The organism is Blautia hydrogenotrophica DSM 10507, assembly GCF_034356035.1.
Taxonomy (GTDB): domain Bacteria; phylum Bacillota; class Clostridia; order Lachnospirales; family Lachnospiraceae; genus Blautia_A; species Blautia_A hydrogenotrophica.
The window spans coordinates 2581763-2639433 of the sequence record NZ_CP136423.1 but is presented as its reverse complement, the minus strand read 5'-3'; the positions used below and the strand labels follow the sequence as shown (position 1 = coordinate 2639433).

The window sequence follows — 57671 nt, the reverse complement described above, 5'->3', positions numbered from 1 at the left end:
AAAATATATACAGAAGCAAATGGGGCTGAAGAAGAAAAAGGAACGATGGCGGACGCGATTATGATGGCGCGGGATGCGATTGGACTTCATTGCATTACTGCTGAGGATAACAAAGCATCTCTGGAAGAACCATCAGCAGTTTCTGACATTGAAGTGGAAAAAGGAGTATTTGCTGAAGAGGGAAAAGGCTTTGTATCTTTGGTGGACGTAGATTTGGTAAGCTATCGCAGAGCCATTGAAAATAAGTCTGTAAGAAGGAATGTGACGTTGCCATATTGGCTGAATGCCGAAGCAGAAGCGGCACATATTAATGTTTCTAAGGTGTTACAAGAAGCATTGATGTCTGTACTGGAAGTTAGCAGGTAAAAAGAGAGGAGGTACTCAGAGTGATCTGGGTGCCTTTTCTTATGCTGTAAAGGAGGTGAGCCTGAATGACAGAAAAACAGAAGAGGTTTGTAGAAGAGTATCTGATTGACCTGAATGCCACTCAGGCTGCCATCAGAGCCGGTTATTCCCCTCAGACGGCCTATTCGATCGGTGAGGAGAACCTGAGAAAACCTGAAATCAAAAGCAGAATAGATAAAGCCATGGCGGAGAGATCTCGCCGAACCGGCATTAATCAAGACCGAGTCTTGCAGGAGCTGGCACGAATTGGTTTTGCAAAGATCACGGATGTTCTTGACCCAGAGACAGCGAAGATCAAACAGGACGCGTCTGACGATGATCTTGCCTGCATCCAGTCGATTAAGATCAAGCCGAATGAGTTCGGAACGGAAAGAGAGGTAAAGTTGTATGACAAAAAGTCAGCCCTGGTTGATCTCGGGAAACATCTCGGACTGTTCAAGGACAAGGTGGAGCTGACGGGCGATATGGATCTGAATATCACGATTGACTACGGCGAGGATGATACTGGATGAACATCGCGGTAAAAGCCAATCCGTGCTTCCGTGAAGTGGACAGGAGTCAGAAGCGGTATATCGTGATGAAAGGATCGGCCGGTTCCGGGAAGAGTGTTGATACGGCCCAGAATTATCTCTTGCGCCTGATGCAGGATAAGGGCCGGAACCTGATCTGTATCCGGAAATCGGATATCACGAACCGGGACAGTACCTATGCGGAACTGACGGGCGCAGCTTATCGGATATTTGGTGACCAGGTGGATAGATACTGGAATATCAAACAGAGTCCACTGTCTCTTACTTTTCGACCTAACGGGAATCAGATCATCTTCCGGGGCGTGAACGATGAAAAGCAGCGAGAGAAACTGAAATCCATTACTTTCCAGAGGGGCAAACTGACGGATGTGTGGATCGAAGAGGCAACGGAGATCACGCAGGCAGATTTTGAGATCATAGACGACCGTCTCAGAGGCGAGTTGCCGCCTGACCAATTTTATCAAATTCGAATGACCTTCAATCCAGTGAACAAAAATCATTGGATCAAGAAGGTCTTTTTTGATACTCCGGATTCAAATGTGCTGACACACCATAGTACTTATCTGGATAATCGATTCATCGATGCTGCATATCACGCCAGAATGGCTCGCCGTAAAGAGGTGGATCCGGAAGGATATCAGATTTATGGATTAGGAAATTGGGGTGAAGTTGGCGGTCTAATCCTGCATAACTGGGCAGTGGAAAATATTAGCCAGAATCTGGATGATTACGATGACATTGCGATTGGGCAGGATTTTGGATTCAATCATGCCAATGCCATTCTTCTGTTGGGGATGAAGGATGATAACATCTACATCCTACAGGAAATATACGTCTTTGAGAAAGAAACGGCGGAGATCATACCGTTGGCAATCAAAGATGGAATTCCCATAAAGAGAACAATGTGGTGTGATTCGGCAGAACCAGACCGGATAAAAGCATGGAAGACAGCGGGATTCCGAGCAAGGGCAGTAAGTAAAGAGCATACAACGGAGAAGAAGTATCAGTCAGCCCAGATTGACTGGCTGAAAGGAATCGTCAGCAAAGACAAGGTAATACACCGTATGATCTATGTACACCCATCCTGTACAAATACAATAAAGGAATTGCAGCAGTGGAAGTGGAAAAAAGATGAGCGCACCGGAGAGTATTTGGATGAACCGGTACCATATATGGATGATGCAATGGCGGCGCTGCGTTACGGTGTGGAAGGTTGGAGGAAGCCAAAGACAAGCTATAACAGTGGACTGACAGGAGGAATATAGAATGTTTCGAGTAGCGGCAGACACGGGGATGACGCCGGAACTTCTGGCGAAATATATGACAAAACATAAGACTGAGATTACTCAACGGTACCAGAAGCTGCATGATGCTTATGAAAATAAGTATGCAATCAGTCAGAATGTGAAGAAACCAGATTGGAAACCGGATAACCGTATTCCTGTAAATTTTGCAAAGTATATCACAGATACAATGAATGGATTCTTTATCGGTATTCCGATCAAAGTGATCTGTGACGATGAAGGTGTATCGAAGTATCTTGAATTCTTAGATCAGTACAACGATCAGGATGATAACAATGCTGAACTGTCAAAAGTCTGCAGCATCTATGGGAAGGGGTATGAAATGTACTTTGTAGATGAGGAAGGTAACATTGGTATTACATACCTGACACCGCTTGATGCCTTTATGATCTATGATGACAGTATCCTTGAGCGCCCGCTCTTTTTTGTCAGGCATTATAAGGATGCAGATAATGTGGAGTGGGGGAGTTGGTCTGATGGTCAAGTTGTACAGCACTTTGTGAACCGGGGGTCATACAAATGGGTGGGAGAACCGAAAAGACATGGATTTGGTGGTGTTCCTGCTGTTGAGTTTGTAGAAAATGAGGAGCGGATGGGAATTTTTGAAAGTGCCCTTCCTATGATTGATGCTTATAACAAGGCGATATCTGAGAAAGCAAATGATGTGGATTACTTTGCAGATGCTTATTTAAAGATTCTTGGCGCAGCATTGAGCGACGGAGAACTGACTAACCTGAGACGGAATCGTATCATTAATTTTGATGGTGAAGACGCAGGAAAGCTGGTTGTAGAGTTTTTGCAAAAGCCAAACGGGGATGCAACGCAAGAGAATTTAATCAATCGGCTAGAGAAACTGATCTTCCAAATTAGTATGGTGGCGAATATTTCAGATGAAAATTTTGGCTCTTCTTCTGGAATAGCGCTCAAATATAAGCTTCAGGCTATGAGTAATCTTGCCAAAACAAAGGCCATGAAGTTTAAATCGGGAATGAATCGGCGGTATAAGCTGATTTTCAGCAATCCAGTTTCGGGGATGAAAAAGGATGCGTGGGTAGGGATTGAACCTGTGTTTACCCAGAACTATCCGGCAAATCTTTTGGAAGAATCTCAGATAGCTGGAAATCTTTCTGGAATTACATCACGCGAGACACAGCTTAAAGTGCTATCAGTTGTTGATAATATACAACAGGAGATCGAAAGAATAGAGGAAGAAGAAACCTCTCAGCAGGATACAGTCATGCAGCAGATGTTTGGAGGTGTAACTAAAGATGAACAGCCTGGAATATTGGAAGAACCGGGAAGCGGAACAGAGGAAACATAATATCCAGGATGAAGCTGAGTACCAGAAACGTATCTGGGAGATCTACCAGAACATGATTGATGAGATTGAGAAAGAGATCAACGGATTTTATGGAAAGTATGCCAGCAAAGAAGGCATCACGATGGCGGAAGCAAAAAAGCGTGCCGCAAAAGCTGATATAGAAGCCCTTGGCCGAAAGGCTGCCCGATACGTCAAGAATAAGGATTTTTCAGCACAGGCAAATGAGGAGATGCGGCTTTATAACTTGACCATGAAGGTGAATCGGTTGGAGCTTTTAAAAGCGCAGATCGGCCTTGAGATGGTCTCCGGGTTCGATGAGCTACAGAAATATTACAATGAGATCCTGACGGAGAGGACCATGTCGGAATTCGAGCGGCAGGCGGGAATTCTGGGAAAGGCAATTCAGAATAATGCGAAGGCGGCTCATGCGATCGTGAACGCATCCTTCCACAATGCTACATATTCAGACCGGATCTGGATGTATCAGGGAATGCTTAAAAATGAACTGAGCAGCCTGCTACAGACCGGACTGATCCAGGGACAGAATCCACGGAAGCTGGCATCGCATCTCAGGAAGCGGTTCGGGGTGAGCCAGAGCAACGCAGAGCGGCTGATGATCACGGAGCTGGCGAGGGTGCAGACGGAAGCGCAGAAGCAATCATTTGAGCGGAATGGGTTTGAGGAATACACCTTCCTCGCGCTTGGAACAGCCTGTCCAATCTGTCAGGCGTTGAATGAGAAGCATTTTAAGGTCGCGAAGATGATGCCAGGAACGAACGCCCCGCCGATGCATCCAAGGTGTCGTTGCTCTGTGGCCAGCTACGAGGACAGCGCAGAATACGAGGCTTGGCTGGATTACCTGAGTAAAGGCGGCACCACGGAAGAGTGGAATAAACTGAAAGCCAAGCAGAAATCGAGCCGAAAATCCGTTGCAAAAGGTTCTGATTCTGGTATAATGAAATCAAATAAGAGGAGCATATATGAAGGTATTCCGCGATCATGGAAACAGGTTGAAGGTCTGGACGATTCGTTGTGTTCTGTAAATCCCAATTATTTTTCCGGGGATGAAGCATATAAAACAAATTGCACGAATTGTATATCTGCTTATGAAATGCGAAAACGTGGGTATAACGTAATAGCAAGACCGGCAACTAAAAACCATTACCTAAGTCGCCATCCAGAAGCGGCGTGGGTAGGTGCAGAGGTCAGGACAACGTCAGGAAGCGGATTGGAAGATATTGTCAGCGTAACTGAAAAATGGCCAGACGGAGCGAGGGTAGAAGTGGCAGTTACGTGGAAAGGCAGACAGAATGGACACGTGATTGTGGCTGAGAAAGTGAATGGAAAGATCCGATTCTATGACGTGCAATCAGGAGAGAAGATATCATCAAAAATATTTTCATACGTTGAAGATGATAAAACCTTATTTTGGAGAATCGACGATCTCGAACCGTCAGATCGAGGGATTACAGCTTGTGAGGTAGGTGATTAGGATGAAGTTTAAATCAGCTTGTGAAAAGGCTATGAATTATTTTCAAAAAGAATATGGTGATATAGGATTTTACTCAATTAAGGATCTCGGAGACAGATGGCTTTTTGATGGCGCAAGCGCACAATCGGAAACGATATACGATAAGCAAGGAATAACTATAGATAAGAATACAGGAAAATTAGACTTGTTTTATCTTCCGAATGATAAAAACTTTGAACTTCTCGAAGATGCTGTTGATATTGTTATTCCGGAAGAATATAAAGTAACAGCTTAGCTACCACCAGTCAGAAATGGCCGGTGGTATTTTACATGGAGGTGCGAACAATGGCGAAGGACGATATGTTTAAAATCATTTATTGTATCCTGAAAGAATTGTATGAATGTATGAAGCAGGGCGTCAACGTCAATAAAGAAGATATTAGCTATGAAAGGTTTGGCATCCCATATTCTTATTGGCTGGATATCATTATTCAGATGCAGGAAAAGGGATTTATCAATGGTGTTAGGTGCCGTATGACAAAAGGTACGGGCCGGATTGTGAATTATGACGAGATAGGCATCACTTTTGACGGAGTTGAGTACCTGGAAGAAAATTCGGTGATGAAGAAGGTAAGAGAAACATTGAAAGATATTAAAGATATTGTACCGAGATTATAGAGCCAGTCGGAAACGGCTGTTTTTTAATGCTCATTTTTAGGAGGTTTTAGTAATGAATATACCTGAGAAAGTAAAAATTTTGTATAAAGAATATACCGTAGAAGAACAGGAGAATTTACATGATGGCGGCAAAGAGCTTTATGGCCAGATTCATTATCTGTCAGAAAAGATTATGTTGAATACCAACAGTTCCGATAAACAAAAGGAGGCCACCTTCCTTCATGAAATCATTCATGGTTTGGATGAAATGTATTGTATAGGTCTAAAAGAAAAGCAGGTTGAGAAACTTGGAACTGCTCTGTACATACTGTTACAGGATAATCCGAAGATGTTTGGAGAAAATTTATGAAAAAGCAATATACCGTATCAAAAGATGCGAACATGCTGGCTCCTGATTGGCTGGCTGCCCGGATAAATTATAGGACTATCAAATTTTTATATGATATTTTGGATGGAGCCGAAACATTGAAAGGGGTGAGAATCGGTGAGGAGATTGCGAAAATCGGAGACACAATATCATTTGATGGTAAGCGGTTATCAGTAGGAAGGCGGTGATCCAATAATCTCCCATCGGCGGGGAATGACCGGAGCAGTAAAGGAGTGGTGTGATTGATTGCAGTAAATGTCCGGAAGGGCGGAATTACAGTTTCCGGCCATGCAAATTACGCAGAGGTTGGAAAAGATATTGTCTGTGCCGGTGTGACGGCGCTGACGCAGACTCTGATCAGGTCGCTGGAAGATCTGGCAAAGGATAAAATTAAATATGAAATATCACCCGGGAGGGTTGATATACATTACGGGAATCTATCGGAAGCAGGAAAGCTTCTAGTGGATTCCTTTTTCATTGGCGTCTGTTTGATTGCCGATGAATTTCCGGATTATATCCGGATAGTGTGACCAGGCATGAAGGTCAATAAACTTTATGGAAAAGCCAGGCGTGGAAGCTATAAGCTACGGAGAAGTGAAGCATTGACACTTAAAACTATGGAGGTACAGTGAGTTATGAAAAATAAAAACTTTATGGCGTTACAGTTGTTTGCAGACGATCCTGCACCTGTAAATCCGAATCTAGATGATTCTAGAGATCCGAAGCCGGGAGACCCTAAAACAATTGAGGTTGATCCGAAAGGCAATCCGGATCCCAAACCCGTACCGAAGTATACAGACGAGGACCTTGATCGCATCTTTGATAAAAAGTTTGCCCGGATGATGGAGAAGCATCAGAAAGAACTTGACGAGGCTAGGCGTTTGACGGAAATGAACGCTCAGGAAAGAGCGGAACATGAGAACAAGAAACTTCAGGAGCAGGTACAGGAACTTCTCCGCAAAGAGGCGGTTTCTGAGATGACAAAGTCAGCCAGAGCGATGCTGAGTGAGAAGAACATCAACATAGGAGATGATCTTTTGAGTGTCCTAGTTTCCGAGGATGCGGACAAGACCAAAAAGTCGGTTGAAAATTTCATTTTCTTGTTTGAGAGTGCGGTAAATAAATCTGTTAAGGATGCACTGAAGGGTGAATCACCGAAGACCGGAGGGGCATCTGGATTGACAAAGGAGCAGATCATGAAAGTAAAAGACCGGACTGAACGCCAGAGATTGATTCAGGAGAATATGCACCTATTCAAATAATGGAGGTATGACATGAAGAATAAAGTATTTAGAGAGTTGCAGTTATTTGCAGCAGAAACAGGAACGACAGTTGCGGCGGACCTTACTCCTGCGATTTCCGTGGACTTTACCAGCCGGATTGCCCAGAATATTGTGGAGTTACAGCAGCTTTTGGGAATCACTGATCTGATCCCGATGGCTGCTGGAACGGATATTAAAATCTATAAATGGACCGTTGGCGAACTGGCTGCTCAGGTAGGAGAAGGTGAAGATATTGATCTTACCCACGTAAAAAGAGAACTGGCGGACACTATTACGCTGGATCTGGATAAGTACCGCAGGAATACAACAGCAGAAGCAATCCAGAAGGTGGGCCGTGATATCGCAATTAATCAGAGCGATGAAAAACTAATTCAGAAAGTACAAAAAGGAATCAAAGGTTCTCTCTATACGGTTCTGAAAGCTGGTACAGGAACTGCGGCAGGAACAAACCTGCAGATCTGTTTGGCAAATCTGTGGGCCAAGCTTCAGAAATATTATGAAGACGAGGACGTCAGCCCGGTATACTTCGTCAATCCGCAGGATGTGGCGGATTATCTTGGCACTGCGCAGATTACCATGCAGACTGCCTTTGGTTTTACTTATATCGAAAACTTCCTTGGACTGGGTACGGCGATTGTATCCCCGCAGGTAGAGGCAAAAAAACCGATTGCCACTGCAAAAGAAAATTTGCGAGGCGCATATGTACCGATGTCCGGTGATGTGGCACAGACTTTCAATCTGACCGCAGATACTACCGGCCTTGTTGGTATGACGCATTCCACAAAGACGGGCAATGCAACCGTCGATACCCTGCTGATGTCCTGCGTGAAATTCTTTCCAGAATTCCAGGATGGCGTATTTGTAGGTACAATCTCGGGGGAATAATCGGGTCTGACATTTTGACTATTCCGTCCCAAGGTCAGACCCTGTACGGTAAGAGGATTTCTTCTCTTATTGGGGGCGATGTAAAAGTGTATGAAGATGGCACCGTAACTGGTACTATGAAACATGTAACAGGATATACAGGGTTTAATGAAGCGGATCCGGAAGAACAGGAAGGGTATTTCTTCCCATTCCATTTGACAAAGTCCGGAACGAACATGACATTCAAAAAGAACGGGGCAGCCTCTAAAGAGAATATTCCATGGGAGGCTGATAATGTGTTCCGGGTGACGTCATCGGATACTTTTGAAGTGCTGGTGGATGATGAGTCGGTAGTAATCTTCAATTTTGCTAAGGTAGTATTTACGAAATAAGAGGTGATTCCTCATGCTGGAAAAGATTAAGATTTTATTGGGACTTCCTGTGGAAGAACATTTACTTGACGAGAAACTCAACATTATTCTGGACGCGGCCAAAAACCGGCTGAAACTATTGCTGGGTGGAATTGAAGTGCCCCCTCAGATGGAGTATATTCTTGTGGATGTGTCTGTTATTCGGTTTAATAAAATCGGTTCGGAAGGGCTTTCTTCTCATACAGTTGAAGGAGAAAGCTTATCTTTCGCGGAGGATGATTTTGCAAATTACAGAACAGATATCCAGGCTTATTTAGATACGCAGAAGGATGTGGTAAGAGGAAAGGTGAGATTTCTTTGAGATATGACGTGCCTATTCATTTTCAGAAGGTTTTTCAGGGAGAATATAATCCGCAGACTGGCAATTACGCAGAAGATGAAATTGAAGAAAATACATGTTTTGCATTGGTTTCTGAAACACAGACGGAAATGCTCAAATTGGTTTATGGAAATCTCAGGCAAGGAAGTTTAACGGTCCAAGTTCAAAATCATATCTGCGAACCTTTTGACCGGATTCGTATCGGAGAAAAACTATACACGGTGGATTTTATTAGGAAGTTGCGGACGAAACAGGTACTTGTGCTTTCGGAGGTACAGTGATGGGCGAGATTAAGATTATCGGTATGGAAAAGCTTCAGAAGAAACTGAAAAATAATGTCAGTATGGATGATGTGGAACGGGTGGTCCGTCATAATGGAGCAGAAATGGAAGAAAAAGCTCAGAGAAATGCCCCAGTAGATACCGGAACATTGAAGCGTAGTATTAGTCTGGAGATAACAAACGGCGGCATGAATGCCCAGGTAGAGCCAACAGCAGAATACGCGCCGTATGTTGAATTTGGCACCCGACTCATGGAAGCACAGCCCTACTTAAAACCTGCTTTTGAAGAGCAGAGAGAAAAGTTTAAAAAGGACATGAAAAAGCTGACGAGGTGATGAGATGGATCCACAGCAGGAGCTCTTCACAGAGCTGTTATTAAATTTGAGAAATAAAGGATATGACGTGTATGATACATTCCTCCCGCCGGAGGACACGCCGTATCCTTTTATTTATCTGGCGGACAGCCAACAGACGGATGACCCGAACAAGTCAGCTGTGTTTGGGAGTGTGTACCAAACCATCCACGTTTGGCATAACAATCCGAAGCAACGGGGAGCTTTATCTGGGATATTGCTGGATATCAAGAGGGTCTGCTATGGCTTGGAACACACGGAAAATTTTGCATGGGATGTACGGAATATGAACCAGAGAATTCTGCCGGATAACACGACAAAGATTCCACTTTTGCATGGTTTGTTGGAATTGGAGTTTAAATTTTCGTAATTTCTAAACAGGGTATGGAAACCCTATGCTTATATATTAGGAGGTTTAGGTGATTTTGATGAGTGAAATGAAAAAAAGAATGACTAAACATTACCAGGTTCCGCGGTTTTCTGCTTTGCCTTTACAAGTTTTTGCAGGCAGTGGAAATAAAGAAGCTGTACAGGGAACTAAAATTGTCTATTTATATAGAATTGCAAAAGATGCGAGTACAAAGGATGGAACTCTGCTTGCGTTTACAACAGAAAATGGCCGGACAAAGAGCAAGGATGCCGATTCTACAGCGACCAAAGATGGGAGTATTCGGACGCCGGGAGCAGCTGAAGTGGAGATCACAGCGACATCAATTTTGGCCAAAGGTGATACAATGCTGGATTCTTTGGAAAATGCCATGGATGCAGATGAATTAATTGAAATCTGGGAAGCGAATCTTGCGGAACCGGTGGAGGAAGAAGACAACAAATTTAAGGGCATGTATTTTCAGGGATATCTGACGGAGTTTGAGAAGACTTCTTCCGCAGAAGATTTTGTAGAGTGTTCATTGACATTTGGTATCAACGGAACCGGAGCCCGGGGAGAGGTGACAGTATCAACGGAACAACAGGAATTAGCAAGCTACGTATTTAAGGACACTACCAGAGTAGGCGCATGATATGGGATAGGAGGAAAAAATGTTGGAATTAACAATAAATAACCAGGTGTATGCGTTTCGATTCGGTATAGGATTTCTGCGGGAGATCAATAAACAGATAAATGTGCCGGTTGAAGGATTGCCAGGAGTGAAAAAGGATGTGGGGTTCAACTATAAATTTGCTGGAATCCTGAACGGAGATGTGGAAGCTTTGATTGATGTCCTGGATTTGGCAAATAAGGGAATGGAACCGCGTGTTACGAGAAAAATACTGGACAGTTATATCGAAGATGAGGATACAGATATTGATGCGGTATTTGAGGAGGTATTGGATTTTTTAAAGAAAGCGAACTGTACCAAAAATACAGTTCGGAAGATATTAGAAGAGATAGAGAAAGAGGAAAAGAAGAATTAACTTTTGAAGAGCAGTATAGAGAGATCGCTTTAAATTGTTTTCGTTATCTTGGAATGAAATCGTTTTCAGAAGTGAATCAGTTGACGATTCCAGAATTCAATCTCCTCATGGAAGCGGTTAAGCTGCAGCAAATCGACAAGGATTATCGAAATCATTTGCAGGCATTTTTGAATTATTCGGTTAAAGCCCAGAAAAAAATTGGCAGAAATAAAACGAGGCCGATTTTTACAAAATTTCAGAAGTTCTATGACTATGAAAAGGAATTAGAGAAGGCGAGAGGGACTGTAAAAAGTCGTTTTGCGGAGGCTAGCAAATTTTTGAGAGGAGGGAAGACACGTGGCTGAGAGTTTTAGTATAAGGGCGGTTTTATCGGCGGCAGATCGTGGGTTTTCGTCAGCAATGAAGAATGCGCAAAGCAGTATTTCGAATTTAAAAAGTGTCGTTACAGGCGGCCTTGGTTTTGGAGTGCTGGCAGGGATTGGACAAAGCGCGTTTTCGGCCATTGCAGGAAATGTAAAAAGCCTTGGGAGTGAAGTGATCGGTACGTCGGATTCCATGCAAAAGCTGCAGCAGGCAATGCGTTTTTCAGGAACGTCGGAGAGCGAGATTCAAAGAATTGCGGGAGCCACAGGGACATTAAAAACTTATGCGGATCAGACAGTATTTTCGTTAAATGACGTTATGAGTACTTTTGGAGCTTTGTCGGCGAATGGAATTCAAGATGCAGACAGAATGGTAGAATCTGTTGGAAACGCAGTTGCTGTTTTTGGAGGAGGCGCAGAGGAATTCAGCCGAGTAGGCCTTGCGTTTTCGCAGGCAATGGCGGCGGGGGCTTTACATGCAGAAGACTGGAATCAAATTTTGGACGCCAGTCCGCAGCTTGCGGGAGGGTTGAAAAAAGAGCTTGTAAAGCTGAATCCTGTTTTGGGAAATGATTTCAAAGGAGCGATGGAAGAAGGGGCTATTACTGCTGAGCTTTTAGGCCAGGCTATGAATAACATTGGTATGACGGATATGGCCAAGGATGCGGCAAGTTCGGTAACGACGTTTGAAGGGGCTATGGGAAATTTGGAAGCTACGGTTACCACTGGCATGGGGCAGATATATGATTCCTTTGCAAAGGCAGGCGTGGTAAGCTCCATTAATAAATTGTCGGATGCCGTATCTAAGGCTTTTCCCAAGATTTCAGGCTTTATCGTATCTTTGCAGCCATACTGGGAGAAGCTGGAATCGGCCGGAAGCCGTGTAGGACAGGCATTCAGCAGTGCTTTTTCCGCAGTTTTAGCATCTTTTTCAAAGACAACGGGTAAGATTGGGGGAGATCAGTCTGTCGCAAAATTTGGAAGTATTGTCGAGCAGGTTTCTGAAAAATTAATACAGTTCGCGGGATTCCTGGAAAAGAACGCGGATGCGATTGCGAAGGTGATACCTCATATCCCCAAACTGGCAGCTGGTTTTGCCGGGCTGAAAATATTATCTGTGGTTTCGCCTATGCTGGGGGGATTTGTGAAATCTATCGGGAGGCTGGCGGCGGCAGGAATTGGAACGATCGCCTCCCGACTGTTTGGTATATCAAGAAGTCAGGAACAGGTAGGCAGATCCAGTTCGGGCAGTTCTAAGAAGATATTAGCTTCAGCGAAAGCTTTTTTGTTGATGGGGGCCGGTGTAGCCATGATTAGCGGAGGGTTTTATTTACTGGCTCAGTCGGCAACGGGATTAGCTGATGCGGGTGGTGTGGCAATTGCAGTGATGTTTGGGCTTGTGGGAGCTGTGGGGGCTCTTGGTTTTGGCATGACGGTAATGTTAAAAAGTATTACGGCAGGCCCTGGAAAACTGAGGGCTCTGGGGACAACACTGATATCTCTTGGCGCCGCAGTATTGATGATTAGTGGAGGATTTGCGGTTCTTTCACAAGCGTCTATTGCGCTTGCAAACGCCGGAATGCCAGCAATAGCCACCATGTTTGGTTTAGTGGCAGCAATAGGAGCCTTGATGGTGGTGGCTTCAAAAGTTGGGGTGCAGCTAACAGCGGGAGCAGTTGGGATGGTCGCTTTTGGAGCGGCTGTATTAATTGCAGGAGCAGGAATGGCGTTGATGTCTCAGGCATGTGTTAATTTGGTGAGTGCCGGTACCCCTGCGATCGCTGTTATGGCGGGTATGGTAGTGGCGCTTGCTGGATTAATGGCTTTGGCAGCAGTATTGGGTCCAATGCTAACAGCAGGAGCAGTTGGCATGTTGGCATTTGGCACAGCACTTGTATTAGTAGCAACATCAGCTTTGATTGGATCGGCAGCGTTGGCTGTGGTAGCCGGAGTGCTTCCAACTGTATCTCAGTATGGAGCATCAGGAGCTGTAGCGATCGCTCAGTTAGGAGCGGCTATGATCGTGTTTGCAACGGGCGCAGCTACGGCAGGAGCGGCGAGCATAGTACTCGGAGCTGGTCTTCTTATAGCTGGTACCGGTGCTACGGTGGCTGCGGCGGGAGTTACTCTTCTTGCCGCTGGAACAACTCTTTTAGCTGCTGGGCTCACCCTTACGGCAACTGCGGCAACGTTACTTGGAGCCGGACTTCCAATGGTTGCAACTGGGGCGACAGCGGCGGCAGCGGGACTGACAGCAATGTTGGGTGGAGCGACTGCACTTAGCGCTATACTTCTTCTGCTGACAGCTTCCATGGCGGCATTTTCTGCTGTATTGCTGTTATCATCAGCCGGGTTGATAACTTTTGGAGCCTCAGTTACATTGAGTGCGGCAGGAGCAGCACTGTTGGCTACATCCCTGGTATTGGTCAGTTCATCCGTGAAATCCATTGCAAGCAATGCGAAATCAGCGGAATCTTCGTTGTCTTCCATGGTGAGTTCAGTAAATATTGTAGAAAGTGGCCTGAATGCGTTGAAAAGTGTAGCAGGCAGTGCTATGGATGGTTTTATCAATGCTTTTAAATCAGGGAATAAACAAGTGACATCCGAAGCTAAGAGCATGGCAAACGGTATTAAAAATAATCTGGAAACTGGATTAAATTCTTTGTCCCAGGTGGCAAGAACGGCGATGTCCAGATTTACGTCTGGATTGAATCAAGGAGGAGCAGCTGCTGTGAGTGCAGCAAGAAGCATCTCTGCAAATGCTGTAGCGGCTCTAGGATCGTCCGCAGGAGTTGCATATAGTCATGGATATAATATTGGCGCGGGTTTTGCCAATGGCATGGCAGCCAGTCTTGGCAGAGTGCAGAATATTGCTTCTCAGATGGCAGCGGCAGCAGCTCAAGCAATCGCTGCCAAGGCGAAAATTGGAAGTCCTTCAAAGGTTACCTATAAACAAGGTCTCTGGGTAGGTGAAGGTTTTGTGAATGGCATCAAGTCTATGATAAATCAGGCTTGGTCGGTATCAGAAGATCTGGTGAGCATCCCAAACCTTGCGATTGCAGGCTTGGGAGGGTTTCAAGGGGAACTGTCAGAAGCCTATTCATACAGCCGGAATATTACCATCATTGTTCCGTTTGACATTGATGGACGGGAGTTTGCACGCGCGGAAGCGCAGTACATGGATGATGAACTCGGCAGGCTCCAGACGAGAAGTAAGCGGCTGGCAGGTCGGTCATAGGAGGGTTGTGAATGCTATATGAATTTCGAGATACAACAGAATACACGGAATTTCCATTTTCCCTTCCGGCCCAGGCCATGCAGTTTAATGGAAAATGGATAGAAGCAGAGATCCCTGGCTATAGAACGCTCTATGTGTCTGGCCGGGAAATTATATCTGCGGAAATCACAGACACAGTAGTTGGTGCTGCAGATGGGTCACTGTACGAAAGGCGCAGATATGAGCCGAGAACAATTCTAGTAGGATATCAGTTGATTGCGAAGAGCAACGAAGAGTTCTGCGAGGCTTTCAATCATTTGAATGGCATCCTGAACGCAGAACAGGCCCATATTTCCTTCAATGACGAGCTGGATAAGTATTATATTGGAACGAAGACGAAGCTAGAAGACATCCCTTCCGGTGTTAATTCCGTAACCGGAGAGATTGAAATATACTGTTCGGACCCCTTTAAATATTCTGTGACCGAGTTTACCGCAAAACCGAATGACAGCGGGATTATTAAGATTCATTACGAGGGGACATACCCTTCTTATCCGGCTGTGGATGCAGTCATGACTAGTGACAATGGATATGTTTCCTATATTAATGAGAAAAATGGTGCGACATTGCTGGCTGGAAATCAGTCTGAAGTTGATGGAGAGGATGTTGATAACGTCTCAGAGCTCCTCATTAATAAAGGTTTTTACAATGGTCCTGGAATATGGATCCTGAATCAGGCCACTCTGTACGGAAATATGGTTCAGAATGGAACACTGCGGATTCAGGAAACTGCAAAAGGTACCGGTGTGACTGGCGATAACTGGGGAAGTGGAAGTTCCTGGCATGGGATCGGGCTTCACAGAGCCGTTCCCGCCGACTCTACAGGCCATATCGGAGCGCAGAATTTCTGTTTAGAATGGAAGAATTATTTTGGTTCTCTCTCGGCAAAAGAGCTGGGAATGGCCCAGTTTGTAGTCAGCTATTTGGACACCGGAGAGAAGAGGCCTTTAGCTGGCATTGTGTTTGTAAAAAATACGAGGGCCTCATTGAATGCCATTGCTGAACTTCGAGTTGGGAATCAAATTATGAAATCGATTCGTTATAAGTGTAATAGTGCCAGCAAGATATCCGGTTCAAAGACAGCCAACTCGAAGGTGGAAAAAAACGGAGGGGATTTTCGATTCACCATTGGCGGGAAAATCTATGAATATTCCAATGATGATCTGGCAGATGCGGAAGGTATCGAAGTAGACTTATTTGTAGCTAAATATGCTTCCAGAACTGCAATGGTGCGAAATACGCTAATTGGATTGAAATTCTATAAATACGGAGTCAATGGTTGGACTGACCTGAAAAATCAATTTGCCGAAGGTCAGAAAGTAACCTTTGATTGCAGCTCAGGAGAAATCCTGATTGATGATGAATCTACTCCGGAAATTGGAGCTTTGGGAAACGACTGGGAGAATTTTAAGTTGAATCCTGGAATCAATAACATTGCCTGTTACTACTCAGATTTTGCCCAAGAACCGGATATAACCCTGCGGTATCGGGAGGTATATTTATGATTGTATATTTTGCTGACCGATTTTTAAATATTCTTGGGAAGGCTTCTACTGGACTTCCTAAGGGATACCGTATTATCAATGATGTCAAGACTGAAGACGTGGATTCAGGTGTAAGCACTTTTGAATTCGATTTGAAATACAAGGAGGATACGTTGTCTGAGGCAAGAAACATGGTGTATCCGGGTAATTATGTCATGCGGAGTTATGATGATTTGGATGAATTCTATACGATCATTGACACCGAAGCGGACACTTCTAATAATACAATTTATGTTTATGCGGAGGATGCAGGTTTGGATCTTCTTAATGATGTGTACGGAGAATATACCGCTGATAAGGCATACCCGATATCCTACTATGTCGAAAAATACTCAAAAAACAGTGGATTCGAAATACACATTAACGAAATCACGAACCTTACTCGCACGCTTTCTTGGGACACGGACTCCACCGCATCTGAGCGGCTGCTGAGCATCGCAGCTTCGTTTGGGGCAGAAATCGGTTACAGTTTTGAGATTGATGGACTGGAACTGAAACACCGATATATTAACATCTATAAGCGGAGAGGAAAAGACTCTGGAATTGTGCTGAGATTGAACCGAGAGATAGACAAAATCGTCGTGAAACGTTCTATTGCCAATCTTGCTACTGGATATAAGGTGCTGGGAGGTACTCCGAAAGGAGCGGATAAGCCTATCAGCCTGAACGGGTATTCCTATGACGATGGAAATTTCTATGTGGCAGGAACATATCTTTTTTGCCGGGAAGCAAATAAGATTTGGAGTCGTAGGTACGCGGAAGAAGGGGTGAACGCTGGTTATATCTGTAAGATGTTCAATGGGACATCCACGAATCAGAAGACTCTGTGTTCGCAGGCGATCGCATCCCTCAAAAAAGTAAGTCGAATGGAAGAAAACTATGAAGTCACGCTCAAGAAGGTTCCAGATGGGTTGAAGATTGGAGACACAGTTTACGTCATTGACAATACTGGGGAAATGTATTTAGAGAGCAGGGTTCTTAAAATTGAGGTTAGAGCATCAGAAGGACAGTATACTGTGACACTTGGAGAGTATCTGATGAAGTCAAGTGGCATTGAGCCGGTATCTGCGATTGTTGATGAGGATACTCAGCCGACAGGAGCTATCATTGACGGAATGAATCTGGTAAATGGTACCGCGCCTGTGTGGATGACAGCTAATCTGTCAGGTTTCTTTGTGAAAAATGATGGACTGCGGTATCGAAAAGATGAAAGAAGAGTGAGTATTCAAGGGATAGTTTCTCCTGTACAGGAGATAGAAGGAGGGGATTCGCGGTTGATCTTTGTGTTACCGGAGGATATGTGGCCGTCTGTACCAATTCGGCAAGTGATGGTGGGAAGTGGGATAAACCAGTGGACGTTAGGAATAGATTTGAACGGGAATGTGACTTTTTCAAACTATGGGACCACGGGGAATGTTCCATGTTCGAGGACGGAAAAATTATATATTAATCTTTCCTATTATGTATAAGGAGGGAACGCATGTTAGACCAAACGATATATCTAGACGTTGTGCCTGGAGGTTTGCCGGCAGTTGTCAATGTGAGTCAATTTGACGAAGGGAGCCGGACACTTCATATTAATTTGTATGCCAGTGTTGGAGAATTTGAGATCCCTGCTGGCTCTACGGCTAAAGTACAGGGGACGAAAAGAGACAAAAAAGGTTTTTCTTACTCTGCCATTTTAAGTGGTACAGAAGTGACCTGTGACATCACTCAGAACATGACTGCCATATCCGGACGGGTTTATTGCGAAGTGGTGATAGAAAACGAAAATAATGTTTTGGTAAGTGCGACTTTCATTCTGGCGGTAAAAAAGGCTGCATTTGGGGACGGTACAGACATTTCAGATTCAGATCTTCCGGATTTTTATGAACTGGCTGCGCAGATTGCTCAGGATGCGCAAGACGCTCAGAATGCGGCCGAGATGGCGAGACAGGCTGCTCAGGAGGCTGCACAATTCACACCTGAAGGTTATCAACAGATGCAGTCTGACTTAGCAGATCTCAAAGTGACGGTATCTGACCAGGGGGAGCAGCTGACGGGAGAGATCAATAAGGCTGTTTTTGGATTGGAAAGGCCGATAAAAAGGGAGCTTTATCGGAAACGTCTTGCTCTCCAGACATTGTCCGGGAACGGCGAATATACAACGCTACAAGGTGGATGCTATCTTCCGACGACAGATCATTTCCTTCTTGCGATTGTCAATAAGGATAATGATTCTTGTATCTTAGTTGAATTGAATAAGGATTATGAGACAGTTATTAAGAGAGTGACTCTGGATCTGGGACACGCTAACGACCTTACTTATAATCCGGGGACTGGGAAAATATATGTCGCTACTGGAAATACAGGAATGAATGCGAATAAGATTGCTGTTTTGAATGGCGCCACATTTGGTTTAGAGAATACTATGGATCTTGGTAATGCAAGAGCAAAGTGGTTGGTCTCTTATGATAATGTAAATAACCGATATTATGTTTTGGACACCTCGTATCTGCAAATTTACGATTCAGAATGGGAGTTGTTGAAGCAATATGAAAATACTTACGGAGATTCTTACGTGGGAACAGGCGAAATGACCGCACAGTCTTCCTTCTGTTACGGTGGCAAGTTTATCGGGCTATATTTTGTAAGAGAGATTGTGAGCTCGTCGATGAGTGTTTCGGGCATCTATTTACAAATGATAGACTACGACACTGGGAAGGTGCAGACGGTAGCCCAATACACGCCGCGCGGAAATGCGGATGAGCCTGAATTTGTAGCAATGGTAGATAATGTAGGATATATGTTTGGAGGGCAAACATACTTTAGTGTGTCAAAGCTTTATTTCGATCAGGACAAGCTTTATGAATTTGAAGATAGTATCTTTGGAATTTCAACTTTGCTTCCAGAGAACGCGGATTTGGATGATTACCACATGCCTGGAATATACTTTTCTCCAAATACTTCATATACGGCTGGGATGGATAACGTTCCTGTTACAAGTGGATTTACTCTCTATGTTCTTCCAATTTGCGGAAATGTAATTGTTCAGAAATTGATTAATACGGCTGGAGAAATTTATAAAAGGATTTTGAGTTCAATACAAAATAAGTTTCTTGACTGGGAATTGATAGACAGCAGTGTTGGGGCGCGATATGAACAGCGGGATCGTGCGGCTTCACACACAGTGACTCTGAATGATGGAGGGGCATGCTTTGTCATGTTAGCATATGGAAATTATGCGAATATGTATTTTGCAACAGAATCAGGAGGGAATGTGTATGTGAGAAAATTTATAGAGCAGTTATCGGATGTAGAAGTTACTACAAAAAGTAAAAGTGCAGTTTTTCGCCGTACCAGCGGTAATGAACCTTCGTTAATGATATGGAAGATGGCATAAAAATTTGATGAGACTGGATTTTTTTTGAATAATAGCAAAAAGGAGAATACTTATGAGTGTAAAAACAGTAAAACTAGAGGTAAATGGCCAGACTTATAACCTGACCTATAATGATGAATCCGGCTATTGGGAGGCCCAGGCTACTTCGCCGGCAAAGTCTTCTTATAATCAGACAGGACATTATTATAGTATGAAATTGACGGCTACGGATGATGCCGGAAACTCTACGATGGTGGATGATAAAGACCCTACCTTCGGGGAAGATTTAAGGCTGGTGGTAAAAGAAAAAGTGGCGCCAGTTGTCACCATTACCAGCCCGACCAGCGGTGCGTCCTTAATCAACAATAAGCCGACCATTACTTGGGAGGTGACAGACAATGACTCCGGTGTCAACCCGGATACCATTAAGATCACGGTAGACTCCGGCGCACCGGTAATGGGAAGCGCGATCACCAAGCAGGCGATAGAAAATGGCTATACCTGTTCTTATGTACCAAGCCAGGCTCTTTCGGACGGAAGCCATACCATCAAGGTAGACGCTTCTGATTACGACGGAAACGCTGCCACCCAGAAATCCGTAACCTTCAAGGTTGATACGGTACCACCTACCTTAAATGTTACCAGTCCGGCGAATAACCTGGTAACAAACCAGGCATCCCTGACCATCAGCGGTACCACCAACGATGTGACCAGCAGTCCCGTGACGGTGAAGATCGCACTCAACGGCCAAGACCAGGGAGATGTAACCGTAGGAAGCGGCGGAAACTTCAGTAAGACGGTTACTTTAAAGAATGGGGCCAATACCATCGTAATCAAGGCTACAGATAGCGCAGGGAAAGAGACCTCCGTGACCAGGACGGTAACCCTGGATACGGGTGCTCCGGTATTCGAGGAAATCATCATTGAACCGAACCCCGTAGACGCAGGTGCAACCTATCTCATCAAAGTGAAGGTGACAGATGCCTGATGGTAATACGTTTAGTAGGGAACATCGATGGAAAAGAGATGGTTCTGGAACGGGTGGAAGGGGATTGGTGGGAAATCGCCATTCCCCCGCCGAAAAGCGGAACCTATATTGCGGATTTTACCGCTTATGACGACGCAGGGAATGTGGCCTACTGCACGAAAATCCTGGTGACTTTCCACCTGGAAGACCTCTGCCTGCGGCTGGAACCCTACCCCTACGATGCGAAAGCAGAAAGACCGGTATGGGAAACCAAAGTTTTAACGAGCTATTATTATGCAGAGTTGGTAAGGAGGGCGGTATGCAGAAGATACTGATGTTTGACCAGGGAGAAGAACGGCATGTACGTCTTCAGATAAAAAATATAAGGGGAGAACCGTTTACGATTTTAAAAGCGCAGTTTGAACTGGTTCGTGGAACGAAAGTAGAAGATTTTGGGGACGCACAGATTCTGGACCATGTGATTGATGTGCTGATCGCTCCAGAGCAAATCGGAATTTATAAATTAAAGATCACCTACTGGATTGGGGATGAGACCTTGATTGAGGTGATACGAATTGAGGTGAGTGGATGAAGGCGATGTTGGATATTCTCAGCGTCCAGGTGCTGCCGAACCCCGTGGAAACCGGCGCTTCTTATAGGATTGTGGCGGACGTGCGTCCGATTGTCCCGGTGTTGGCAACGAAGGACGGGAAACTGCTGACAACGAAAAACAAAAGCCCAATTCAGGTAAAGGAGGGAAACAGTGGCTGAAATTTATAAGAGAGTGGCGATTGGAGAGCTACAGGAGAAAACATCCCTGGAGGAAAGCGACCAGATCGCGCTAGAAGATGCCGAGGGAACTAAAAAGGCAACGCTTAATACGCTGAAAACATTTTTGGAGAAGGATACCGGCTGGGTGACATTAACACCGGATGGGAATTATGAGGTGGTTTACGGACATCAGCCGCAGGTGAGAAAACGCGGAAACGTGGTGGAATTGTCAGGTGGAGTGAGAAATACGAAAAATAACATTGGAGGCTCTACGACGGAAGTGCGGATAGGGATTACGCTGCCGGAAGAATACCGACCTTCTAAGATGGTGATTTGTCCAGGTTATACAAATGTGGACAAAGTTTTTCAGATTCATGTAAACGTGGACGGAACCGTGACAGTATCCCGTGCGTTTTCTTCGAATTCCGGTGGCTATGAGGCCATACAGGCAAATACAGCCATCTTTTTACATGCGATTTATTTTACAGATTAAGGAGCGGAGGGTATGAGGAAAATGAATTATGCGGAACCGATCATTGACGGGTATAACGTGATTGTGGGGACGGTGGTGGCCGTCCTCTCTTATATTTTGGGGGAACATTGGATTTTATTTGTGGCTTTTTTGCTTTTGAATGTGGCTGACTGGCTGACGGGGTGGATGAAAAGCCGCATAAACCAGAAGGAAAATTCTGTCAAAGGTTGGCAGGGAGTCCTAAAGAAACTGGGTTACTGGTTGATGGTGATGGTAGCTTTTGGGGCGTCCGCCGTATTTATTGAGATCGGCAAGGCCATCAGTATAGACTTGGGGATCACCACACTGCTGGGCTGGTTTGTGCTGGCGAGCCTTTTGGTAAATGAGATCCGGTCGATCTGCGAGAACTTTGTGGAGGCAGGTTTTCATGTGCCTGTAATTTTAATCAAAGGGCTGGAAGTGGCAGATAAGATTGTGAATAAAGATTCAGAGAAAGAATGAGATACGTAAAAATACGTAAAATAATTGACATACGTAAAAATACGTGGTACAATAAGAGCATGATAAGGAAAGGAGATACTTACGATGCCAATGACGCCGAGAGAGATGATAAAACATCTCAAAAAGAACGGGTTTGAGGAAATCAGACAAAATGGTTCTCATATCACCATGAGAAACCAAACTACTGGGAGATCTGTAGTTGTTCCTTATCACTCCAAGGCGATGAAAAAAGGTCTGGAGCAGGCAATACTAAAACAGGCAGGGCTAAGATAAGCCCTGCGCCTGAAATATGACGCGGAGGTATCACGTATGAACAAGTTATTTTATCCAGCAGTATTTCACAAAGCAGAAGAAGGTGGTTTTTGGATATCGTTTCCTGATTTTCCGGAATGTCTGACAGAGGGGGATGATATGCAGGAAGCCTATGAGATGGCAGTAGAGGCACTTGGACTTGTTTTAACGGGAAGAGCAGAAGAAAAAGAAGAGATTCCAAAACCGACAGAGGTAGATCAGATAACCGTAGATAACGGAGTATTGGTGATTGTGGAGTTTGACATGATGGAATATCAGAGGAAACATAATTCACGGGCGGTAAAGAAAACGCTTAGTATCCCTGAATGGTTAAACGATGCAGCCATCAAAGCGGGAGTGAATTTTTCCCAGGTATTACAAGAAGCCTTGATGGAAAAAGTAAAATAAAGAATCTTGAAATAGAAAACTGCATATGCTATAATGCCAGTAGGCAAAAGTTATAAGTGACTTCTGTAAGTCAGCAAAAACCCCGGAGGCGGCATCCTCTGGGGTTTTCTATTCCGTTTTTGCAGGGTGGCTTATGCCCTAGGCTGGTTGCCGGCTACTTCTCTTTGTCCAGCCATTTGCAGATGAGGTGGCAAACCACACCTGCCGTGACAGAAAGAAGAAAAGTTATAAGTGTCTCCCTCCCGTGCCGGTATAGGAGTGGCAACACAGGTATTATAGCATATTTTGGTATTTATGAGAATCCGAAAGGGTTCTCTTTTTGTGTTTGGAGGAAGTTATGGAAATCAAAGGAATTGATGTATCCAGTTATCAGGGGAAACCGGACTGGAAAAAGGTTAAAAATGCAGGAATCCAGTTTGCAATCCTGCGGATCACGGAACGGTACGGTGTAGATGCAAGTTTTTGGCACAATTACCAGGGATGTATAGACAACGGAATTCCTGTAGGTGTCTACAAGTACAGCTATGCCATGTCCGTAGCAGAGATTCAAGAAGAAGCGGAAGCCGTTATTGATACTTTGGGCGGAAGGGAGCTGGACTTCCCAATCTGGCTGGATCTGGAATATGACCGCCAAAGAGAACTTCCCAAAAGCACCTTATCTACAATGGTAAAAACCTTTTGGGCAGCAGTGACATCCGCGGGGTATCGGTTTGGTATTTACAGTAACAAGGACTGGTATGATAATGTGATTCCCAGCGACTGTAAGCAGTATGATTTTTGGATTGCGGCCTACCCATACAATGACAACGGAACTATCCAGGAGCGGCTGCGGCCAACCGTTGGGGCAGGATGGCAGTACAGCTCGAAAGGACGGGTGTCCGGGATTCATGGGAATGTGGATATGGATGTGTTTTATAAGAATTATAAGGAGGAAACAAGCATGTACAGCAAGAATGATGCGATAAACCGTGTGATTTCCATTGCGTCCGGGGAAATCGGCTATCTGGAGAAAAGCTCTAACAGCCAGCTTGACGATAAGACGGCGAATGCCGGCAGCAATAACTACACTAAATATTGGAGGGATGTCTATCCGGCTTATCAGGGGCAGGCATGGTGCGCGGCTTTTGTCTCCTGGATATTCATGAAGGCCTTTGACCAGGCGACGGCGGCAGCGCTGTTAAAACACTGGCCGTATGTGTATTGTCCGACGCTGGCAGGCCTGTTTACCCAGTATGCAAACCCGGAGGTGGGAGATATCGTGATCTTTTACCGAGGCGGCACGTTCGCCCATACAGGGATTGTTACTGCTGTAAATGGAGATAAATTTACCACTATTGAAGGTAATACTTCCGGGGCATCCGGGGTGATTGCCAACGGCGGAGGGGTCTGCGCAAAATCGTATTTTAACAGTAAGCTTCCGGGGACAAAGTTCTGCCGGATAGACTGGAATGTGGCAGCTGCCTGGATGGATGAGCATCTGGGAAACACACCACAGAAGGATTACCTTTGTGAGGGCGATCAAGGAGAAGCTGTGAAGGTGTATCAGAAGAATCTGATTGAGATCGGTTATAACTGCGGAAAGAACGGAGCGGACGGGGATTTCGGTCCAGCTACCAAGGCAGCAACCCAGGAATTCCAGGGAGATTATGGTTTGGAACAGGACGGAAATGCCGGGCCAGCTACCCAAAAAAAGCTGAGCGCAGAGGTGAAGAAGAAAGAACAGACTCAGAAAGGGTTTGCCAGATTCGTAGGTGAAGTACAGAAGACCTGTGCGGTCCATGAGGCTGCCAAGAAAGCCTCTCCTGCGATCACGGGATATCCGAAGCTGGCTCCGGGCAACTTGGTGGATGTCTTGGGCCGTTATGGCTATCAGGACGGCTGGTATAAAGTCTACATCGCAGATGAGCATATCGGCTATGTCTGGGCGGACAGCGTCAAGCCGGTAGATACAGAGGCTTATAAAGACAATCGTACAGAACAGGGCTTTGCCAGGTTTGTGGGCGAGGTGCAGAAGACCTGTGTGGTCCATCTGGAACCGAAGAAGGCTTCGGATGCGATCACCGGGTGGCCGAAGCTTGTCAAAGGAAACCGTGTGGATGTCTTAGGCCGGGACGGCTATGAGGACAACTGGTACAAGGTCTGTGTGGCCGATCAGTACATAGGGTATGCCTGGGCGGATAGCATTAAGAAAATTTAGAAGGAAATGGAAATTACCTCTTGACTTTTTGTTGCTACTAAATTAGAATAAATATTGTAGCAACAAAAAGAGGTGAGGAAATGGCTACAAAGAAAGTTGGAAGACCGACAGCAAGTCTTAAAGATTATATGCTCCGTGTTAGAATGGATAAAGAGACGGTTGATAAGCTAGATGAAATATGCGAAAAAGAAAATACAAACCGTTCAGAAGTAGTAAGAAATGGAATAGAGGAACGGTATCAAAGAATGGGAAGGAACGATAAAAATGCCTAAGAAATGGAGGTGTAGAATAGGAAATCGTGATTTCCCGTCAGGAGCATTTAATCCCGAAATGGGATTTTGCTATGCTGTAAAAATTCCTGTTCTACAAGGATTTTATTTGGTAAAAATAGGAGCAACGAGCATGCCTAAAGCCAGATTGTCCAATATAGGAAGAAAAGGAACAATATTTTGTTTGTCACCACCGCATTTGAATTTTTGGGAGAATGAAGAGATTTTGCATAATTATTTTCAGGAATTTAGAGTTCCGCCAAGACCAGGAAGAGGCGTACAAGGAGAATTTTTTAATATAAGCCTTAAATATTTCTTTGAAAAAATGCCAGATATATTTTATGTGACAGAATATGAAGATGCGATAGTGACACAAACGCTACATTACGGGGCAATTTATAAGAAAAAAGGGTAGTCGCACCCTGAGAAAGTGAAACCGACTACCCACCCCCAAAATAGAGGTATAAATATTATAGCACTGTACCTCTGTTTTGGCAAATTACAAAATGGAGGTATTTTATTATGCAATTACCAGTAACTGTAGAGGTTAAAGGAATCAGGGTTCTTACTAGCAAACAATTAGCAGAAGCATACCAAACAACAACAGACACTATTAAGACGAATTTTAATGCAAATAGAAGTAGGTTTGTTGAAGAGAAACATTATATTGCGCTTACGGGTGATGAACTGAAAGCCTTTAAGAAGCAGGTAAGGAATCCTTACCTCGTTGCGAATCGTGCAAGTCATCTCTACCTCTGGACAGAAAAAGGGGCATTGCTCCACGCAAAGTCTTTGAACACTGACAAAGCGTGGGAAGTATATGATTACCTGGTAGACTACTACTTCAGAGCAGAGGAAGAACAAAACGTACCAGTGACGGTGGAGACGAGGCCAGCACCAGTTGAGAATCCGAAGAAAGATGAACTGCCGCAGATGGACGATCCTATCAGGATGTTAAAAGTACTTTTGAAGGTAGCAGAGGACAAAGGCATTAAAGTAAAGTCGTGTCCATTTCCAGGAGTGTTCAGTATGCTGAAAGATAATCGAATAGGCATTTGTACTGGCGTGACAATAGAGAGAGCTTGTTATGAGCTTGCGTGGGAACTGTCACATGTTTTCATTCATCATCAGAATGGTGATTTGATTAATAGTCCCTTGGCTAAGGACTATAACGATCAGGCAACAAGGGCAGCAGAAATGGTTATAAAAATTCTTAATGTGAAGATTGCTGTAAGTAGATAGCATTAAAAAAGCATGAAAAATCCCCCGGTGAGCGGCCGGGGGGACTCTGTGACAAGGTGCATATTGTATCATCTTCGGGTGAAAAATTTGCCTACCATTTGCCTACCGTGAACAGATTTTGCTAGATTTTTTCAGGTTATTTCAGAGAATCACAGAGGCGCTGGTTTCTCAAAAAACCTTGATTTTACAGGCATTTCAGAGCATTTTAGAGTTTTGTAGAAGAAGGAAAAGTGCCCGTCTGGTATTTATGAAGTATATGGAGACCTTGGAGTACTAAGCCGCCATAAGTAATTGCGAAAAAAGTGTGTAGAATGTTGCAAAATGGAGAAATTGCAGGTATTATGTGAGAGTATCCTTTTGCAGCATTTTATTTGTATCAGGAACTTGTTTCAGTTTTTGATTGACGGCAAACAAAAGCTGTGAACAGATGATATGTGATAGCAATGTGAAATTCGGATAAAAAAGACTTGCATTTTGCAGGATATATGTTACAATTATGTTACAAAATAATTAAAAGATAATTTCGTTGCAGTGTGAAGATTATATAGGAGGATTCTATGATTGATTTAGAAAATGTCAGTAAGTCTTATGACAAAGGCCAGCCGGCAGTGAGCCATGCGACTTTACATGTTGACAAAGGAGAATTTGTCTTTGTAGTTGGCAGCAGCGGTTCAGGAAAGTCGACCTTGATTAAGCTGCTTTTGAAGGAATTGGATGCCACTGCAGGTACGATAGTTGTCAATGGACAGAAATTAAACACGATGAAGAGGCGTCAAATAGCGAAGTATCGCAGGAAATTAGGAGTTGTTTTCCAGGATTTCCGTCTGTTAAAAGACAGAAATGTCTATGAGAACGTTGCGTTTGCGCAGCGGGTGATCGGTAGGCCGACCAGAGTAATCCGTAAACGGGTACCGGAAGTTCTCACGGAAGTAGGATTGGCGGAGAAATATAAATCTCCGGTTACAGAGCTGTCCGGCGGCGAGCAGCAGCGTGTCGCTATCGCCAGAGCTTTGGTGAACCGCCCGGATATTCTTTTGGCGGATGAGCCGACTGGAAATTTGGATCCGCAGACTGCTTTGGAGATTATGAAGCTTCTAGAAGAAATCAATGACAGAGGAACTACGGTTTTGGTAGTTACGCATAACAAGGATGTGGTAAACAAACTGAAAAAGCGTGTGTTGACTATGCGCAAAGGTGCTATTATCAGTGATGAGCAGGAAGGAGGGTATCACTATGAGGCCTAGTACTTTCTGGTATACGCTAAAACAAGGATTTAAGAACATTCGTAGGAACTGGATGTTTTCCTTGGCGTCGATCATTACGATGGCAGCCTGTATTTTTCTCTTTGGTATTTTTTATTCGATTGTGGAGAATCTGAACTATATCACCAGAACCGTGGAACAGGATGTTGCAGTTACAGTTTTTTTCGACGAAGGAACTAAAGAAGAGCAGATTAAAGAGATAGGGAAGAAGATTGAGGAACGTCCGGAGACAGCCGAGGTTGTATATGTTTCAGCCGATGAGGCTTGGGAGGAGTTCAAAGAAGTATACTTAGGTGGTTCAGAGGAAGCCGCAGAGGGATTTAAGGATGACAATCCACTGGCAAATTCTTCAAGCTATGAGGTTTATGTCAATGAGATTGAGCAGCAAAGTCAATTAGTTGATTACATTAAAGGGTTGGATCATGTCAGAGAAGTCAAGCAGTCTGAGGAAGCAGAACAGACATTGACGTCAATTAACAAGCTGATTTTCTATGTCTCTATGGGAATTATTTTGGTGTTGTTGATTATTTCTGTATTTTTAATCAGCAATACGGTGTCTGTGGGTATCTCTATTCGAAAAGAGGAGATCGGTATCATGAAATTGATCGGGGCGTCGAATTTTTTCGTGAGATTTCCATTCCTGTTGGAGGGAATTATACTGGGATTGATAGGTTCAGCAATTCCGTTGACTGCACTTTATTTCTTATATAATCAAACCGTGGAGATGGTTTTGACTAAATTTAATGGATTGTCCAATTTTATGCAGTTCATTCCAGTGAATGATGTGTATCGTATTTTATTGCCAGTGGGCCTGGTTTTGGGTATTGGAATTGGTTTTCTGGGAAGTTATCTGACTACGCGGAAACATTTAAAAGTCTAAAGTGATATTGAAAATCATAAGATACAGAAGGGGTTGTTGTGAGATGACAGCCCCTTCTGTTAGTGCTTGTAAGGAGAGAAGATGGAAGACAAGAAAAAATATGTAGCGGGTTTTTTAGGAGGTATTCTGTGCACTGTGGTCATTGCGGGAGCTCTGTTTTTCGCCTATGTGAAGACACAGCCAGAAACAGTGCTCTCAGACCTTAGCCACAGGAGAAAACTGGCATATCTGGAAAACTTGATTGACCAGTATTATTTGGAAGACAAAGATGAGGATGAACTGGCCGAGGGAATTTATACAGGGTTGATATATGGTTTAGGAGATCCTTATTCTGCGTACTATACTGCAGAAGAGTATGAGCGGGAGAGCCAGTCTACAGATGGAGAGTATACGGGAATAGGGGTCACAATTACAAAAAATCAAGATAACGAGACGGTTATCATAGATTGCTATGAAGGAGGGCCCGCAAAGCAAGCTGGAATACAGACTGGTGATATACTGAAGAAAGTAAATGGAGAAGATGTTTCAGGCATGGAACTTGCGGAGGTAACCGAACGCATAAAGAATTCGCCTAGCGATGAAGTGATCTTGACGATTCAAAGGGAAGGTGAGAAGAATACAAAAGAGGTGAAGGTCTCTGTGACCGGCGTGGAAATTCCATCTGTCAGCAGTGAGATGCTAGAAGAAAACATTGGATACATTAAGATATCTAAGTTTACCGGTGTCACCTATGAACAATATCATGCAGCGTTTGAAAAGCTGAAAGAGCAGGGAGCAAAGCAGTTGATTGTGGATTTGAGAAATAATCCGGGTGGACTTATGACAGCTGTCTGTGATGTCTTAAGGGAGATACTGCCGGAAGGTCTGATTGTATATACGGAAGATAAGTATGGAAATCGTGTGGAAGAGACGTGTGACGGCAAATCACCGCTGAACATGCCGTTAGTCGTTTTGGTTAACGAAGGAAGTGCCAGCGCTTCAGAAATCTTTGCGGGAGCTGTGCAGGATCACAAAGTGGGAACCATTGTGGGGACGACCACGTATGGAAAAGGAATCGTACAGACTGTGCGTCAACTAAGTGACGGGAGTGCGGTGAAGCTGACAGTATCTAAGTATTATACACCGAATGGAAACAATATTCATGAGGTTGGTATTCAACCGGATGTAGAAGTGGAACTGAGTGATGACGTTACGGATCTTTCTCAGGTGGAACAGTCGCAGGATAATCAGCTTCAGAAAGCTCTCGAAGTAGTGCGAGGTAAAACCCAGTAAAATGAAGGTTGAATCAGGGCCGCTTTAGTGATATTATTATTCTGAATAAATTTTTATAGATCTTACGGCCAAGAACAGGAAAACTTGTGCAGCGTATATATCTGTGGCGAGTTACCGCAAGATTCTTTAGAATAAATAGAGAGGCGGAGTTATATTATGAGAGATTATGTGATTACTACGGATAACAATTCTGATTTGCCGGAGTCCTATTACACGGAGCATGGAGTTGGCTGCACATATTTAAGCTACACAATGGATGGCCAGCATTACAGCCATGAGAATTTTTTGCCCGTGAAGGAATTTTATGACCGGATGCGAAAGGGCTCTATGCCTACGACAGCGCAGGTGAATCCAGAGGATGCCAGAGCACTGATAGAACCTTATCTGAAAGCTGAGAAGGATGTCTTGCATATTGCTTTCTCTTCTGGATTAAGCGGAAGCTATAACAGTGCTAGGATAGCGGGTGAGGAGCTGCAGGAAGAGTATCCGGACAGAAAAATTGTGGTAATTGATTCACTGGCGGCATCCCTAGGACAGGGTCTTCTCGTTTATTTAGCCCAGAAGAAAAAAGAAGAAGGCAAAACTATGGACGAAGTTGCACAGTGGGTTATGGAACATCGGCTGAACATGGTTCATACGTTTACTGTGGATGATTTGAATCATCTTTACCGAGGCGGAAGAGTGTCGAAAACGACTGCAGTTGTCGGCGGTGTGCTAAACATCAAACCAGTACTACATGTCGATGACGAGGGAAAGTTAATTCCTGTGGGAAAAGTCAGAGGCAGAAAGAAGTCTTTGTTGGCCCTAGTGGATATGATGGAAGAAAAGTTGGGAAACTATAAAAATTCTTGTGACACTATTTTTATTAGTCATGGCGACTGTGAGCAGGATGCGCAGTTTGTGGTTGACAAAATAAAAGAAAAGTATCCGATTAAGACGGTACTGATGAATCATGTGGGAGCGACGATCGGCGCGCATTCCGGTCCAGGCACGGTAGCTCTGTTTTTTGTGGGTGAAAACAGATAAAAGCGGCGTGGACTTGACAACGGTGGATAGGAAAGATTTTCTTCCTCTATTTGCCGCGAGTCGGGCTTATCGTGCATATAAAAAGAAAGAACAAGTTTTAGGAGACCTGTTCTTTCTTTTTATATGCGCCGGAAAAGCTATTTGGTTTTTGTCTCAGAGAGGCGATCTGAGAAATCAGAGGGAGATGTCTGTTGATTAGATTTACAAATCTGCCCACGATGCAGGCTGAGAGAATCGTGCCGATTCCTAATCCTGACAATCTATGAAAGAATAGGAATGAGAGAAAGGCAGCCCCTATGACTAAAGTGGTATCAAAAATTACTTTGACTGTACCGAAACGTCTACGGGAGACTTGGGAGATTGCTTTTACAACTCCCTCTCCAGGGACGACTAACACGTCGGGGGCTACTTCAATATTGATGCCAAGGGCCAAAATCGTACAGCCAACGATCAAAGCAGCAAACTGAACGGCCAGATTTGCAGGCTCGAAGAAAAACAACAGATTCATGCTGACGTCAATACAGAAGCTGAAGAGGACATTCACGGCAATCTGTAGATATTGAATGGCATGGAAGTCTTTTTTTAACAGAATGACCTCTAACAAAATGAAAACCATATTTAATATGAAAGTAAACTGTCCAAGGGTCATGGGAAACTGTAAGCTTAGTACATAGGGAAGGCTGGAGATAGGAGAAGTTCCCAAAGCAGCTTTTGTTATTAACGCAACGCCAAAGGAATTGATCAGGATTCCCGCAACAAACCAAAAATATCTCAACAAATTATTTTTCATCTTCTGACTCCAATTCTTTTAGATTTTCCAAGATATTTTGAAAAGTTTGAATAAAATGACAGCGATCTTCTTGGGAGATGCCCTGCCAAGCAGCTTTATTGACGGAGTCACAGATGAATGCTACTCGTTTTGCCAAAGTGCATCCTTTCTGTGTAAGATAAATCCGTGTGACGCGGCGGTCCTGCGAGCAGGGAACCTTGACAATCTGGTCCAAGAGAACCATGCGGGAGAGAAGGCTGGTAACGGTAGATTTGTCCAGCACACAGCCATTGCTGATCTCTTTTTGCGTGCAGCCATCGTGTTCCAGGAGAAATTCTAAAATTTTAGGCTGGCCAGGCATCAGACCTTCCAGGCTAGTCTTAGAGACAATGGCTTTGTTGGAACGATTGAACCCTAATAGAAGAAGATAGTGCAGATCATGATAATTCATGTGTCCTCCCAATAAGTTTTAATTCAAACTATTTTCATTATAGAAATTTGTTTATTTTTTGTCAAGAATAATTTTAGACAGACGTTGCTTTATGTCCTGAAAGGTGGTATGTTACAACTAATAATATCGTTTGGTCCGCTGAGGATACGGAAAAAAGGAGACCGAAGGAGGGAATGGAATGGCTTTATTTCAATGCAATTTTTATTCAAAATCTCTAGGGTACGATACTCAGGTAAATGTGATTTTACCAGAAAACAGAGGAGATTATTCATTTGATGAAAGCAGAAATTATTGTTTTCAAGTACTGTATTTGCTGCATGGCAAGGGAGACGACTGCAATGGCTGGCTTAGAAAGACCTCAATAGAAAGGTATGCGCAGAGCCATTGTTTGGCGGTGATTATGCCTACAGGGGAAGACAGTTTTTTTACAGATACAGTATCTGGGAAATTATTTTTTACCTATCTGTCGGAGGAACTCCCCCAAAAAATGGGAAGGTGGTTTCCGATTTCAAATCAGCCAGAGGATACGTTTGTGGCTGGTCTGTCCATGGGAGGCTACGGAGCATTGAAGCTTGGTCTGACTTATCCAGAGCGTTTTGGTGGAGTGGGGGCTTTTACTGCGGTGACAATGCCAGATCAGGTGTATGAGGCGAATTGGGGACCTAATGACGCTGAAGATAGAGAGAAGATGGAGAAAAACTTGAGAAATGTATTTGGGGAGGATCGGTATCAGCAGAAGGATTTGCCCATGTGTCTGCTGGATAGGTGTGTGAAAGAAAAAAAGAAGGTTCCGCCGATTTTTTTATACGAAGGTAGACAGGACCTGTTATACGGTATGAATCAGAAGTTTTATCGGAAAGCGAAAGATTATGGCCTAGATATCACTTATGAAGAGTGGGATGGAGGCCATAACTGGGATTTTTGGGATGCTGCTGTGAAGAAGGTATTGGATGCTTTCCCACTGAAAAACGAAGCTTTGTAGAAAAACAATCCTTGGAAAGAGAAAATTCCAAGGATTGTTTTTACACTTTTCATTTTTCATGCTTAGAACGAGAAAACTTAATAAGGGTATCTTCTTGATTCCTTCATATAAAAGAAGTAATGATGCATTCAGTACCTAGGGCCAGTAAGTAATTCCATCCGGCGGCAAGATCTGCATGATAACAAAGAAGATAGCAAATCAGCGTGAGTACTGGGTAGTGGAGGATATAAATTCCAAAGCTAGATTTTGCCAGGTATTTGGTGACGGAAGTTTTAAAATTAAAATATTTTTTTAAGCATCCAATAACAGTAATCTACAGATATAGATTCGTAAAGAAGCTTTGTAGGCAGGTGTCAGAAGAGTAATTATTTCTGTAATAATAAAAGGTGTACAAAGCTGCTCCAAAAACTGCTGTGGTAAGCATTGGCAGTCGAATATTTTTATACGAAACGCCTTCTCTGCAAAATATTTTTTGAGTTTTTCATACAGGGTTTTTGATTCCATTTTACGCCAGAACGTAATCTGCACGTTTGCTGCGTATCTTTTCTGCAATCTCTTTCTGTGTCCCCATCACATCAATAGCTATGACCTGCCCTTTGATCTGTAATTTGTCCACTAAGTCCGGTATCACTGTAATCTCATTGCTTTTTTCTTCTACCACTTTCTGACCAAGGCAGAAACCATTTTCTTTACATCATGCAGATACAATATGTGCAGGCTTTTCTTCTTTCCGCTTATTCCCGCGTATAGTTTTCCCATCAATACAGATGAGCATTTTGAGAAACCCTCCCTCCTCACGGTTTAACAGTTCCTGTCATTTTTCGTAAAGCTGTTGTAAAATACCGGTGAGATCATCCCTATTACACGGCGGAGGGTATCATGGGAAGGCACTCCATTTTTAAATATTTTTTAAAGTACTCCTGATAAGTTTCTGCGAAAAGTGCCATTTCCACCCAGTCGTCTGCATTGGTTAATGCCACAAACAAAACCATCACCAAAATATCTTTTAGCAAATGCTATACTTTTTTTCCTGATGCACATCTTCAATATACACCATCCAAAGCAGTAACTCTTCCATATGAACAACACCCCTTATTCTTTTATTGTACCAGCCAAAAGTGTGTTGTTCATAATTTATTTACTCATGGGTTTGACGTGCCGCTGTAATGGGGCGAGCCTCATTACAGCAGTTTGCGCAATTTGTGTGAAAGTGTTTCTCAGGATACCTGTCTGTGGATGATAAGACGGTCTCCCTCTTTTAATACGGTGGCGCCATCCGGGATGAGGTATTCTTCCCCGCGCTGGATCATAATGATCAGGGAAGTGGAATGTCCGGACACATCCGCCAGTGTGGAGTCAGCATGCAGATCGTTTTTTTCAATAAGCTTTTCGGTCAGAAACAGATCCGGAACCTGCTTACATTCCATGGAACACATGACAAGCAGATCTCCATCAAGAAGACGGGTATCTCCCTTTGGAACAAGCTGAGTTTCTCCCCTTTGCAGGTTGACAAGGATCGAGCCGGGCGGAAGTGTCAGCTCCGATACGCATTTATCGCACCATTCATGGTTTTTGGTGATGGCAAATTGAATAAAGTTTATCGGAGTCTCATCCACATAGTCAGTAAATGTTTTAAAAACATTCCCCTCTTTGTCGATCATGTTCAGTTTGTTGGCAATAAGTGGCAGCAGACTTCCCTGCAGAGCGATGGAAAACAGGACGACGACAAAAGCAATGTGGAACAGATCGTTTTCCGTACTGATAGGACTTAATACGGTGATGATGGCAAATACAATGGAGGCGGCTCCCCGCAGGCCGGCAAAGGACACCAGAAGGCTTTTCCGGATACTCCCGCGAAAAGGAGTCAGCAGGAGGAATACAGCGACAGGGCGGGCAATAAATGTCAAAAACAGAGCGATAGCTAAAGCGGGCAACCATACATTCACCATTTCGGATGGGAAAGACAAAAGTCCGAGCAGAAAGAACAGGATTGCCTGGAGGATACTTGTGACGCCGTCAAAAAACGGCACCAGGATAGTCTTTTCTGGAAGAATGCTGTTCCCGAGAATGATTCCGGTAATGTAAACGCTTAAAAAACCGTTTCCATCCAGCGCGGTAGGCATGGCATATCCGAACAGGGCGACCGCGACGATGAAAATGGTTTCAATCCCGGAGCCCTCGAAAGGATGCTTCTGCAACGTCCACCGCACGATCAGCCCGATCGTAAAGCCGAACAACGCGCCGATGACAAGTTGTTTCAGCAGAAGAATACCGGCGTCAGAGAAGGTGACGCTGCTTCCCATAGCGGTCAGAAGGATTATGGTCAGCGTGTAGGCAACGGGATCGTTGGAGCCGCTCTCCACTTCCAGAAGAGGGGCGGTATTTTCTTTCAGCGCAAGATTGCGGGAACGGAGGATAGAGAAGACGGACGCAGCGTCGGTGGAGCTTAAAAGAGCGCCGCAGAGCATTCCCTCCAGTATATCCATGCGCAGAAATAGGTGGCAGAACAGTCCAGTAAGCAGGGCGGTCATGACCGTACCGAGACTGGAGAGTAGAATCGACGCCGCTGCCGCGGGTTTTGCTTCTTTCCAGTTGGTTCCGAAACCGCCGTAAAAAATAATAAAGACGAGAGCGAGCGTACTGATCTGTTCGGAAAATTCATAATTTTCAAAGTGGATCTTAAATATCCCGTCCGAACCAAAGATCATCCCCAGTAAGATAAAGGCCAGGAGGGAGGGAATACCCAAACGGCCGGATACCCGTTTGAGGATGGAGCAGATCAGTAGGACGGCAGATACAAGCAGGAGCAAAGTGGTAAATGAGAACATATAATTTAATTCCTTTCTATCTATAAAATGGAAAGAGTGGAAGGCGTTTTATATGACTGACATCTTATAGATAACGGAGGACATTTGGAAATCAAAAGGATGGCTTGACGTATTGCGGGCCATATTTCCCAATGGATATTGGAGTGTAAACATCTACAAAAAATTATATAGTGAAATAAAAAATATTGTCAAGAAAAAACGCTTACAAATAGGTATTTTTACAGCATATGAACAAAAAGTGGCACATCTGTACCAATTGTTTCAAAAATTAAAAAAATGAGCGCTTTTTATTTACTGCTGGCGGAGGGTTCTGAGACTGGCTGTCATCCAGCGAGGACTGGTAATGATAGATTTCTTTGTAGGACTCGAGCTCGGCCTCATTCTGCGGAAGTGAAGGGATCAGCCCTGTACAGTCCACAGCAGACGTCGTATTGGTGACGTAGTCATAGTCATCGACTATCTGCTTTTGTGATTTCTTTTTCAATATGATTCACCTCGTCTTTGTTTTCTTTTTGTTATTTCCGGGACGAAAATATGTATTCGCTAGTATATCATAGGATAAATACATTCAGAATACATGTAGGAGGTGTTTAAGAATGGGTGATACAGTTACAAGTGTTCAATTAGATTCTTATTTGGACTATTTGAAGAGACAGGAGAGGAGCCTAGCGACAATAAAACAGTATCAGAGAGATATACAGAGCTTTTTGATGTATATAAAGAAACATGGATTTTGCAAAGAGAGTGTAATCCAGTATAAAGAAAAGCTCAGGAAAGAGTATCTTCCGGCAAGCGTAAATGTGAAGCTTGCCGCAATCAACGGTTTTTTAAATTATTCCGGAGCGACAGAGCTGAAGGTGAAGCAGCTTAGAATTCAGAAAAAAACATACTGTGCAAAAGAAAAGGAGCTTTCTAAGAATGAATATCTATGTATGGTGAACACGGCGCGCAGTCTTGGCCAGGAGAAGCTGGCGCTTCTACTTCAGACTATCTGCGGAACAGGCATCCGAGTCTCTGAATTGAGCTTTATCACGGCAGAGGCTGTCTGTAACGGGGAGGCACTGATCCACATGAAGGGTAAGACAAGAACCGTACTGATACCCGGAAAACTGAGAAAAGTTTTAAAAAGGTATATGGGATCACAGAAGATTTCATCAGGCGCTGTGTTTGTGACGCGGACAGGCAGACCGCTAGACCGATCTAATATATGGAAGATGATGAAGCGGCTGTGCGGGAAAGCAGGTGTGGAGACGAAAAAAGTATTTCCCCACAACCTGAGACATTTATTCGCAAGATGCTTTTATGCTGCTGACAAGGACATTGCAAAGCTAGCGGACGTTTTAGGACACAGCAGTATCAATACTACGAGAATTTATATAAAATCATCCGGGGTGGAACATAGGCAGAGAATGGATGCCCTGGGACTTGTTATATGATACCACATAATCAACATTATGTAGTTACTCAAACGCTATTACATACTTTATATTATTATATTATCAAAAGACGCTACGGTCAAGTTCTAAAATATGAAAAAATAATCTATCTAAAACAATCCGATTGAATTCTATTTTTTTGTAAAGAAATAAACAACACCAGAAATAGGCCTTACTGTTTTTTGAAAAACGGAAAGGCCTGGTATTCTGCGCTTTTTTCAGGGCGCAAAACTTTTTTTCTGTTAAATATACGAAGATATACTGTGCAAAGCTTTCGTTACGGCAGAAAGTATTAATTGAAATGTTGCCTGCCGCAGATGCATAATCTCAGTGCCAGAAATAATTTCTCGCAATTCAGAACGTTTGTTTCAACATTATTCTAAAATTTCAGGAAATCGTAATCTACCACATAATGTTGATTATGTGGTTTTTTAACAGTCAATCCGAACACAGCACCATAGGTATGACCGACAGAATAAGGATTATGACGCCAGGATCGTCACTATAGAGCCAATGAAATGTATAGCTGCTGTTAGTATAAAAGAAACAGATTGGGTTGAGAATTACATATGACGGAAAGAGAGATGCACAGACTTAGCCGCAAGGAACTTCTGGAAATGCTTTTGGAGCAGAGAAGAGAGGCCGAGGAACTGAAGGAGTGGTTGGCCAAGAGGTAGCTGGAAAACAGAAGGATATTGATAGATGAAGCTGGTTCTATTGCGGAGGTTGCTCTGAAGCTGAACAGATTTTATGGGGCTGCGCAGCAGGCAGCTATTCAATACCTGGAAAATATCGGGGCATGTGCAGAGGAGTTTGAAGAAGAGGTGGGGCGATGAAAAGAAAAGAGCCATTGGTGATTCCTGAGATTTTTCAGTTGGAGACAGAACTTAAAAGAGAAAAAAAGCGACGGCGTTTTAGAAGAACTATTCGAAATACGGCGTTTATCCTGATTACAGCGGCTGCTGCAGTGCTGATAGCGGTTCTGCTTGTGCCGGTTTTGAGAATTTACGGAAGTTCCATGTCACCAACGCTGAAACCGGGAAACATTGTTATAGCATTAAAGAGTTCGGACTTTGAACAGGGTGACATTATCTCTTTTTACTATAACAACAAAGTCCTTGTAAAGCGGGTTATCGCTTTTACGGGAGACTGGGTGAATGTTGCCGAGGACGGCTATATATACGTTAACAATGAACTGCTGGATGAGCCTTATCTGAAGGAGGGGGCACTTGGGGAATGTGATATCGAAATGCCTTATCAGGTTCCGGAGGGCAGGATTTTTGTTTGCGGCGACAACAGAGGCACTTCTCTGGACAGCCGCAGCAGAGCAGTCGGTTGTGTTTCTGAGGAACAGATTGTGGGAAAAATTGTATTCCGGATCTGGCCATTGACAGAAGTTGGCGCGGTTGAATAGAAGCAGAGAGAAAGTGAAAGGGAGGGAATACCAGGTGAAACGAAACAAACAGGAAAGAGACTTCATAAAAGAATGGAAAAGAAGCTCACTGTGGCATCGAATCATAATCTGTCTGTCTGCTGTTGTGATGTTGGGAACAAGATATATGCTTATTCTTCCGGCAGCGACGATGGAGAGTGGTCAGGCAGCGGGAGCAAATACGGCTGAGTGGGAGAGAGCGCTGCCGCAGAGTCTTTCAGGCGTGTGGGCGGAGGATCTCACAGCTGTGGCAGAGTCCCAGATCGGGTACTCAGAGAGTACGGGAACAGAGGCTGACACTGAGGACGATGGATATACATATTACGGAAACTGGTACGGTGATCCGTGCGGAGAATGGAACGGAATGTTCCTGTCATTCTGCCTGTATTACGCCCAGATACCGGAGAGTGCTGTTCCGCAGGAGGATGCTGCCACGGATTTTAAAGAGGCATTTGAAGAAAAAGGAATATATGAGAATTCAGATAGCTACAGCCCGCAAACGGGAGATATTGCATTTCTTCAGGGTGACCAGGTGGGAGTTGTGACTGACGCTGCATACGGAGCAGTCACTGTCGTTGCAGGAGATGTGGACGGCAGCGTGGCGACATTACAGGTACAACCGGCGGGATACGGAAACCTGAGTAAAGCTGAGAATATTTACAAAGGTACTGACGAAGAGACGAACACTCCTTCCCAAGAGGAGGCAGTTCCATCTGATGATAAAGAGAATACAGATGGAACTGTAGAGCCCTCTTCAGGAGATGAGGCGATACCGTCCGGCGACGCAGAGAATCCCGGAGAGGATAAAGAGCCATCTTCCGGCGGAACGGAGAGCTCTAAGGATAATGTGGACGAGCCTACAAGCGACGGCGCACAGAAAGAGCAGAGCAGTGCGGATGATTCTGTAAAACAGGAAGAGAACAAGTCTGAAGAGAAAGAGACGGGCGATATTGACCTGGAAGAGTACGTTCTTGGACGTAAGATGGGAAAAGAGGAGCCTGTATTTGAGATAAAGCTTGTTGACACGGAGGGAAATGAAGTAGAAAAAGGCGGTGAAAAGTATCAGATATATGAAGGTGAGGGGTATACATTTGATTTCAAGATGTATGCTCCGGGGGGGATTCCGGATGCCGGAAGATATGTGTATACTATGCCTGAAGGAATTACAGCTTCGGCGATAAAAAATGAGAATATAGCGGCAAACGATGGCACAATTATAGGCAGGCTGATTATTGAGGAGGAAGGCAACAAAGTTGTTCTGCAGATGTATGACAACACGAAGATTCGGCTCAAGTTGATTTTCAGTGTTTCAGTCAGCTTCGATAAGAACGAGGATGGAGAACTGGTCAGCCCGGATATAGATATTGTGTCAAAACCGGAGCCGGGGCAGAAAGGCAAAGTGGAGAAATCCGGTAAGATTAATGCTGAAGGCAGAATGGAATGGACTATAAAAGCGACAATTCCCGGATATGAAAATCAGTATGCATCGTGGAGTATTCAGGACCAGGGAAGGTGGATTAAGGATTACTACCCCGATCTCAGCAAAGCGGTGATTATATTAAAAAATGGCAATACTGAAAAAGTTTTGTCGTCTGCGCAGGATGCTGCTGTGGCAGATAAAATGGCATATTATTGGTATGATGAGAAAATGAAATTAGAGCTGTACTTTGTATCAAGAACAGATTCGCATGAGGGGTGCAGCGATAAGGCTGTTGAAGGGATTCCCGAAGGCTGGTGCACAGACTGGTACCTGACGGGAGAGACAACGATAACGATAAAGTATATTGAAGAAAATGAGGAGATGATTTTATCTCCCGGAGATAAAGGTGAAAATAATGTATATTTGAGAAAAGATGAAAAGGATGAGGATAGTAGACGCATTCGCTATGAAATTCCATATATAGTAGAAAAATCGAATATGAGCGGCAGCGGACAGTTTAAAATCATAGTCAATTCGGGAAAAATCGATTTATCAAGACAAGAAAAGCTTGTTGTTACAGATAAGATGAGCGATAACATTTATTACAGAAAAGGCTCCGTTGAGGTTACGGCGACAGCGGCGGACGGCATAGAACAGGTGCTGAATTACGGCAGTGATTATGTGGTGGAAGTGAGTGAGGAGCTTCATGTTGTAAAAATACAGATTTTGCATCCCGGGGCATTCGAATATGTCATTACATATTATGTGACAGCAGAGTCCGGCAGCAAAGGCGGGAACTATGAAAATAAAGTTGCCGTAGAGGCGTTTGGAAAGGAATTTGAAGACAGTTCAGAAGGAACGATTGGAGATACCATATTTGAGTCAATGCAATATATGCTTACGGTTGTCAAAAAGGATACGGATTTCGGCAATCTGGTGCCTGGGGCGACATACGGTATATTTTCATTAAACGGCGAGTTACTCACGGAGGATACCACAGATGAGAAGGGAAGTATAGCCTATAAAGGGGATCCGTCAAATGGATTTTATCTGAGCAGTAACCAGCTCTATTATATTCAGGAGACAAAAGCGCCGGACCATTATCAGCTCAGCGATACAAGATATTGGTTCTATTATGACGATTCCGACGGAGAAGAGGTAGATTGTTTGATTGATACAGCAACCAAATCTGGTCTTTACCGCGAGGGAGATAAAATGCTTAAAGTTATAAATTGCGGTGATACAGAAGGACCTGTTGACGGCGGTACAGATGTAGCAGTACCGATTGAAGTTGAGGATCAGAGGATTCAATATCGGCTTCCGGAAACGGGTTCCACAGGAACAGGTTTGTATACAATTGCAGGGATAGTGTTCGTCTGCGGCGGCGCCTGTGTTTTGTATAGAAAAAATAAAAAATGGAGGGGATAAAAAATGAAGAGAATGAAGAAAATTGTCAGTCTTCTGTTAGTAGTAATTATGACATTTGCCATGAATCTCACAGCATTTGCCCAAAATAATGAGCAAAGCTATACGATTACTATTACTAATGCCAAGGCTGACCACGTCTATGAGGCTTATCAAGTATTTACGGGAGATCTGTCAGAGGATGGAACGACTCTCTCCAATATTGAATGGGGATCAGCGGTAAAAAGCCAAGCAGACGCATTGCTGACAGAACTTAAAGACAAATTAGATGAATATGAAGATTGTGAGAGTGCCGCTGATGTGGCGAAAGTATTGGATCAGTTTTCGGCAAATGCAGAAAAATTTGCAGATATTGCAGAAAAATATCTTACCGATGTGGCTGGGACTTCAGAAGATGAAAATGGTTTATATGTCATATCAGTTTTTGGAGCCGGATATTATCTGGTAAAAGATAAAGATGATAGTGTGGATAAAACAGATGCTTACACAGATTTTATCCTTAAGGTAGTAAGCGATGTAAAGGTTACTCCAAAATCTGACGTGCCGGCTATGGAGAAAAAGGTTCGAGAAGATGACAAATATGCGAAAGACGGTGGTTATGGTGAAGGATACAACGATGTGGCTGACTGGAATATCGGCGACACTGTACCTTACAAACTGATTGGTACAATACCAGATGAAGAGGCAATGGATGCATATGATGAGTATTATTATGCATTTCATGATAATCTTACAGATAAGTTTACATTGATTGGAGATTCAGTAAAGGTTTACATTGCTTCTGATAAAAGCGGAACAGATAAGGCGGAGATAGATGGAAGTTTATGGAATCTGACTCCTACAGAAAACGGGTATACGCTTTCTTTTGACAATTTAAAAGATATTCCTGGAATCGACTCGGATAAATACATTATTGTAGAATATGATGCTACACTTAAGGAGAACGCAGAGGTTGGTCTGCCGGGTAACCCGACTGATGCTTATCTTGAGTTTTCCAATAATCCTAACCCTGGCGGGGAGGATTCCACAGGACAGACTCCAGAAGACAAGGTCATTGTATTTACTTATATGTTAACTGTCACAAAAATTGACGCTGAAGATAAGGCAGGTCTGGAAAATGCGACATTTAAATTGTATCGTGGCGAGGGCGAATATGTCAAAGCTGAGAGCGGAATTGTAACCGGCTGGACAGGTGAGGAAAACGAGGGCACAATCTTTACGTCAGATTCAGAAGGGAGCTTTCATATAACAGGTCTAGATGATGGTACATATTATCTGGAAGAAATACAGGCGCCTGACGGATATAATAAAATTGTTGGTCCAATTCCTGTCCAAATTACTGCAGTTACAGTTAATGGCCAGAACTGGGCAGGTGTTGCGAGCAATGCGTTAAAGGAGATTAGTGTCGACGTGAATAATGAACGGATGACGGGAAATATTGAAGAGGGATTAGTCAGTATAGAAATTCGGAATACTAAAGGCTCCATACTTCCGTCAACAGGCGGCATGGGTACAACTGTATTCTATGTTCTGGGCGCAGCTATCGTTCTAGGTGCGGGCACTGTTCTCGTGCTGAGAAAATGTTTAGGTAAAAAATAATAAACAGCTTACAGGCTAAATAATCATTTGCTGTATAGAGGGATTTTCTTTCCCTTCTATACAGCAGTAAGGAGAATCCAGTATGAGGAAGAAATTGACAACTGTTTTACTGCTTCTTGTAATGTTTACCGGACTTTCCTTACTGCTGTATCCGACAGTCAGTGATTATTGGAATTCATATCATCAATCCAGAGCTATTGCCGCCTACACTGAGGGGGTATCTCAGATGGATGCGGCGGAGTATGGCAGCATGATGGAGGATGCGGAGGCGTATAACAGCAGACTCCTGGAGAAAAAGGAGAACAGGTATCGTCTGACAGAAGCAGAAGAGGAAGAATATAATTCTCTTCTTGATGTGACAGGGACAGGCATTATGGGGTATGTAGAGATACCGAAACTTAAAATGTCCCTTCCAATATATCATGGGACAGAGGATACCGTGTTGCAGATCGCTGTGGGACATCTGGAGGGAAGCTCTCTTCCGGTCGGCGGAAGCGGGACTCACTGTGTTCTGACAGGACACAGGGGGCTGCCCTCGGCAAAGCTTTTCAGCAATCTCGATGAGATGGAAGAGGGGGACACCTTCTCCATCCATGTTCTCGACAGGACACTTACATATCAGGTGGATCAGATACGAATTGTAGAGCCCCGGGAGGTTGAGGATCTGGAGATCGAGGAGGGAAAAGATTACTGTACTCTTCTGACCTGTACGCCCTACGGAATCAACAGTCATAGACTTCTAGTACGGGGGTATCGTATCGCCAATGCTGTATCTGCCCAACGGATTCCGGCCGATGCGGTTCAGATTGATATAGTTATTGTAGTGCTGGCAGTGGCTGTAGTTATCCTTTTAGCAGGGGGGATTCTCTGGTTTCTGGTACGGAGGATATATGAAAGAAAAGGAGGGCGGTAGTGTATGATAAATAGAGTAAAAGTGTTATACAAAAGAGGAGGCATTCTGGCGGCAATTCTTATGTCCTGTATGGTATTTACAACACAGCCGGTCTGTGCCGGGGAAGCGGAGCAGACGGGAGAAATACATCTGAAATATACTCCTGTGCAGGAGGCGCAGTTCTGGGTATACCGCGTGGGCGATATCACCGACAGTTGGGAGTTTGAGCTTACAGGTGAATTTAAGGAGTTCCAGATGGATTTAAATGCTCTTGATACTGAAAGTATGGCAGCGGCAGCGCAGACTCTGGCCTCCTATGTGAAAGCAGACAGAATCGAAGCGGATCATTCAGGGCGTACAGATATGAATGGAGATCTGTATTTCAGCGGTCTTGCAAAGGGCGTGTATCTGATTGACGGAGAAAGTATTATTCATGAAGGCGTTCGATATGATCCGGTACCTGTGCTTGTGACAGTTCCTTCTATGAACGAAGCTGGAGAGTGGGTATATGAGACTGAAGTAGAGACAAAATACGAGACATTTATACCGACCGGCGAGAAGAAGGAGTATAGGATTGTAAAGTACTGGAGCAACGATGGGGACGGCTCAGTCAGACCAAAGGATATTACTGTTGAAATTTTAAAGGACGGAGAGCGGCACAGTGTTCAGACTCTGTCGGAGGAGAACGACTGGTCGTACGTGTGGAAAACAGAGGACGACGGAAGTGTATGGCAGGTTGTAGAGCGGAATATACCGGAAGGGTATACGGTCATGGTCGAGAAAAACCAGACTGCCTTTATGATCTCCAACACATACAGGGAAGAGGGCAAAGAACCTCCGAAGACAGGAGATGGGACGGCTCTGTTATATACCGCTATTCTTCTTTTCCTCAGCGGACTCATACTTATTATCGCGGGACTGACGATTTGGAGAAGGAAGAGAGATGCAAAGCAGGTTCATAAAAGATAAAGATGTAGAAAGTAGAGACAGAAAAGATAACAGAGGATCTGGCTGGGCTTCCGGTCGGATTTTCCTTTATGCAGGAGCTGTTGTTCTTTTGTTGGCCTCTGCTCTGATGTGTAATTCTAAATACCAGGAAAATCAGGCGCATAAGCAGTGCGATGAGATTCTTGAGAGGCTTATTTCTCTTCTTCCCGAGCAGACGAAAGGCTTTGTGCAGGAAGGAAGTACGAATCAGGAGGGGGCATATCTGGAGGTCAAGGAGATTTCGTGCATCGGAATACTCGAGATTCCGCTCATTGAAGAGGCCTGGCCAGTACAATCAGAGTATGAGGACGGAAAATATATGCCTAAGTGCGAATCGGGATCAGCGGAGAGCGGGAACCTTGTCATCAAAGATTCGCTCCGCGGTGGCCTGTTCCGAAGCATATCCGTGCTGAATGAAGGCATGGAGGTGAGATTTACAGATATCTGGGGAGAGGTGTATACATATAATATTGTATCTGTTTCAGAGAAAGCGAACCGTTCCTCAGACGGTGATCTGGTGCTGGTTACGCAGAACAGGTATACGGGCAACGAGAAGAGAATATACCTTGATTCAGTCTGATATAATTGGGACATACTGGTTGTTGACAGTATAAATTCATTGTTAAACTGTGTCTGCAGTTAAAGACTCTCTTTTTACAGATATACGCGCCAGGTGGAAGGAAAATCAACAGGACTCTGGATACCTTATGAGAGACAAAAACGTCATCGTTATCGCGCGCCAGCTGAATACCATCGTCAATGCAGATCAGATCCTGGTTTTACAGGACGGAAACCTATCAGAAAGAGGTACGCACTGTGAACTTTTCAAATGCGGCGGATGGTACGCCCGTGTCATAGCCGAGCAGGCGAAAACGAAAGAATGGAAAATACAGCAAAGCCAAAGCTGATAGCGGCAGAGCAGAGGACAAAAACAGACAGAAGCGCCGGATACAGGAGGAGATGTTTCCTGTGTCCGGCGCTTTTTTTGAATCAACAGCTCCGGTATCCTTATAGTAGCGGAAAAGAGAGAGACACTGATAAACAATAGATAAAAAAAAGATAAATTCCCATAAAATATGTATATAAAAGAGGATAAAATGCAAGGAATTTGCGGTGAATAATATAAAATAAATTGAATAAATATGTAAAAAGAAAGCAGAATATTTGTTCGATTTTACCTATGCAAATATGAAATATTGTGCTATACTGAACCAGTAAATATCAACAAATATCATGCAATATTGGAGAGTATCGCGCAGTCAAAAAGCGTTTTTTAGTGACTTAATTCGTACAATGGTCATATTAGCCTTGTTTTTTGGATTTTATTGTACGAATTTTTGTGAAAATCGGGCTGATAGTAGTCATAGTAAGGAGCGGGTAGCGTGGAAAAAAAAGAAAAATTATTTCATTTAGTATCAGAATATAAGCCCACAGGTGATCAACCGGAGGCGATAAAAAAACTTGTAAAAGGATTCAAGGAAGGTAATCAATGCCAGACTTTACTAGGGGTTACGGGTTCTGGCAAGACATTTACGATGGCAAATGTGATTGAGCAGTTACAAAAGCCGACGTTGATCATTGCACACAATAAGACACTGGCAGCTCAGTTGTACGGAGAATTTAAAGAATTTTTCCCAGATAATTCTGTAGAGTATTTCGTCTCCTACTACGACTACTACCAACCGGAGGCCTACGTCCCTTCCACAGATACGTATATCGCTAAGGATTCCTCCATCAACGATGAGATTGAGAAGCTTCGCCTGTCAGCAACAGCGGCTTTGAGTGAACGCAGGGATGTGATTATTATTTCCAGTGTCTCCTGCATATACGGACTGGGAAGTCCGGATGACTATCAGAACATGGTCATCTCTCTCAGACCGGGAATGACAAAAGATCGGGATGAGGTGATTCGCCAGCTGATCGACATACAGTACACGCGCAATGAGATGGATTTTCAGAGAGGAACATTCCGAGTCCGGGGAGACGTGTTGGAGATCTTTCCTGCGGATTACTCGGAATCTGCGATCCGCGTGGAGTTTTTCGGGGATGAGGTGGACCGAATCTCAGAAGTGGATGTCCTAACGGGGGAGATTAAGTGCGAGCTAAATCACATCGCAGTTTTTCCAGCGTCCCACTATGTAGTTCCCATGGAACAGATTCTCAAGGCGGCTGACGAAATTGAGAAAGAGCTGGCACAGAGAGTTTCCTATTTTAAAGGAGAGGACAAACTCTTAGAGGCACAGAGAATTTCAGAGAGAACGAATTTCGACGTGGAGATGATGAAGGAGACAGGTTTTTGCTCGGGGATTGAGAACTATTCGAGGCATTTGTCGGGATTGGCACCAGGAGAACCGCCCTATACTCTGGTAGATTATTTTGGAGATGACTTTCTGATCATTATCGACGAGTCCCATAAGACGGTGCCGCAGATTCGTGGCATGTATGCGGGAGACCAGTCCAGAAAACAGACATTGGTGGATTATGGATTCCGGCTGCCTTCAGCGAAAGACAACCGGCCATTGAATTTTCAGGAGTTCGAGAGCAAGATTGACCAGATTCTGTTTGTATCTGCGACTCCTGGGGAATATGAGGAGGAGCATGAGCTTTTAAGAGCAGAGCAGATCATAAGACCAACGGGACTTTTAGACCCCAAGGTGGAAGTGCGTCCGGTGGAGGGGCAGATTGACGACCTGGTGAGTGAGGTGAACAAGGAAGTGGAGAAACATCATAAAGTTTTGATTACCACGCTGACCAAGAGAATGGCGGAGGACCTCACTGATTACATGAGAGATCTGGGAATACGGGTGAAATACCTTCACTCCGATATCGACACTCTAGAGCGGACTCAGATTATCCGGGATATGCGCCTGGATGTCTTTGACGTGCTGGTGGGAATCAATTTGCTGAGGGAAGGACTAGATATCCCGGAGATCACCCTAGTGGCGATTCTGGATGCGGACAAGGAGGGCTTTCTTAGATCAGAAACTTCTTTGATTCAGACGATAGGCCGTGCAGCCCGTAATAGCGAAGGACGGGTGCTGATGTACGCGGATGTGATGACGGATTCTATGCGGATGGCTATTGACGAGACAGAGCGGCGCCGTGCGCTGCAGGAGGCGTACAATCAAGAACATGGAATTACGCCTAAGACGATTCAGAAATCAGTGAGAGATCTGATCAGCATCTCTAAGGCGGTAGCTCAGACGGAGAGTCAGTTGGAGAAAGATCCGGAGTCCATGAGTAAAAAAGAGCTGGAAAAACTGATTCAGAAAGTGGAGAAGCAGATGAAGGTAGCGGCGGCGGACTTGAACTTTGAACAGGCGGCACAGCTTCGTGATAAGATGATTGAGTTGAAAAAAAATCTAGCAGAATTGGAAAAAGTTGAGTTGTAAAAACAAAATTGCAGATGCAGCGTGCTAGAATGTATCCATCAGAACAAGGGAGGTTATAAAAATGGCTAGAGAGAAAAGTTATTGGATGGGAATGATTGGTCTGCTTTTTGTGTTGGCACTCATTCTGTGCGGACCGCAAAAGGTGGAAGCTGCGAAAATCGGACTAAACGCGAAGCGGGCAACTGTCTATGTAGATCAGACGGTGACATTAAAAATGGAAGGGACAAAGAAGAAGGTTTCCTATTCTAGTGAAGATACCAGTGTAGCGACAGTATCTAAAAAAGGCACAGTCTACGGAAAAAAGCCTGGAAAGACTACAGTGACGGCAAAAGTGGGAAATCAAGAATATTCCTGTAAGGTCACGGTAGTAAAGGTGACGGAGAAGACTTACAATTATTGGATTTCCAAGATGGCCCAGGAAGGAGAACAGGCGGGGATCACGGAAGACCTGAATGATTACGAATGGAGCTGGAGAGAGACAGAGGTAGGGCAGACCTGTTCCATGATGCCTCTGTATACGGAAGAAGGAATTCGGTATATTGCTGCGGATTTAAACGGAGATGGAACTTTGGACTGGATGCTGTTTGATGGCAGTTATATCTATGTATTTACAGTGCATGATAACAAAGTTAAAACGGCCGCAGTGATTCGGGGCGCCGTGGACTTTGATATGCCGCCTGAGGTTTCGTATCAGGAATCCACCGGTACTTTTACCGTGAGTCAGATGTTGGAGGCCAGAACCAGCGGCATGATGGTTTTAAAGTTGAAAGACGGAGTTTGTGAGCAGGTGACGACTCTGCATGATTCAGTGGGCCAGATGGAAGCTGACGGCTCAGTGCCCCACTATTATTTTAAAAACGGCAAACAGACGACAGAGCAAGAGTATATGGCAGACAACCAGAAATACTGTCAGGGTGGAGAGGCTTTCATCTGGGGACCGTGAACGTGAACAAAGGTGTGAGAGCGCCGCGTACAAAAGGTACGCGGCATTTTTTTGTTGACTGCTGTCTGTGTCGCATATCTGTGGTACAATGGGAACAGAATGCGGGGGGGGGGAAATGAAAGCATATTGTACTTTTATTTCCAAAGGGCGGAGGATATGTGTCGATCAATACAGAACGGAATAAAACTACAGAAAATGTGATATATTGTGGAAAAACGATGAAGGCAGTGTGGCGGCAATGCTGATTACAGAGCGAGGAGTGGGAAAAGCTGCGCATGTGACAGCGGAGGCTGTGGATGAAAGAGGAAATCCGACAGCAGGGATTTCGGTTAAAGTGGAATTCCCCAAATTTGTCAGTACCTACACGGGTAGTAACTGGATATCTGAGTCGAGTCCGTTTTATCCTTCGAAACCGCCGGCTGGCAGCCGCAGTTTCAGTGCTGATGTGATTTGGGGTGCTGATATAGAAGAAGATTTCATGGTTGGGACAGAAGAGATATTGCTATAACCATTCTGGATTGCTGTCTCAGTGTTTGAAAAGGTTATTCCAGGGAATTATGTGGGAGAGATTAAGGTGATTCTTGGCGATGGGAAGAAGTAAGGCTTGTTCTGCACATCCGGGTTCTTAATCTGAAGCTGGATAAGAGGGATGATTATTACTTGGATTTATGGCAGTATCCGTATGCCAGTGCTGGATATTACGGTCTTCCGCCCTTTTTACCGGAACATGTGGCGATTGTGGTAAACCTTATGAAACTATACAGAAAGGCTGGTGAAAAGAAGGGAACTGCCTCCATTGTCAAAGAACCCTGGTATCATCAGACCTGGTGCGACTATTCTTCTATGATAAAATGGAAAAGACAAGAGAATAAATGGAGTTTTGATTACACGGATTTTGACAAGTAGGTCAATTTTTTACTGACCAAGATCGGAGTTTCTTATATCGAGTGCTTTTCGATTGTACCGTGGGAAAATATTTTACGTTTTAGGGAGGAGGGCATTGAGAGGGTGTGCAAAGCAGCTCCTGGCACGAAAATATGGGAAGAAATATGGAGCATTTTTTAAAGAATTACGTGAGCCATCTGGAAGACAAAGGGTGGTTTGACCGGGTAATCCTCGCCATGGATGAGAGAAGTGAGGAGGAAATGGAAGCGGCGCTAAACTTGATTGAAAGTATATGGGATAAAGAAGGAAAAGCCTTGAAGACAGGAGGTTATGTTGGAAACTTCTATCCACAGTTACGGGAACGTCTCTTCGTGGTAACGCCTCATATTTCTAATATCTGTGATAAGCCGATTCCGTTCTCTCTTTTTCGGACTGTGGCAGGCGAACGGAGAAGTCAAGGAAAACTTACAGATCTGTATGGTATGATTGCGGACTGCCCTGGGATTTTTTCTATGAGTGACCCGGGCGAGGTGGCATGGACGATCTGGTATGTTGCATTTTATGGAACGAATGGTTCCGTAAAATGGGCTTATGACGCTTGGTGTGAAAAGCCTTTGGAGGATAATGCGCATCCCTATTTTGAGGTAGGAGATATGCTTCTTATTTATCCGGGAATGTAGACAGAAACAAGATGCTCTCCGAGATTTTTTATGATGTCTGAGGCTATTCGTGATATTAAAAAAGTACGCCAAATAAGGCGAAAATACCCGGAATTAGAGGAAAAAATCTACAATTTGATAAAAAGCGTCCATTCGTACTATGGACTAGGAAGAAGTAATGAAATCGGCACGGCGGGGGGAGAAGCGCAGACGAGGAGAGAAGGTCAGCTCTTGAAGAAGAGGTTAAGAGGCTGCACCGTTAGACAGCAAAACTGTCTGTTCAATGAGAGCTTTTAAAGGACGAAGGGAAAACAGACTATTGAGGGAGGAAAAACAGATTGGACAGAAAACAATTTATGGAGCAGATCGGGCTTCCAGAAAAAGCTCGTTCCTGTGTTTTAAAATACATGATGCCGGAATATGCGTACCAGAACTGGAGGAATATTTTTTATAAGAATGAGACAAGATTTTTCCAGGAGATAGAGAAAAGCAGGGAAAAAGAGTTTATGCTTTTGTATCTATATCTTCGGTTTGCAGAAGATTTATATCCGGCCTATAAAGGCGCAGGAATCCCAGATTGCGTTTACTATGATACATTTTCAGATCTTACAGTCTGGTCGGCGCATTGCTTCAAGAAAAAGTGTATCATTGGTCTTACAGAGGAGAAGTGGCTGAAACTTCATCTAAAAATGAAATTGTTTCGTTTGGGGCGCCTTCAATTTGAAAAAGACACAGCAGAAAAATCCATTCACATTCATATTCCAGAGGGAGGAACTCTCTCCCCCAAAGCCTGCGGTGAGTCCATTCAGCAGGCAAGGGGATTTTTTGGTGATAGCTATAAGCTGTTTGACTGTGAATCGTGGCTGTTATCTCCTGTACTGTTGGAATTGTTAAACGCAGAAAGCAATATTATCCGATTTCAGAAAAGGTTTCGGGTGCTTAGGGTGAATAAAAAAGTACGCCAGGCTGAGGAAAGGGTTTTTGGCGAAATTCGTGTCGATAAGCAGTTGTATCCGGAGAACACGGCACTTCAAAAGTCTCTGAAACGCTGTCTGCTAAATGGTAGGAATCCAGGTGTCGGATACGGAATTTTAATTTGAATTTTGTCGCCAGAATATCCCATGGCAGAGGTAAAGCAAGGTACTGCACGGCAATATCGTTATAAAAGCGTAACAGTTCAGCCAGCGCCATTTGTAAAACTGCACTACGTGCTTATCGTGACTGACGCCACTGTTTTACTCAGGAAAGGTACTCAGCTCATATAGATGTCTGCTTACAAAAATATACATGTATGTTTTATGTTCCCGTACACTGTATGACGGAACTGTTATACAAAAACTGTAATTTTTTTGGGGAATCTATTGACAAACGATAGTCGTAGTGCTATCTTAATCATAGATGTTAGCACTCCTTATAGTTGAGTGCTAATAAAAGTAAGACAGGAGGGACGGATTCTTGGATGAGAGATTGAGTGAGCGTAAACGGAAAATACTGCATGCAATCATTCAGAACTATCTGGAGAGCGGAGAGCCGGTGGGCTCGAGAACGATTTCCAAATACACGGATTTGAATCTAAGTTCCGCGACAATCCGTAACGAAATGTCTGATCTGGAAGAATTAGGCTACATTGTGCAGCCCCACACTTCCGCAGGCCGGATTCCTTCTGACAAGGGATATCGTCTGTATGTGGATGAACTGATGCGAGAGAAAGAAGATGAGATTTCAGAAATCCGTGAGCTGATGATAGAGCGAACGGATAAGATGGAGAAAGTGTTAAAGCAGGTGGTCAAGGTTTTGGCTTCCAATACTAATTATGCAACTTTGATCTCAGCTCCGCAGTGTACCAGCAATCGCCTGAAATTCATTCAGCTTTCCAGGGTCAGTGATTTGCAACTTTTGGCGGTGGTCGTAGCGGAAGGAAATCTGATTCGAAATAAGATCATCGAATTGGAAGAGAGAATGGACGATGAGACCATTTTGAAGCTGAATTTACTGCTAAATACAAATTTGAATGGCTTGCAGATTGCAGAGATCAATCTGGGACTGATTGCCAGGCTAAAGGAGCAGGCGGGAATTCATAGCGGTGTGGTTGCCACCGTGCTGGATGAAGTGGCCATGACCATACAACTGGAGGAGGAACCAGAGATCTACACTTCAGGGGCGACGAATATTTTTAAGTATCCTGAGCTGAGTGACAGTACCCGCGCCAGTGAGCTGATTTCAGCGTTTGAGGAAAAACAGCAGTTGGTGGAGCTTGTAAAAGATACCATGGGTACGGATGAAAATACAGGAATTCAGGTCTACATCGGTAATGAGACGCCGATTCAGACAATGAAAGATTGCAGTGTGGTGACTGCCACTTATCAGTTGGGAAATGGTCTTCAAGGCACGATTGGGATTATCGGACCCAAACGTATGGATTACGAAAATGTGGTAGATAGTTTGAAAACACTGAAAACCCAGTTGGACAATATATTCAAGAAAAAAACCTAGAAAGGCAGGAGTAAAATGTCAGAGGAGAAGAAAGTTCAGGAGGAAATGGAAAAACAGGAGACTGTGCAGGAAGAACCATCTGAGACTGAAGTAAATTCAGAGACAGAAGAAAAAGGCACAGACGATGTAGATACATCAAGCGATAGCGCTAAGACAGAAGAAGTCCAGGAAAATAAGGAAGCTTCTGAGAATGAGGCGCCTAAGGGAAAGACTTCTTTCTTTGGAAAAAAGAAAGAGAAAAAGGATAAAAAGGACCAACAGATTGCAGATTTGACAGATCGCTTGCAAAGGACTATGGCAGAATTTGACAATTTCCGCAAGAGGACAGAAAAGGAAAAGGCCAGTATGTACATCATCGGGGCGAAGGAGATTGTAGAAAAGATTCTTCCAGTGGTGGACAATTTTGAGAGAGGACTTGCGACAGCGCAGGAAGGAGATGCCTTTGCAGATGGTATGAAGATGATCTACAAACAGCTTATGACGACATTGGATGAGCTGGGAGTGAAGCCCATTGAGGCGGTTGGTCAGCCTTTCGATCCTAACTACCACAACGCGGTAATGCATGTGGAGGACGAGAGCTTAGGAGAAAATGTGGTGGCGGAGGAGTTGCAGAAAGGTTATACTTACAAAGATTTTGTCATTCGCCACAGCATGGTAAAAGTAGCAAATTGATCCGAGAGGACAGTTTGGCATAGATTAGCAAATGAATGAGAGTTAGATCATATCGTGCGGGCACGGAGATGAAAAGTTTCGCGCAGGCACGGCAAGTGTGAATTAGGAGGAATAAGATCATGGGAAAGATTATTGGTATTGACTTAGGAACAACCAACAGTTGTGTAGCTGTTATGGAGGGCGGCCAGCCCACCGTTATCGCGAATACTGAGGGAGCAAGAACAACTCCGTCTGTGGTAGCATTTACAAAGACTGGAGAGAGATTGGTGGGAGAGCCTGCAAAACGTCAGGCAGTTACCAATGCAGAGAAGACAATCTCTTCCATCAAAAGAGAGATGGGCACCGATTACCGTGTAAATATTGATGGAAAGAAATATTCACCTCAGGAAATCTCAGCTATGATCCTACAAAAATTAAAGAAAGACGCAGAGGATTATCTGGGAGAGACAGTCAATGAGGCGGTTATCACAGTTCCGGCATACTTTAATGATGCTCAGCGTCAGGCTACGAAGGATGCGGGAAAAATCGCAGGCTTGGATGTAAAACGTATCATCAACGAGCCTACTGCGGCAGCTCTGGCTTATGGATTGGACAATGAAAAAGAACAGAAGATCATGGTTTACGACTTGGGCGGCGGTACCTTCGACGTATCTATCATTGAGATCGGAGATGGAGTTATTGAGGTATTGTCCACAGCAGGAAATAACCGTCTGGGCGGTGATGACTTTGACCAGAAGGTGACAGATTACATGCTGGCAGAGTTTAAGAAAAATGAGGGAGTGGACCTTTCTGCGGATAAGATGGCGCTTCAGAGATTGAAAGAGGCGGCTGAGAAGGCGAAAAAAGAGCTCTCTTCTGCAACTACCACGAACATCAATCTGCCATTTATCACAGCTACAGCAGAGGGACCAAAACATTTCGATATGAATTTGAGCAGAGCTAAATTTGATGAGCTGACTCATGATTTGGTTGAGAAAACTGCGGAGCCAGTAAGACGTGCGCTATCTGACGCGGGGATTACGGCATCAGAGCTTGGCCAGGTACTGTTGGTAGGTGGTTCCACAAGAATTCCGGCAGTACAGGATAAAGTACGCCAGTTGACAGGAAAAGAGCCGAGTAAAACATTGAATCCGGATGAATGTGTGGCGTTGGGAGCTTCTGTTCAGGGAGGTAAATTGGCAGGAGACACCGGTGCAGGTGATATCCTTCTTCTGGATGTGACTCCTTTGTCACTGTCTATTGAGACCATGGGAGGAATTGCGACACGTCTGATCGAGAGAAATACGACGATTCCTACAAAGAAGAGTCAGATCTTCTCCACAGCTGCAGATAACCAGACAGCAGTAGACATCAACGTAGTGCAAGGTGAGAGACAGTTTGCAAGGGATAATAAATCTTTAGGACAGTTCCGTCTGGATGGCATTCCGCCAGCAAGACGTGGTGTTCCTCAGATTGAAGTAACCTTTGACATTGATGCCAATGGTATTGTGAACGTGTCCGCGAAGGATTTGGGTACTGGAAAAGAGCAGCATATCACGATCACAGCAGGCTCCAATATGTCTGATGAGGACATTGAAAAAGCAGTAAAAGAAGCAGCGGAGTTTGAAGCTCAGGACAAGAAGAGAAAAGAGGCAATTGATGCGAGAAATGATGCGGACTCCATGGTATTCCAGACGGAGAAAGCTTTAGAGGAAGCAGGAGATAAATTGGATGCCAGTGACAAGGCAGCGGTCGAGGCAGATTTGAATGCTCTGAAAGACCTGTTGAACCAGTCCAAGCCGGAGGAGACCACAGAGGCTCAGGTAGCAGAGATTAAGGCAGCTCAAGAGAAATTGATGCAGGGTGCACAGAAACTGTTTGCAAAGATGTATGAGCAGACCCAGCAGGCAGGCGGTCCGAACCCGGATATGGGTGGAAATGCCGGAAATGCAGGCGGTGATGAGGCAGGCTACGGCGATGACGTGGTAGATGCAGATTACAAAGAAGTGTAAGTAGGATGATTAATCATGGCAGAGAAAAGAGATTTGTATGAGGTCCTTGGTGTTGACCGAAATGCAGATGAGGCGACATTAAAGAAGGCATATCGTAAGCTGGCTAAAAAGTATCACCCGGATGTGAATCCGGGTGATAAAGATGCCGAGCAAAAATTTAAGGAGGCCACAAACGCATACGCGATTTTGAGCGATCCCCAGAAGAGAAAACAGTACGATCAGTTCGGTCATGCAGCTTTTGAGAATGGCGGTGCAGGCGGCGGAGCCGGAGGCTTCGGCGGTTTTGGCGGTTTTGACTTCAACGGCGCGGATATGGGTGACATTTTCGGAGATATTTTTGGGGATCTCTTTGGCGGCGGCAGAAGCAGGAGAACGCAGAATGGTCCTATGAGAGGGGCAAATCTGCGGGCGAGGCTGAATATTACCTTTGAGGAAGCTGTGTTTGGCTGTGAGAAGGAATTGGAAATCATGCTAAAGGACTCTTGCTCTACCTGTCACGGTACCGGAGCGAAACCAGGGACTAGTCCTGTGACCTGTCCGAGATGTCACGGGGAAGGCCAGATTGTGACCACGAGCCAGAGCATGTTCGGCATGGTGCGGAATGTACAGACCTGCCCGGATTGCCATGGAACTGGAAAGATCATCAAAGAGAAATGTTCAGACTGCCGTGGAACTGGGTATATTTCGTCCCGCAAGAAAATTCAGGTGTCTGTGCCGGCTGGAATTGATGACGGACAGAGTATACGAATTCGGGACAAAGGAGAACCGGGAGTCAATGGGGGACCGAGAGGCGATTTGCTGGTGGAGATTTCTGTGGCAAGGCATCCGATTTTCCAGAGACAGGATATGAATATCTTCTCGACAGCGCCGATTACTTTTGCTCAGGCAGCTCTCGGTGGAGAAGTGAAAATCAGTACGGTGGACGGAGATGTAGTGTACGAGGTGAAGCCGGGTACACAGACAGATACCAGAATAAGACTGAAGGGAAAAGGAGTTCCGTCCCTGCGTAATAAAAATATGCGCGGTGATCATTATGTGACTCTGGTAGTGCAGGTTCCAACGAAGCTAAATGAAAAGGCGAAGGAGGCACTCAGAGAGTTCGATGAGGCATGTGGGAATCGCCCATTTTCCAAACCAGAGAAGAAGAAAAAAGGCTTCATGGATAAAGTAAAAGAAGCTTTTGAAGAGTGAATTTTATAAAAGAGAAATGACCGCTGTGTCGGGCGAAGATGACATTGGCCTCTGTGAGAGAGGGCAATAGGGAGTCGGCCTAGGCGCAGCGGTGTTTGTTTT

The 57671-nt window shown here is 44.3% G+C and carries 65 protein-coding genes (1 of these 65 cut by a window edge); 60 read left to right on the top strand and 5 right to left on the bottom strand.

Going from position 1 to position 57671, the window contains the following annotated elements; all coding sequences use genetic code 11:
- The 40 genes from BLHYD_RS12670 to BLHYD_RS12475 all read left to right on the top strand — a co-directional run.
- Window positions 1-366 carry the 3' portion of a type II toxin-antitoxin system HicB family antitoxin gene (locus tag BLHYD_RS12670; protein WP_005950544.1) on the top strand. Its footprint begins 69 nt before the window's first position, so 366 of the gene's 435 nt are visible here — the last part of the coding sequence; its start codon lies beyond the left edge, outside the window; its stop codon occupies window positions 364-366.
- A gap of 65 nt (window positions 367-431) precedes the next feature.
- A complete protein-coding gene (locus tag BLHYD_RS12665; protein ID WP_005950546.1) occupies window positions 432-917 on the top strand; it encodes a terminase small subunit in 486 nt (161 codons plus the stop codon).
- Window positions 914-2200, top strand: a complete 1287-nt coding sequence (locus tag BLHYD_RS12660; RefSeq protein WP_005950548.1) for a PBSX family phage terminase large subunit — start codon at window positions 914-916, stop codon at window positions 2198-2200. The genes BLHYD_RS12665 and BLHYD_RS12660 overlap by 4 nt, the downstream gene beginning before the upstream one ends.
- Window position 2201: 1 nt before the next feature.
- Window positions 2202-3560: a phage portal protein gene (locus BLHYD_RS12655; RefSeq protein WP_005950550.1), complete on the top strand. Its 1359-nt coding sequence runs from the start codon at window positions 2202-2204 to the stop codon at window positions 3558-3560.
- Window positions 3508-5052 (top strand): minor capsid protein, encoded by a 1545-nt coding sequence (locus BLHYD_RS12650; RefSeq protein WP_005950552.1) that lies wholly within the window; start codon window positions 3508-3510, stop codon window positions 5050-5052. The genes BLHYD_RS12655 and BLHYD_RS12650 overlap by 53 nt, the downstream gene beginning before the upstream one ends.
- A gap of 1 nt (window position 5053) precedes the next feature.
- Window positions 5054-5326 (top strand): hypothetical protein, encoded by a 273-nt coding sequence (locus tag BLHYD_RS12645; RefSeq protein WP_005950554.1) that lies wholly within the window; start codon window positions 5054-5056, stop codon window positions 5324-5326.
- A gap of 50 nt (window positions 5327-5376) precedes the next feature.
- The gene (locus BLHYD_RS12640) at window positions 5377-5709 is read left to right on the top strand and encodes a YjcQ family protein (protein ID WP_040350758.1); all 333 of its coding nucleotides are present in this window, start codon (window positions 5377-5379) and stop codon (window positions 5707-5709) included.
- Window positions 5710-5761: 52 nt separating this feature from the next.
- Window positions 5762-6058, top strand: a complete 297-nt coding sequence (locus BLHYD_RS12635; RefSeq protein ID WP_005950556.1) for a hypothetical protein — start codon at window positions 5762-5764, stop codon at window positions 6056-6058.
- Window positions 6055-6264, top strand: coding sequence for a hypothetical protein (locus BLHYD_RS12630; RefSeq protein ID WP_005950558.1), 210 nt, complete (start codon window positions 6055-6057; stop codon window positions 6262-6264). The genes BLHYD_RS12635 and BLHYD_RS12630 overlap by 4 nt, the downstream gene beginning before the upstream one ends.
- 54 nt (window positions 6265-6318) lie before the next feature.
- Window positions 6319-6606 (top strand): ribosomal-processing cysteine protease Prp, encoded by a 288-nt coding sequence (locus tag BLHYD_RS12625; protein ID WP_005950559.1) that lies wholly within the window; start codon window positions 6319-6321, stop codon window positions 6604-6606.
- A 105-nt stretch (window positions 6607-6711) separates the two neighbouring features.
- Window positions 6712-7338, top strand: a complete 627-nt coding sequence (locus BLHYD_RS12620) for a DUF4355 domain-containing protein (protein ID WP_005950561.1) — start codon at window positions 6712-6714, stop codon at window positions 7336-7338.
- Window positions 7339-7350: 12 nt separating this feature from the next.
- A complete protein-coding gene (locus tag BLHYD_RS12615) occupies window positions 7351-8244 on the top strand; it encodes a hypothetical protein (protein ID WP_005950563.1) in 894 nt (297 codons plus the stop codon).
- Between the two features lie 86 nt (window positions 8245-8330).
- Window positions 8331-8615, top strand: coding sequence for a hypothetical protein (locus BLHYD_RS12610; RefSeq protein ID WP_242648405.1), 285 nt, complete (start codon window positions 8331-8333; stop codon window positions 8613-8615).
- A 13-nt stretch (window positions 8616-8628) separates the two neighbouring features.
- Entirely contained in the window at window positions 8629-8955 is a 327-nt protein-coding gene (locus tag BLHYD_RS12605) for a phage head-tail connector protein (protein WP_005950566.1), read from the top strand.
- The gene (locus BLHYD_RS12600) at window positions 8952-9254 is read left to right on the top strand and encodes a hypothetical protein (RefSeq protein ID WP_005950568.1); all 303 of its coding nucleotides are present in this window, start codon (window positions 8952-8954) and stop codon (window positions 9252-9254) included. The genes BLHYD_RS12605 and BLHYD_RS12600 overlap by 4 nt, the downstream gene beginning before the upstream one ends.
- Window positions 9254-9589: an HK97-gp10 family putative phage morphogenesis protein gene (locus BLHYD_RS12595; protein WP_005950570.1), complete on the top strand. Its 336-nt coding sequence runs from the start codon at window positions 9254-9256 to the stop codon at window positions 9587-9589. Before BLHYD_RS12600 ends, BLHYD_RS12595 begins: the two co-directional genes overlap by 1 nt.
- Before the next feature lie 4 nt (window positions 9590-9593).
- On the top strand, window positions 9594-9977 hold the full coding sequence (locus tag BLHYD_RS12590) for a hypothetical protein (RefSeq protein WP_005950572.1): 384 nt from the start codon (window positions 9594-9596) through the stop codon (window positions 9975-9977).
- Window positions 9978-10035: 58 nt separating this feature from the next.
- A complete protein-coding gene (locus BLHYD_RS12585) occupies window positions 10036-10626 on the top strand; it encodes a phage major tail protein, TP901-1 family (protein WP_005950573.1) in 591 nt (196 codons plus the stop codon).
- Window positions 10627-10645: 19 nt separating this feature from the next.
- Window positions 10646-11020: a tail assembly chaperone gene (locus tag BLHYD_RS12580; protein WP_005950575.1), complete on the top strand. Its 375-nt coding sequence runs from the start codon at window positions 10646-10648 to the stop codon at window positions 11018-11020.
- A gap of 71 nt (window positions 11021-11091) precedes the next feature.
- Complete coding sequence (locus tag BLHYD_RS12575; RefSeq protein ID WP_412657369.1) at window positions 11092-11364, top strand: hypothetical protein; 273 nt, start codon at window positions 11092-11094, stop codon at window positions 11362-11364.
- Window positions 11357-14620: a tape measure protein gene (locus tag BLHYD_RS12570; protein ID WP_005950579.1), complete on the top strand. Its 3264-nt coding sequence runs from the start codon at window positions 11357-11359 to the stop codon at window positions 14618-14620. Before BLHYD_RS12575 ends, BLHYD_RS12570 begins: the two co-directional genes overlap by 8 nt.
- 11 nt (window positions 14621-14631) lie before the next feature.
- Window positions 14632-16164 (top strand): distal tail protein Dit, encoded by a 1533-nt coding sequence (locus BLHYD_RS12565; RefSeq protein WP_005950581.1) that lies wholly within the window; start codon window positions 14632-14634, stop codon window positions 16162-16164.
- Entirely contained in the window at window positions 16161-17672 is a 1512-nt protein-coding gene (locus tag BLHYD_RS12560; protein ID WP_005950582.1) for a phage tail spike protein, read from the top strand. The genes BLHYD_RS12565 and BLHYD_RS12560 overlap by 4 nt, the downstream gene beginning before the upstream one ends.
- An 11-nt stretch (window positions 17673-17683) precedes the next feature.
- The gene (locus BLHYD_RS12555; RefSeq protein WP_005950584.1) at window positions 17684-19585 is read left to right on the top strand and encodes a pyocin knob domain-containing protein; all 1902 of its coding nucleotides are present in this window, start codon (window positions 17684-17686) and stop codon (window positions 19583-19585) included.
- Between the two features lie 52 nt (window positions 19586-19637).
- On the top strand, window positions 19638-20552 hold the full coding sequence (locus BLHYD_RS12550; RefSeq protein WP_005950586.1) for an Ig-like domain-containing protein: 915 nt from the start codon (window positions 19638-19640) through the stop codon (window positions 20550-20552).
- Entirely contained in the window at window positions 20552-20866 is a 315-nt protein-coding gene (locus tag BLHYD_RS12545) for a PF13754 domain-containing protein (protein ID WP_005950588.1), read from the top strand. Before BLHYD_RS12550 ends, BLHYD_RS12545 begins: the two co-directional genes overlap by 1 nt.
- On the top strand, window positions 20851-21123 hold the full coding sequence (locus BLHYD_RS12540; RefSeq protein ID WP_005950590.1) for a hypothetical protein: 273 nt from the start codon (window positions 20851-20853) through the stop codon (window positions 21121-21123). The genes BLHYD_RS12545 and BLHYD_RS12540 overlap by 16 nt, the downstream gene beginning before the upstream one ends.
- Complete coding sequence (locus tag BLHYD_RS12535; protein WP_005950592.1) at window positions 21120-21302, top strand: hypothetical protein; 183 nt, start codon at window positions 21120-21122, stop codon at window positions 21300-21302. Before BLHYD_RS12540 ends, BLHYD_RS12535 begins: the two co-directional genes overlap by 4 nt.
- Window positions 21295-21795: a hypothetical protein gene (locus BLHYD_RS12530; RefSeq protein ID WP_005950594.1), complete on the top strand. Its 501-nt coding sequence runs from the start codon at window positions 21295-21297 to the stop codon at window positions 21793-21795. Before BLHYD_RS12535 ends, BLHYD_RS12530 begins: the two co-directional genes overlap by 8 nt.
- Before the next feature lie 12 nt (window positions 21796-21807).
- Complete coding sequence (locus tag BLHYD_RS12525; RefSeq protein WP_005950596.1) at window positions 21808-22275, top strand: phage holin family protein; 468 nt, start codon at window positions 21808-21810, stop codon at window positions 22273-22275.
- Between the two features lie 84 nt (window positions 22276-22359).
- Window positions 22360-22548 (top strand): type II toxin-antitoxin system HicA family toxin, encoded by a 189-nt coding sequence (locus tag BLHYD_RS12520; RefSeq protein ID WP_005950598.1) that lies wholly within the window; start codon window positions 22360-22362, stop codon window positions 22546-22548.
- Window positions 22549-22584: 36 nt separating this feature from the next.
- Window positions 22585-22974, top strand: a complete 390-nt coding sequence (locus tag BLHYD_RS12515) for a type II toxin-antitoxin system HicB family antitoxin (RefSeq protein WP_005950600.1) — start codon at window positions 22585-22587, stop codon at window positions 22972-22974.
- Between the two features lie 337 nt (window positions 22975-23311).
- Entirely contained in the window at window positions 23312-25171 is a 1860-nt protein-coding gene (locus BLHYD_RS12510; protein WP_005950603.1) for a GH25 family lysozyme, read from the top strand.
- A gap of 80 nt (window positions 25172-25251) precedes the next feature.
- Window positions 25252-25443 (top strand): ribbon-helix-helix domain-containing protein, encoded by a 192-nt coding sequence (locus BLHYD_RS12505; RefSeq protein ID WP_005950605.1) that lies wholly within the window; start codon window positions 25252-25254, stop codon window positions 25441-25443.
- The gene (locus BLHYD_RS12500) at window positions 25436-25855 is read left to right on the top strand and encodes a GIY-YIG nuclease family protein (protein WP_005950607.1); all 420 of its coding nucleotides are present in this window, start codon (window positions 25436-25438) and stop codon (window positions 25853-25855) included. The genes BLHYD_RS12505 and BLHYD_RS12500 overlap by 8 nt, the downstream gene beginning before the upstream one ends.
- 107 nt (window positions 25856-25962) lie before the next feature.
- Complete coding sequence (locus BLHYD_RS12495) at window positions 25963-26682, top strand: ORF6N domain-containing protein (RefSeq protein ID WP_005950609.1); 720 nt, start codon at window positions 25963-25965, stop codon at window positions 26680-26682.
- Between the two features lie 557 nt (window positions 26683-27239).
- Entirely contained in the window at window positions 27240-27926 is a 687-nt protein-coding gene (gene ftsE / locus BLHYD_RS12490; protein WP_005950614.1) for a cell division ATP-binding protein FtsE, read from the top strand.
- Window positions 27916-28824, top strand: coding sequence for a permease-like cell division protein FtsX (gene ftsX / locus BLHYD_RS12485; protein ID WP_005950616.1), 909 nt, complete (start codon window positions 27916-27918; stop codon window positions 28822-28824). The genes ftsE and ftsX overlap by 11 nt, the downstream gene beginning before the upstream one ends.
- Window positions 28825-28905: 81 nt before the next feature.
- Window positions 28906-30096 carry a S41 family peptidase gene (locus tag BLHYD_RS12480; protein ID WP_005950618.1) on the top strand — a complete coding sequence of 397 codons (1191 nt, stop codon included), beginning with the start codon at window positions 28906-28908 and terminating at the stop codon, window positions 30094-30096.
- A 156-nt stretch (window positions 30097-30252) separates the two neighbouring features.
- Window positions 30253-31122 (top strand): DegV family protein, encoded by an 870-nt coding sequence (locus BLHYD_RS12475; RefSeq protein WP_021845533.1) that lies wholly within the window; start codon window positions 30253-30255, stop codon window positions 31120-31122.
- 97 nt (window positions 31123-31219) lie between these two features.
- Here BLHYD_RS12475 and BLHYD_RS12470 read toward each other — a convergent pair whose 3' ends face one another.
- Both BLHYD_RS12470 and BLHYD_RS12465 read right to left on the bottom strand, forming a co-directional pair.
- Window positions 31220-31912 carry a YczE/YyaS/YitT family protein gene (locus BLHYD_RS12470; protein WP_005950622.1) on the bottom strand — a complete coding sequence of 231 codons (693 nt, stop codon included), beginning with the start codon at window positions 31910-31912 and terminating at the stop codon, window positions 31220-31222.
- Window positions 31902-32342, bottom strand: coding sequence for a MarR family winged helix-turn-helix transcriptional regulator (locus BLHYD_RS12465; protein WP_005950623.1), 441 nt, complete (start codon window positions 32340-32342; stop codon window positions 31902-31904). Before BLHYD_RS12465 ends, BLHYD_RS12470 begins: the two co-directional genes overlap by 11 nt.
- Before the next feature lie 178 nt (window positions 32343-32520).
- Here BLHYD_RS12465 and BLHYD_RS12460 point away from each other — a divergent pair, with 178 nt between their 5' ends.
- A complete protein-coding gene (locus tag BLHYD_RS12460) occupies window positions 32521-33324 on the top strand; it encodes an alpha/beta hydrolase (protein WP_005950625.1) in 804 nt (267 codons plus the stop codon).
- A gap of 505 nt (window positions 33325-33829) precedes the next feature.
- On the opposite strand, the gene BLHYD_RS12455 is transcribed toward BLHYD_RS12460, so the two are convergent.
- The 3 genes from BLHYD_RS12455 to BLHYD_RS12440 all read right to left on the bottom strand — a co-directional run bounded on the left by BLHYD_RS12455 (window position 33830) and on the right by BLHYD_RS12440 (window position 36636).
- Entirely contained in the window at window positions 33830-33985 is a 156-nt protein-coding gene (locus BLHYD_RS12455) for an ISAs1 family transposase (RefSeq protein WP_005950632.1), read from the bottom strand.
- A gap of 556 nt (window positions 33986-34541) precedes the next feature.
- Complete coding sequence (locus BLHYD_RS12445) at window positions 34542-36152, bottom strand: potassium/proton antiporter (RefSeq protein WP_005950638.1); 1611 nt, start codon at window positions 36150-36152, stop codon at window positions 34542-34544.
- A gap of 268 nt (window positions 36153-36420) precedes the next feature.
- Window positions 36421-36636 (bottom strand): hypothetical protein, encoded by a 216-nt coding sequence (locus tag BLHYD_RS12440; RefSeq protein WP_021845536.1) that lies wholly within the window; start codon window positions 36634-36636, stop codon window positions 36421-36423.
- Window positions 36637-36748: 112 nt separating this feature from the next.
- On the opposite strand from BLHYD_RS12440, the gene BLHYD_RS12435 reads away from it, so the two are divergent.
- The 19 genes from BLHYD_RS12435 (at window position 36749) to dnaJ (ending at window position 57569) form a co-directional block, all read left to right on the top strand.
- Entirely contained in the window at window positions 36749-37588 is an 840-nt protein-coding gene (locus BLHYD_RS12435) for a tyrosine-type recombinase/integrase (protein WP_005950640.1), read from the top strand.
- Between the two features lie 695 nt (window positions 37589-38283).
- Window positions 38284-38424 (top strand): hypothetical protein, encoded by a 141-nt coding sequence (locus BLHYD_RS12430; RefSeq protein WP_005950641.1) that lies wholly within the window; start codon window positions 38284-38286, stop codon window positions 38422-38424.
- Window positions 38421-39002 carry a signal peptidase I gene (gene lepB / locus BLHYD_RS12425; protein WP_005950642.1) on the top strand — a complete coding sequence of 194 codons (582 nt, stop codon included), beginning with the start codon at window positions 38421-38423 and terminating at the stop codon, window positions 39000-39002. The genes BLHYD_RS12430 and lepB overlap by 4 nt, the downstream gene beginning before the upstream one ends.
- Before the next feature lie 34 nt (window positions 39003-39036).
- On the top strand, window positions 39037-41868 hold the full coding sequence (locus BLHYD_RS12420) for a SpaA isopeptide-forming pilin-related protein (RefSeq protein WP_155799578.1): 2832 nt from the start codon (window positions 39037-39039) through the stop codon (window positions 41866-41868).
- Between the two features lie 3 nt (window positions 41869-41871).
- On the top strand, window positions 41872-43464 hold the full coding sequence (locus BLHYD_RS12415) for a SpaH/EbpB family LPXTG-anchored major pilin (RefSeq protein ID WP_005950644.1): 1593 nt from the start codon (window positions 41872-41874) through the stop codon (window positions 43462-43464).
- A gap of 82 nt (window positions 43465-43546) precedes the next feature.
- Complete coding sequence (locus BLHYD_RS12410) at window positions 43547-44377, top strand: class C sortase (protein WP_021845542.1); 831 nt, start codon at window positions 43547-43549, stop codon at window positions 44375-44377.
- Window positions 44378-44380: 3 nt separating this feature from the next.
- Window positions 44381-45325 carry a Cna B-type domain-containing protein gene (locus tag BLHYD_RS12405; protein ID WP_005950671.1) on the top strand — a complete coding sequence of 315 codons (945 nt, stop codon included), beginning with the start codon at window positions 44381-44383 and terminating at the stop codon, window positions 45323-45325.
- Window positions 45300-45923, top strand: a complete 624-nt coding sequence (locus BLHYD_RS12400) for a sortase family protein (protein WP_260784672.1) — start codon at window positions 45300-45302, stop codon at window positions 45921-45923. Before BLHYD_RS12405 ends, BLHYD_RS12400 begins: the two co-directional genes overlap by 26 nt.
- Window positions 45924-46050: 127 nt before the next feature.
- On the top strand, window positions 46051-46251 hold the full coding sequence (locus BLHYD_RS12395) for a hypothetical protein (RefSeq protein ID WP_040350761.1): 201 nt from the start codon (window positions 46051-46053) through the stop codon (window positions 46249-46251).
- A gap of 474 nt (window positions 46252-46725) precedes the next feature.
- Entirely contained in the window at window positions 46726-48735 is a 2010-nt protein-coding gene (gene uvrB, locus BLHYD_RS12390) for an excinuclease ABC subunit UvrB (RefSeq protein ID WP_005950679.1), read from the top strand.
- Between the two features lie 61 nt (window positions 48736-48796).
- Window positions 48797-49678: an Ig-like domain-containing protein gene (locus BLHYD_RS12385; RefSeq protein WP_005950681.1), complete on the top strand. Its 882-nt coding sequence runs from the start codon at window positions 48797-48799 to the stop codon at window positions 49676-49678.
- Between the two features lie 205 nt (window positions 49679-49883).
- Window positions 49884-50186, top strand: coding sequence for a hypothetical protein (locus BLHYD_RS12380; protein ID WP_005950683.1), 303 nt, complete (start codon window positions 49884-49886; stop codon window positions 50184-50186).
- Window positions 50187-50338: 152 nt separating this feature from the next.
- Window positions 50339-50584 (top strand): glycoside hydrolase domain-containing protein, encoded by a 246-nt coding sequence (locus BLHYD_RS12375; RefSeq protein ID WP_005950685.1) that lies wholly within the window; start codon window positions 50339-50341, stop codon window positions 50582-50584.
- A 143-nt stretch (window positions 50585-50727) separates the two neighbouring features.
- Entirely contained in the window at window positions 50728-51243 is a 516-nt protein-coding gene (locus BLHYD_RS12370; protein WP_196795181.1) for a glycoside hydrolase domain-containing protein, read from the top strand.
- Window positions 51244-51560: 317 nt separating this feature from the next.
- Window positions 51561-52322 carry an acyltransferase domain-containing protein gene (locus BLHYD_RS12365; RefSeq protein WP_021845547.1) on the top strand — a complete coding sequence of 254 codons (762 nt, stop codon included), beginning with the start codon at window positions 51561-51563 and terminating at the stop codon, window positions 52320-52322.
- Window positions 52323-52677: 355 nt separating this feature from the next.
- A complete protein-coding gene (gene hrcA / locus BLHYD_RS12360; RefSeq protein ID WP_005950695.1) occupies window positions 52678-53715 on the top strand; it encodes a heat-inducible transcriptional repressor HrcA in 1038 nt (345 codons plus the stop codon).
- A 15-nt stretch (window positions 53716-53730) separates the two neighbouring features.
- The gene (gene grpE, locus BLHYD_RS12355; protein ID WP_005950698.1) at window positions 53731-54387 is read left to right on the top strand and encodes a nucleotide exchange factor GrpE; all 657 of its coding nucleotides are present in this window, start codon (window positions 53731-53733) and stop codon (window positions 54385-54387) included.
- A 119-nt stretch (window positions 54388-54506) separates the two neighbouring features.
- Entirely contained in the window at window positions 54507-56378 is a 1872-nt protein-coding gene (dnaK, locus tag BLHYD_RS12350) for a molecular chaperone DnaK (protein WP_005950701.1), read from the top strand.
- A gap of 15 nt (window positions 56379-56393) precedes the next feature.
- Window positions 56394-57569 carry a molecular chaperone DnaJ gene (gene dnaJ, locus BLHYD_RS12345; protein WP_005950704.1) on the top strand — a complete coding sequence of 392 codons (1176 nt, stop codon included), beginning with the start codon at window positions 56394-56396 and terminating at the stop codon, window positions 57567-57569.
- Window positions 57570-57671 lie beyond the last annotated feature (102 nt).

Bases quoted from the DNA above. Each gene is read 5' to 3' on its own strand.
- BLHYD_RS12665 (WP_005950546.1), top strand. From the start codon at position 432: ATGACAGAAAAACAGAAGAGGTTTGTAGAAGAGTATCTGATTGACCTG.
- BLHYD_RS12660 (WP_005950548.1), top strand. From the start codon at position 914: ATGAACATCGCGGTAAAAGCCAATCCGTGCTTCCGTGAAGTGGACAGG.
- BLHYD_RS12655 (WP_005950550.1), top strand. From the start codon at position 2,202: ATGTTTCGAGTAGCGGCAGACACGGGGATGACGCCGGAACTTCTGGCG.
- BLHYD_RS12650 (WP_005950552.1), top strand. From the start codon at position 3,508: ATGAACAGCCTGGAATATTGGAAGAACCGGGAAGCGGAACAGAGGAAA.
- BLHYD_RS12645 (WP_005950554.1), top strand. From the start codon at position 5,054: ATGAAGTTTAAATCAGCTTGTGAAAAGGCTATGAATTATTTTCAAAAA.
- BLHYD_RS12640 (WP_040350758.1), top strand. From the start codon at position 5,377: ATGGCGAAGGACGATATGTTTAAAATCATTTATTGTATCCTGAAAGAA.
- BLHYD_RS12635 (WP_005950556.1), top strand. From the start codon at position 5,762: ATGAATATACCTGAGAAAGTAAAAATTTTGTATAAAGAATATACCGTA.
- BLHYD_RS12630 (WP_005950558.1), top strand. From the start codon at position 6,055: ATGAAAAAGCAATATACCGTATCAAAAGATGCGAACATGCTGGCTCCT.
- BLHYD_RS12620 (WP_005950561.1), top strand. From the start codon at position 6,712: ATGAAAAATAAAAACTTTATGGCGTTACAGTTGTTTGCAGACGATCCT.
- BLHYD_RS12615 (WP_005950563.1), top strand. From the start codon at position 7,351: ATGAAGAATAAAGTATTTAGAGAGTTGCAGTTATTTGCAGCAGAAACA.
- BLHYD_RS12605 (WP_005950566.1), top strand. From the start codon at position 8,629: ATGCTGGAAAAGATTAAGATTTTATTGGGACTTCCTGTGGAAGAACAT.
- BLHYD_RS12595 (WP_005950570.1), top strand. From the start codon at position 9,254: ATGGGCGAGATTAAGATTATCGGTATGGAAAAGCTTCAGAAGAAACTG.
- BLHYD_RS12590 (WP_005950572.1), top strand. From the start codon at position 9,594: ATGGATCCACAGCAGGAGCTCTTCACAGAGCTGTTATTAAATTTGAGA.
- BLHYD_RS12585 (WP_005950573.1), top strand. From the start codon at position 10,036: ATGAGTGAAATGAAAAAAAGAATGACTAAACATTACCAGGTTCCGCGG.
- BLHYD_RS12580 (WP_005950575.1), top strand. From the start codon at position 10,646: ATGTTGGAATTAACAATAAATAACCAGGTGTATGCGTTTCGATTCGGT.
- BLHYD_RS12565 (WP_005950581.1), top strand. From the start codon at position 14,632: ATGCTATATGAATTTCGAGATACAACAGAATACACGGAATTTCCATTT.
- BLHYD_RS12560 (WP_005950582.1), top strand. From the start codon at position 16,161: ATGATTGTATATTTTGCTGACCGATTTTTAAATATTCTTGGGAAGGCT.
- BLHYD_RS12555 (WP_005950584.1), top strand. From the start codon at position 17,684: ATGTTAGACCAAACGATATATCTAGACGTTGTGCCTGGAGGTTTGCCG.
- BLHYD_RS12550 (WP_005950586.1), top strand. From the start codon at position 19,638: ATGAGTGTAAAAACAGTAAAACTAGAGGTAAATGGCCAGACTTATAAC.
- BLHYD_RS12545 (WP_005950588.1), top strand. From the start codon at position 20,552: ATGGTAATACGTTTAGTAGGGAACATCGATGGAAAAGAGATGGTTCTG.
- BLHYD_RS12540 (WP_005950590.1), top strand. From the start codon at position 20,851: ATGCAGAAGATACTGATGTTTGACCAGGGAGAAGAACGGCATGTACGT.
- BLHYD_RS12535 (WP_005950592.1), top strand. From the start codon at position 21,120: ATGAAGGCGATGTTGGATATTCTCAGCGTCCAGGTGCTGCCGAACCCC.
- BLHYD_RS12525 (WP_005950596.1), top strand. From the start codon at position 21,808: ATGAGGAAAATGAATTATGCGGAACCGATCATTGACGGGTATAACGTG.
- BLHYD_RS12520 (WP_005950598.1), top strand. From the start codon at position 22,360: ATGCCAATGACGCCGAGAGAGATGATAAAACATCTCAAAAAGAACGGG.
- BLHYD_RS12515 (WP_005950600.1), top strand. From the start codon at position 22,585: ATGAACAAGTTATTTTATCCAGCAGTATTTCACAAAGCAGAAGAAGGT.
- BLHYD_RS12510 (WP_005950603.1), top strand. From the start codon at position 23,312: ATGGAAATCAAAGGAATTGATGTATCCAGTTATCAGGGGAAACCGGAC.
- BLHYD_RS12505 (WP_005950605.1), top strand. From the start codon at position 25,252: ATGGCTACAAAGAAAGTTGGAAGACCGACAGCAAGTCTTAAAGATTAT.
- BLHYD_RS12500 (WP_005950607.1), top strand. From the start codon at position 25,436: ATGCCTAAGAAATGGAGGTGTAGAATAGGAAATCGTGATTTCCCGTCA.
- BLHYD_RS12495 (WP_005950609.1), top strand. From the start codon at position 25,963: ATGCAATTACCAGTAACTGTAGAGGTTAAAGGAATCAGGGTTCTTACT.
- ftsE (WP_005950614.1), top strand. From the start codon at position 27,240: ATGATTGATTTAGAAAATGTCAGTAAGTCTTATGACAAAGGCCAGCCG.
- ftsX (WP_005950616.1), top strand. From the start codon at position 27,916: ATGAGGCCTAGTACTTTCTGGTATACGCTAAAACAAGGATTTAAGAAC.
- BLHYD_RS12480 (WP_005950618.1), top strand. From the start codon at position 28,906: ATGGAAGACAAGAAAAAATATGTAGCGGGTTTTTTAGGAGGTATTCTG.
- BLHYD_RS12475 (WP_021845533.1), top strand. From the start codon at position 30,253: ATGAGAGATTATGTGATTACTACGGATAACAATTCTGATTTGCCGGAG.
- BLHYD_RS12470 (WP_005950622.1), bottom strand. From the start codon at position 31,912: ATGAAAAATAATTTGTTGAGATATTTTTGGTTTGTTGCGGGAATCCTG.
- BLHYD_RS12465 (WP_005950623.1), bottom strand. From the start codon at position 32,342: ATGAATTATCATGATCTGCACTATCTTCTTCTATTAGGGTTCAATCGT.
- BLHYD_RS12460 (WP_005950625.1), top strand. From the start codon at position 32,521: ATGGCTTTATTTCAATGCAATTTTTATTCAAAATCTCTAGGGTACGAT.
- BLHYD_RS12445 (WP_005950638.1), bottom strand. From the start codon at position 36,152: ATGTTCTCATTTACCACTTTGCTCCTGCTTGTATCTGCCGTCCTACTG.
- BLHYD_RS12435 (WP_005950640.1), top strand. From the start codon at position 36,749: ATGGGTGATACAGTTACAAGTGTTCAATTAGATTCTTATTTGGACTAT.
- lepB (WP_005950642.1), top strand. From the start codon at position 38,421: ATGAAAAGAAAAGAGCCATTGGTGATTCCTGAGATTTTTCAGTTGGAG.
- BLHYD_RS12415 (WP_005950644.1), top strand. From the start codon at position 41,872: ATGAAGAGAATGAAGAAAATTGTCAGTCTTCTGTTAGTAGTAATTATG.
- BLHYD_RS12410 (WP_021845542.1), top strand. From the start codon at position 43,547: ATGAGGAAGAAATTGACAACTGTTTTACTGCTTCTTGTAATGTTTACC.
- BLHYD_RS12405 (WP_005950671.1), top strand. From the start codon at position 44,381: ATGATAAATAGAGTAAAAGTGTTATACAAAAGAGGAGGCATTCTGGCG.
- BLHYD_RS12400 (WP_260784672.1), top strand. From the start codon at position 45,300: ATGCAAAGCAGGTTCATAAAAGATAAAGATGTAGAAAGTAGAGACAGA.
- BLHYD_RS12395 (WP_040350761.1), top strand. From the start codon at position 46,051: ATGAGAGACAAAAACGTCATCGTTATCGCGCGCCAGCTGAATACCATC.
- BLHYD_RS12385 (WP_005950681.1), top strand. From the start codon at position 48,797: ATGGCTAGAGAGAAAAGTTATTGGATGGGAATGATTGGTCTGCTTTTT.
- BLHYD_RS12370 (WP_196795181.1), top strand. From the start codon at position 50,728: ATGGAGCATTTTTTAAAGAATTACGTGAGCCATCTGGAAGACAAAGGG.
- grpE (WP_005950698.1), top strand. From the start codon at position 53,731: ATGTCAGAGGAGAAGAAAGTTCAGGAGGAAATGGAAAAACAGGAGACT.
- dnaK (WP_005950701.1), top strand. From the start codon at position 54,507: ATGGGAAAGATTATTGGTATTGACTTAGGAACAACCAACAGTTGTGTA.
- dnaJ (WP_005950704.1), top strand. From the start codon at position 56,394: ATGGCAGAGAAAAGAGATTTGTATGAGGTCCTTGGTGTTGACCGAAAT.